The organism is Vibrio sp. SG41-7 (assembly GCF_014164465.1).
GTDB classification, from domain to species: domain Bacteria; phylum Pseudomonadota; class Gammaproteobacteria; order Enterobacterales; family Vibrionaceae; genus Vibrio; species Vibrio splendidus.
The window spans coordinates 1-40,583 of sequence record NZ_JACJFF010000045.1; the positions used below are offsets into that span (position 1 = coordinate 1).

The following is a 40,583-nucleotide window of genomic DNA, read 5'->3' on the forward strand; positions in this document are numbered from 1 at the left end:
TGTCAGTTCTGAGTGAAATCATCACGTCAGTCGTTGAGAAGAAACCGTACCCGAACGTTTTTGATCTATAAACTGCACATGCTTCTTCAGGAATGGTAAGTCAAGATACCTCGGTGAACGCTTACAAGCAAGCGCACTCAAAGCCGCAGCGATGCCACTGACAATGAGCAGCTTCGAAAAGCCGGAGATCAGCCATCAAGACACAGTGAACGACCTACTCGCTCAGGTCGAGCCGAACAACATGGTCACGACCATTGAAAATCTAACCAACTTCACCAACCGTTTTTATACTACTTCTACTGGTGTCGCTGCTTCAGATTGGCTTTTAGAGCGTTGGGAAACAGAAATTAAGGATGTGCCGTATGCGTCTGCACGCCAGATCACGCATGCCGAATACCCACAGAAATCCGTTGAAGTGACACTGCTTGGCGCTAAATATCCTGAAGAGATCGTCGTGGTTGGTGGGCACCTTGATTCGACCGTTGGATCTTGGACAAGCGAAGGCACCATCTCACCGGGAGCCGATGATGATGCGTCTGGCATTGCAACGGTAACAGAGTCGCTTCGCCTGATGATCGCCAGCGGTATTCAACCAGATAAGACCATTAAGTTCTATGGTTATGCTGCAGAAGAAGTCGGGCTGCGTGGCTCACAAGATGTCGCCAACGCTTTAAGAGATGAGCAAGCAAACGTTGTATCGGTACTGCAATTAGACATGACCAACTACAACGGTTCAGCGCACGATATCACCTTCATCACAGACTATACCGACAGTAACCTCACCGCCTACTTAAGCGAGCTGATCGACACTTACGCTAGTGAGATCAGTTACGGCTTTGATGATTGTGGTTATGCCTGTTCTGATCACGCCTCTTGGCACAATGTTGGCTACCCAGCTGCCATGCCATTCGAAAGCATGTTCAATGATTACAACCCAAGTATTCATACAGAGCACGACACGCTTGAGAACTCAGATCCAACGGCGACACACGCGACCAAGTTCGCCAAACTGGCGATTGCTTACCTTGTCGAAACCAGCCTTGATTCGCCTGTTGCAGGTCCTAAAGAGCTGCAAAATGACGTGCCTGTTGAAGGTCTTACTGCTGGATATGGTGAAGAGCAATTCTTCACATTTACGACGGAAAGTGCAGGTCAGTTAACGGTAACATTAACCGGCCCTCGAAGTGGCGATGCCGACCTTTACGTGAAACATAATGGTACCGTATCGAAAGCAAGCTACGATTGCCGTCCATACCAGAACAGCAGCAACGAGCAATGTGTATTGAACAAACCTGCGGGGGAATTCAACATCATGGTGCGCGGCTACCGTAACTTTAACGATGTCACCATCGTCGCTAACTTTGTGCCGGATTGGCTGTAACTAATCACTAGGTTTACTCGGCCAACCAATTGGCTAACCACTTAGGCAAAAAACATAACGCAGCTGACTGGCTGCGTTTTTTGTCAGTGGCAACATAGATGTAGATGTAAATGAAAATAGTTACTTCACCAAAAGCTAATTAAGCATCCCTGAATGTAAATAAGAGATTATATTTTAATTAAGTAATTTGAACCCCTTACTCCCAACACGCCTACCTTATATTCAATTCTATAAATAACCAACACGAATAATAAAGCGATCACTTAATTAGTTAATGCTTATTCTATTGCTCTCTAACCACGAGAATATAATACCCACCACCTAAGTCTCTAAACAATTTAAATATAATTACACAAACTTTCATTTAATGATTTATTTAAAGTAAGTCAACGCTATATACCTATTATAAATAAGGGTAAAACCAAGAAGCGAACTCAAGACAACAAATAAACAACCAATATAAACAACAAGTAAGACCAGCTCAATTACGAGACACCGGTCCAATTAAAATAAGCACTCCATACACCAAATAAATAGGATCTCAATGCATTTAATAAATATTGCATATATTAACTAGATGTATATTATCTATAAATAATCCAGAGTTATATGCGCATTTTATAAGTGTTATATTATTTCTATTCAGACATTTATCTGAATGATAAGAAAAATCAAAAATAATCAACACTACTTATATTGGAACAAGTTATGAGTGCTAAACTAAAAATAATGCTTTCTATTATGGGGCTAACTGTCATGTTAATCATGACGACAAGCTTTTTAAGCTGGAAGAATTTCGAAACTTCTTCGACGATAAGTTATAAGAAACAGTTGGGATATAAATCTCAACTTATCGCAGATACTATCGGACAAAAAATTAATCGCTACTTTGATATTTTGAAAGTAGTGAGCAATGAGCTGTCGTTCGATGAGCGTGGTCAGGTCGACACCTCACGAGCAATCACAACTCTCCATAGTGCCATGAGCTCAACCAAGGTTACTAACATCTACTTTTCTCTAGCGGATGGCACTTCTTACTCGTCAAAAACCAATGGCATCATCGAAAACTTTAATGCCAAAACCAAACAACGTGAATGGTTTTTGAAAGGTATGAGCGGCCAAGACAAGATCATTACTCGCCCTTATCTAGCGACAACAGGTGATCAGGTGATGTCCCTCGCCATGCCGATCTACAAACAAGGCAAAATTGTGGGTGTTGTCGCGCTTAACATCTTGGTTGAAGATCTCAGCAAGTTCACAGAACACCTCACCACGAACAACAAGATCTTTGTCACTCGTGAAGATGGTTTTATCTTAGCGGCACAAAGCTCATCCGTGGTAGGAAAAAATATCTTCAACGAAATTCCATCTTTCAAAAATCGAGATACCTCTCGTGAAGAAAGCTTTGAATATGTTTATCAAAACACTGAGTTCTTGGCATCAGCCGCTAACATCAAAGGCCTTGGTTGGAGTGTATGGGCGTGGGATAAAGAGACCAATGTTAATCAAGACTCAAAAGATAACCTCACTGAAACTCTGATCACCTCTTTGACGCTACTGCTTATTTGCGCGGGTTGCGTGTACTACGTTATTGAAGTTTTGGTTTACCGCCCACTCGGTGGAGAGCCAAGCGAAATTGAAGCGACAGTAGCTAAAGTGGCCTCTGGTGACTTTACCGCAATCAAACAACAACAGGGCAAAGCGATTGGTATCAATGCTGCAGTTAACGATATGGTCAATGAGCTGAGCACCACAATTGAGACTATCCGTAACTCATCGAACAACCTGTTTACCTTTGCCGAAGGCATAACCAACGCAGCCGACAGCGTGAATGCCAGTTCTGCCTCGCAAATGGAACAGTTAGAGCAAACTTCGACGGCAATGAACGAAATGTCGGTCGCTGTAGATGAAGTCGCACAAAACGCTCACCGAGCTTCAGAAGCGGCGATGCAAGCAGCGCAAGAAGCACAGTCTGGCAATCAAACGTTTGATACTGTAAATCACAGTATTGTGAGCCTCTCTCAAGGGATTCAAGAAGTTTCCGACGTCATCAACACCGTAGGTGAGAAAACCTCAAGTATTGGCACCGTATTGGACGTGATCAAAGACATTGCAGACCAAACCAACCTGCTTGCCCTTAACGCTGCCATTGAAGCTGCACGAGCAGGTGAGCAAGGCCGAGGTTTCGCGGTTGTTGCTGACGAGGTCCGTAACCTAGCCAACCGCACTCAACAGAGCACCAATGAGATTCAAGAGGTGATTACTTCATTGCAGCATGAAGCCAATAGCTCTATGGATATGATGCAGATGAACCGAGAAGCATCAAATGTCACCATGGAGAATGCGAAACGAGCGCAGGCTTCACTCAATGAAATCTCGAGCTCTATCACCGTCATTGAAGACATGAATACACAGATAGCCACAGCGACTGAAGAGCAAACCCTTGTCGCAGGCGAAATCAACCAGAGTATCGTTGACGTCAATGACAAAGCCCGTGAGACACACAGCTTGTCTGCATCGAACCAAGAGAAAGCGTCGGAGCTTATTGCACTGTCTGAGAAGCTCACGCAAGCAGTCAGTACCTTTAAGCTAAACCATTAATCTCAGCAAGATTCAATAACGACTGATTAGGGGAAACGGCTCCCCTAATCACAACACCATAGCTAAACCTCAAATCACCACCTGGGTGATTTGAGTAAACGATTTTTCGAAGTACCCCACACAACAACCTCTAGTTATCTCTTTTCCATCTCGGCAAGGAGAGGCTTTTTGCTTTCTAAATTAAGCATATAACTTCGCTAACAATAAGGATAAACCTATGAAGTTAAAAAGATTAGCACTCATTACTGCTATGATTTCATCAAACGTCAATGCCTTTCAGGTCTGTAACATCGGAGACGAATATAACGTCTTGGACAGCGAAAGCTTTCATCAGATCCGACAGAAAAACTATGATGCCTTCGGTGAAGGCATTACTCCTGAAAACCTGTTTCCATCATCGCCAGAGCACATAGTCGACTTAAAACCCTCTCTCTCTGAAGCCAGTGATGTTTTCCCTGAAACTGCCACCTTGCTAGAAACAGGACCCGCCTCAGCCGTTACGCTAGCACCTGAGGAAGCAGCAAGACTGATGGACACTTTGGGCCGTTCAACGACAGGGCTAGCGCAAGGTGCATTAGAAGCTCTGGGACCGATTGGCGACGCGGTAGCCGTTGGACTTTGGGCAAATGAGGTCGCAACTAGCTTCCAAGATGAATCACGTACCTCTTACGACCGATTTGCTACAGTAATGGGGCTCGTCGATTGGTTTGGCGTTTTAAAACTTCCCGCGAGGGAGATCGACCGCCAAATTTTGAGTAGTCGCTGGGATAGAACTGCAGCAGGTAACCATTACAGTTATCACGTTCATGAGGATCTCGTCACCCAGCAAGATTTAAGAGACAAAATTTATTGGGCCGAACTCGCCTCAGACCAGCAAGCAATGTGGAACGCCGTAGCACGCGGCTTTGCCACCGATCTTGCCCTCAAATACCAGCAGCATTATCAAGAAGTGGTAAAGGCTCAGACCATTATGGCGGAAGAGCTCATCACCGCGGTCGACCACGAGCTACGCAAAGCCATGTTTAGCCAACTGGCTCTCGACCATAAAGACTCTCGTCTGTTTGCATCAGATATTGCCGCTAGCTGTAACGAGGAAACTCGAGTGCTGGCAGACCTTTATCCTGAGCATGATGCTGAAGAGAGTAATTCCCTACCACCAGCATTACCTTCAAAACGCCAAGCGAACCGCGCACTGGCCAAACTTCAGCATTGTCAGCAGAATCTTCTAGATCAAGCAATTGCCAAACTGAATGAGTTACGAACAGGTCAAATTGAAGGACTTGACCAAGCTGCAGTTCAACAGCTTTATACACGCACACTTGCAGCCAAAACCCAGATCATTGAAACCGCGGACAACCATGTCAATTTGCTCAAGAGTAAGTTGCAAAAAGAGATGTTCACACAAGGTGAAATCGCCGTTGAACGACTATTCCGCTCAGGCTCTGTAGAGACCATGCATAATTTCTTCAAGGGACAAGCCGAGCGCAATGCCATTGACGAAATGACACGCAGTATTCTTGGCCGTCCTGCGACCACACAAGAAATACGCAACAAAGAGATTATTCTCCAAAGCGGCTACAGAAAGTGCGTTCGTATTGGTATTCTCGGAGGAGACCCGAATTTTCGTGGCTGTGTCGAATATGCTTGGATACCAGCGGAAACTCGCCCGTTTAATCCGTCTGAAGATACGGTTATTGCGCAAATCTACCCGCCGAATAAAGAAGCGGTGAAGCGAGTTCTTTTCGATACGTTAAGCACCTTAATTGCCGATGGCTGGAACTCAGAAGACGAGGAGCATTGGTTAGAGCAACAGATCTTGAACTTTTCTGCGCAGCAGCGCCTAAAACAACAAGCCGAATTCGATAAACAACAGGTTTATCACTGGTTACTGGACTCAAGCGCAATGCTTGAAGGTGAATGTGGTGGCGGTAGCGCATGTGCTGGGTGGAGCTTGTCTTACCTTCAAAAAGAGAGTCTTTCACGACAAGCGTCGCTGCATTACATCAACAATTGGCACGCAAACTACTCAGGCAAAGGCGCCTATGTGCACTCAAAGCGCTATCAAAAGCTTGGTAGCTTGATTACCGCTGCGCTAGAAAGCGAATGGCAAGCTAAGAGAGCTGTCGAATTTTATAGCTTCACTTACCCAGGTAGCATTGATCTCCAAAAAAATGCACCACTGATTTATTCCGCACTGAAATCATCCTCACTGGATCTTGCTCATCTGGAAGGCAACACGCTGCAACTCGCGAAAGGGATCGTAAAAACTCGTCTTGCTGAAGCGATCAGTGTCTCAGACAGCAACAGTGTTGAGTGGCTACATTCACAAGTGGGCCAATTCCAGCGCTATACGTCGATCATCCACTCTCAACATATCTCTACTGGGCACTACGCCTCTGGGGAAGGTGAAGTCACCGCTCTGTTTTCAGAGATGCTGCCTGCGCACCTGATGCGCTACCTGATTTCAGACATCATCCCTGATAGCTACGATGCCCGTATCGTGCGCTCTATTGACGCCATCTTTAACCCAACGTCTGAACTCAATCAACAGCTCGATAAATTAAGTAACACCAACGAAAACTTTACCGATAAACCGGGTCGCAGCTGCATAATTTACTACCCATACCTTAAGAGTGCACTGCTTGATGTTGCGGCTGATGATGACCTGTATTGGATTTCACCTATCTCAGAATGGTACGACGCCGTCACTCGCCAACAGCTCAATATGTTTGGGGCGTTGAAGTTTGCCGTCATCAATCAGAACAATTTCGGCATTCCATGTGATTTAAGCCCTAACAGCTACCAATACCAATAAAGGGCGGACACTATGAATACTCGTTTTTTATTACTTCTCTGTTGTCTGAGCTTGACTGCCTTCTCTCAACCGTTTGATGCGCTCAAACAGCCAAACCGTTCAGAGGAAGAGGTCACCCAGCTAGCAGAAGACTTCAACGACTGGTCAAAGGCTTCCAATGGTTGGCGCTACTCCTTCATAACTGCCAATGAAAAGGAAGCTGTGGAAGACTTTTCAATTTCCGGCTATCAGACCGCTAATGACTACCTAAGAGCAACTGACACCTCAACATGGGGCGTCGCGGGGGCGGATGCGAGGCAGTACATTCGCACGGTTAAATCGGCTCTCAACAAGCTGCCAAAATACAAAGGGACCGCCTATCGAGGGACTTGGGTAAAACTATCTCTGCTTAACAAGCTCGAAGAGGGGGACGTGTTGGTCGAGCCAGCATTTACTTCAACCTCTACTCTCCCAGAAGTCGCTAAGCGCTTTTCGGTAGTGCATCCCAACTCCCCACAAAGGCTCAAGCGAGTGCTGTTTGAAGTAAAGATCAATCAAGGGGGTCACACCATTGCAGGGCTTTCGGAATACAGCAAAGAAGCAGAGGTTCTATTTGCGCCAAATGCACACTTTCGAATCACCCAGATAGAGCGAACTTCTAACCATACCTACATCGGCGTTGAGACAGTGAAGGCGTCTGCCGTCAAAAATACTCAGAAATATAACCTCTATTCAGGCGAAGAAGTAGAAGCATCATTTTGGCACTCTCTCGTTTGCACATAAACTAAGGATCAAGCAATGAAAAAATTTATTGGAGTGCTTTGTCTCTCTTTAATGACAAGTTTTTCGGCACTAAGTGAGGAGTTTCCTGAGTTTAAAGGGCGTTCACTCTCCTATCAGGCGCAACAACAAATTGCGGATGACTTGATGGATTGGGCAACGACGCACCATGTAAAAGCAGAAAAAAAGATGGTGCCAGAAGAGTATTCCGCAATCAAAAACTATGGCCGAGTGGATCACGACGTGGTCAATGAATACATGAGGGCGGGAGAACCTGAAGGGTATTTGTCAGAAATGTTTGGTCGTACATTAAAGTCGCGAGTCTTTCATATGCGGAATGTGATGAATAAATTACCCAACTACAAGGGTACCGTTTATCGAGGTTCATCAATCAAGAACTCGCTACTGGAAAAGCTCAACATCGGTGACATTCTGCACGAGAAAGCGTTTTTATCGGCTTCGACATTACCGAGTGTTGCCAAGAACTTTTCGTCTGCTGGCGTTTACGAAGGCGCCTCTGCAGCTCAATTCAAAATTGAGTTAAAGTCAGCAGGTCGAGCGATCAATGCTTACACGTTCAAACCGGATGAAGCTGAAATACTCGCTAAGCCCAACACTTACTATCGAGTAGAAGCGCTTGAAAAAATATCGCCACACAGAAACTACATCAAGATGAGAGAGGTAAAAAGCCCTAGTCGTTATCTGAAGGCTGAACCCGATATCCATATATACGATAGCTTTAATGGTGAAGAAGTCTCCCTTAGAAATCGCAGTTCCCTCTACTGCCTGTAGCGTGATGCACCTGTCGATGGCGTAATGCACTTGTCTATAGCGTAATGCACCGTCTTCTCAGGTTATGTTCTTAACGAGCGATTAAATACAAAAAGACCATCATTATGATGGTCTTTTTTATTACTGAGATTCGCTAATCTAGCGCTATTAGCTTGCGGTTTTACGCATCACCTTGCCACAAATGTACTCACCAATCGGCATTGCCGAAGTCGCTGCTGGCGATGGTGCATTGCACACATGCAAGCTTCTTGGGCTTTCGGCAAACAGAAAATCATGAACCAAAGTGCCATCTTTGAGAACCGCTTGGGCACGAATGCCTGCTGGGTAAGGTTTGAAATCTGACACCGTAATGCTAGGGCAGTACTTATTAACCAACTTTAGATAGCCCGGCTTCCACCACGAGTTTTTAAACTCGACCAAACCGGTTTTTAGATTATTCGCAGTCACTTTCCAAAAGCCCGCAAAGCTCAGCATCTGCCAAGTGTCTTTGAAACTAAAGTTAAGCTTGCCATAACCTTCTCGCTTCCAGCCTTGAACTGCATTTGGCCCTACTGTTACGGAGCCATCAATCATGCGTGTTAAATGCACGCCCAAGAAAGGCAGTTCTGGGTCAGGGATAGGATAGATAAGATGATTCACCACTTGGTTGTGTTTAGCATCCAACTGATAATATTCACCGCGATATGGGACGATTTGGAAGTCGGTTTCAATGCCAAGCATGCTGGTCATTCTGTCGGCCATCAAACCAGAGCAAGTGATCAAGAATCGGCTGTTCAGTTGTAGAGTTTGACCATCTACTTTGCACGTTAACTGCACCTCATCTTCTTGCTCATCTGCCATAATCACCTCAGTACCAAGGCTAAGTTTGCCACCCGCTTCAACAAACTCTTGGGCCATCACTTCGGTGACTTTTTTGTAGTCGACGATACTGGTGGTTTTGACATAAATCGCGCCCAAGCCCGTAATGTTCGGCTCGGCAAGTTTCAGCTGCGCTTGATCTAAGAGGTCGACATCAATGTCGTTATCATGACAACGTTGATAGAGCTTGTTCATGCGCTCCACTTCCTGCTCATTGGTCGCGACCAACAGCTTGCCACAGTTTTCGACAGGGATATCGTGCTGACTGCAAAAGGCGATGGTGCGCTCTACGCCACGCTTACAAAAATCCGCCTTTAAACTGCCCGGAGCGTAGTAAACGCCAGCGTGAATCACACCACTGTTATGGCCCGTTTGGTGCTGCGCGAAGCCACGCTCCTTTTCGACTAAAAGGATACTTTTATCAGGGTGAGCTTGCTGTAATTGCCATGCCGTCGACACACCAACAATGCCACCACCAACGATAATATAGTCGTATGTTGAGTTCATAATATTCCTACATTCAATCCTTTTAATTATAGGGAAGACGCGACAGTGTCAGGTTCGGTTTGAGGCAAAGATTCTTGCTCATCTTCCGATTCCTTCTTCACTTGATTAGCATCGTATTGACGAGCCGTGTGAATAAAGAGACCAACGAAAAGTGCAACGCACACTAGGCGAATCACGACTGAAATATCAGGCCAAACTAATGCCACACCCAGCACGATTAACACAGCACGAGTCAGCAGATTAATTTTATTTTCTAGATAGCCTTCAATCGCAGCAACAAACGCGTAAGTACCAATAATAGCAAAACCACCCGTGACCAAAACGGAGGTCACATCCCAACTTACTAAGTTGGTGTAGGCAATCAACAATGGCACTAAGTACAAGCCTTTTGCGATCTTCCATGCCATTAAACCGGTTCTCATTGGTGGCGTTTTAGCAATGGTCGCGGCAGCAAATGCGGTTAAGCAAACTGGCGGGGTTACGTTGCTGTCTTGCGATAGCCAGAAAATGATCAAGTGTGCAGAAAGCAGTGCAAGGCTGATCGCTTCTAAGCCCAAGCTTTGCTCAAGCAGAGTTTCGACAAAATCAGCAGGGACTAACGCAATCATCTCTTTGGCGGTTTCGAGTGCCATTGGCGCATTCAGTAAATCTAATTTTTCTGGCGCCGCCAACATGAAGATAGCTTTCGCCTGTTCAGGTAACTGACCCGAAACCAACAAGTCTAGCAACTGGCTTTCAGCAATCAGTTTGTATAAGGCAGGAGCCGACAGAGTACCCAACACGATGTAAGCCGCGGTTACCGGTAAGCCCATACCCAGAATCAAAGATGCCAGTGCGATTAAGGCTATCATCACCAACAAATCACCGTTCGCCCAGCTGTTGATCATCAATGAGAAGGTGTTACCAATACCCGTCGTGCTGATCACGTTGATAACGAGGCCAATGCCCACCAACAACACCGCCGTGGTCGCCATGTTTTTCGCGCCTTGAGAAAGCGCTTCGATGATCGCCTTTGGACCCATTTTGTGATTTTTAGAGAACCATGAAGCCACGACGACAGACAGAATCGAGATACCCGCTGCGTAAGTCGGTGTGAAGCCCTTCACCAACAAAGTCACCAACACCGCTAATGGGATCAAGTTATGCCAGCCCGACAGCAAGACCTTCAATAGAGGTTCACAGCCAGAAGTGACTTTTTGCACGCCACTGCGTTTTGCTTCAATACGCACAAAAAAGGCCACCGACAAAAAGTAGATAAGCGCAGGTAAGAAGGATACTGCAATGATGTCGACATAAGGGATCTGCGTGTAAGACGCCATGATAAACGCACCTGCACCCATCACTGGTGGCATCAACTGCCCGCCCGTCGATGCGGCCGCTTCAACACCGGCCGCGAAACGCGAAGGGAAGCCGGCCTTTTGCATCAAAGGAATACTGATCACGCCCGTCGATACGGTGTTTGCTACGCTCGAACCGGACACCGAGCCCATCAAGCCTGAGCCAATTACCGCGATGAAGCCCGGGCCACCAATAACTTTGCCAGCCGCTGCGCGAGACACATCAATGATGTAATCACCGACACCCGAACGCACTAAGAATGCGCCAAATAGGATGAACATGAACACGAAGGTCCAGCTGATTCTTGAGATAGAACCGAACATCCCTTCTGATGAGTAAAAGCTTCGATAAAGCAGTGTTTCAAGGCTCAAGCCCGGGAAGTGGAAAATACCGCTGGTCCATTGTCCCCACAGCACCACATAGCTCAAACACACCAAGATAAGCACCGGAATAAACCAGCCCATGGTACGACGAATCAGCTCAATAACGATGGCGATCGCCAAAATAGAGAAGAACCAATCACTGGCGATGAACTTAACCCCTCGCTCATACAAAGCATCTTCTGCAAAGGGAATGTAGATAAGACAAGCCAAAGCCGCCAAGGCAATGCCGATATCGACCGCCAGAGCGATCTTGCTCTTTTTCAGCGAGATATGGGCGGGATACCAGAGCGCACAAATGATCGCAAAACCAGCAAAGTGGGTCGCTGAGATCCAAAGCTCTGGCAAGGTAGATAAGGTGTTAAACCAAATGTGTAATAGGGAAAGAATTACTCCCATGGTTGTTATCGCTTTGCCTACCCACGGAAAATCCGTTCGGGTCGGCAATTCAAATTTTTTCAGTTCCTGCTGCAGCGAATCGCTCATAGAAAACTCCTGCTCTCCGCAGCAAACACGAAGAGAAAATCCATAAAGTGAGGAGGTGCACGAACACATTCTTGAGCGAACGTGCACCAAGCAATTAAGTCACGAAGGGTGTCTTTGTTTAGCTAACGTAAACCGTCATTCAGCGAAAACCGTTAGTTAACGATCAACTCAGAAGGGACATCGATGCCCACTTCTTGGTAGTAACGTGCAGCGCCCGGGTGAAGTGGAACAGGCAGACCTGCAATCCCTTTCTCGAGTGCCATTGCTTTGGTTGCTTTGTGGATACCTTGTAGGAAAGGTAGGTTTTCGTAGATAGCTTTGGTCAGCTGGTACACGTCTTCTTCAGAGATGTCTTCACGAACCGCTAGGAAGTTGGGTTGAGCAATAGTGGTGATCGGCTTATCAACACCTGGGTAAGTGTTAGCAGGGATCTCGTACTTGGTCCAGATATTGTAATCACCGTTCGCTTGTTTGATTTGCGCATCAGTAAACGACAGGATTTGAATGTCTTCACCCAAGGCTGCAAACGCTTGAGTTACCGCACCAACAGGCACGCCAGCGGGCGTATTCATACCATCGATGGTGCCATTTTGTAGTGCGCTGGCACTGCCGCCGTAACCCATAAAGGCGAGTTTAAATTGTTCTGGGTTAACCGACAGGCCTTGCATGATCTGGCGTCCTGAATTCTCTGTACCTGAGTTCTTTTTACCGATAGAGAATTTTTTGCCGTTTAGATTTTCTAAATCACTCATGGTGCCCGTTTCCGTCAGATCAGAGCGCACAATAAAGTGTTCAACGTTTTGCCATAGCATAGAGACTGAACGCAGTTGTTTTTGACTGCCTGACTTCTCATATGGACCAAGCCCTTGCCACGCCCACGCGCCATACAAACCTTGCAGAATGGCAAACTGTGCTTCGTTCTCATTGAGAAGTTTCACGTTCTCGCCCGATCCTGCAGAGCTGATAGCCGCCAAAGAAAAGTGCTGCTTTGGCGCAAGCTTAACTTTACTCAATGTCGCTAGAGCAACACCTACCGGATAGTAAGTCCCACCCGTTGAGGCCGTCGCTAAAATGTAGCTGCGATCTTCTTGAGCTGAGGCGTTACTGATAAGGCCAATAGAGGCCATTGCGATTGCTAAAGTTTTAACTAGCTTGTTGTATTTCATTATTACTCTCCATGTAGAGTTATTCACGTTATATTTTTGTTAACAACAATTGCTAGATAGCAAGCACAATGCCAATTTTTAAATTACTGTTTTTATTGATATTTATTTCAAAAGCCACCTAAAGTAAGCCATTTCTTGCTTATTTGACTACGAATCAATGAGCTATTTTTTGCTTATCCCAAACCGCGAATAACATCGGTTTAAAGGTAGCCAAGTCACACTGTGTTACATTTGCGTGATCAATGTTTATAAAATGATAAATATCTGATGAGCCATTTTTTGCTCATTGATTCCAGACAACACTTCTAATCTCATCATCAATTACGAATCGACATAATCGCTTCGGTTCAACGCATAACGCACCATCTTTTGGTTTAATGTTCGACGAGGTAAATCCAAATCTTGCATAACATCATTGATGCGCCCCTGATAACGCACTAGCGCATCATGAATCACTTTCCGCTCAAAGCTCTGCACTTGAACCGCCAATGGGATGCCCGCCGTTGTGGACTCTGTGACAGAGTTGGGGCGACACGCCAAAATATCGCCAACAGTCAGGCTTTCATCCAGTGCGAAACGAATCGCGACATTACGCAGTTCACGCACATTGCCCGGCCACGCATACGACAACAAGGCATAACGATCGGCCTCACTGGCAACTCGGGTTTCACTGTTCGCTTCTTGAGTGAAGTGTTCGAAAAGGATCAAAGCATCGTCTTCTCGTTCGCTAAGGGGAGGCAGATGCAGTTGGGCAACGTTCAAACGATAGAAAAGGTCTTGGCGAAAATCGGGGTGATTCAATAGATCGCTTTTCGAGGCAGAGACCACTCGCAGATCAACATGTTGTTGCTGATTACCACCCACGCGTTCGACAACATTATCTTGCAAGGTACGCAGCACTTTGACCTGCATCGACAGTGGCATGCTCTCTATTTCATCGAGAAACACCGTGCCTTTGTCGGCAAATTCAAGCTTACCAATACGTCGCTTGGCGGCACCAGTAAACGCACCTGCTTCGTGTCCAAACAGTTCGCTTTCAAAGAGATTTTCTGGAATCGCGCCACAGTTTAGCGGTACAAACGGATGGGTTTTACGCAGGCTAAACTCATGTAAACAAGAAGCGACTAGCTCTTTACCGCAGCCGGTTTCACCATAAATGATCACATTGGTATCAATCGAGGCGACTTTTTGTATCTGCTCTCGCAATTCACACATCACTTTACTGCGACCAATCAGCACCTGTTCAATGCCTTTCAGATTATCCAGATAGTTCTGACGACTGTTTCTGTCTTGGCCACTTTGATGTTTGTCGACCGCTTCCGATACCGTTTGAGACAAACGTTCTGGGTCGAATGGCTTTTCAATGAAATCATACGCGCCTTGCTGTAATGCTTTCACCGCCATATCGACATCACCATGACCCGTGATCAAGATGACAGGCACGTCTGGCACAAGATGTTTAAAGCGCCCTAGCAGTTTAACACCATCAATATCTGGTAAACGCACATCACTAATGATGGTTTGGAAGTCACCCTGCTCTACCGCGTTTAACGCATCTTGCCCAACCTCAAATGCGGTGACATCGAAGCCCGCTAATTGTAACCACTGGCTGGTTGCTTGACGCACAATTGCATCATCTTCAATCAAAGCTATACGCTGCATAGTTTGGTTCCGCCACTTACATCAGAATAATATCGCCCACGGTATGTAAAAAATCCGCAGACGAAAAGGAGCTAGATCCCACTTTGAATAACACTCCTTTAACAGTTTTATAATGTTTGTTAGCTTCAACTTGTCTCACTCTCCATTCGCTTAAAAAGCAAACATAAAACCTTCTCAAGTCACTAGTTTTAAAAGGATTTGATCAGCAATGATGAATAACAATCGATATTGGTTATTCCTATGTGCCTGTTTATTAATTGGTTTGGTTCAGGTAACCACCAAAAGTGGCATAAGCCAATGGAAGCTCGAACAAGCCCAGCGCTATGCCGAACAGCGCTTCCTCGGATACATTGCCGAAGCCAGACGAACCCTGAAACGCTTCTATTATCTGCCCTACCTAGTAACCAATGATGAAACCAGTGTGCGTTTCATTGATGGTGAAGCCCGCCTAGAAAAACGCATTAAGAAGCAGCTGATTCAATTGGATAAAGCCGCCAACACCAAGGGCTGGTATCTGCTTTCTGGCGAAGGTAATTTATTGGTATCGAGTGTCGAAAGAAGCAAGCTGAGCAAAAAGAACGCCAACACGATTATCTCTAAGATCCACCAGCAAGGTGGTGCTATTTCGGTGGTGACAAAAAACAAAGGCGTGACACCCGATTACTTTATTGCCGCGCCCGTTTATCGAGCCTCTGATGTGGTTGGCATTGTCGCGGTGCAAATCGATTTGTCATTGTTAACCGATCAATGGTTCGCCGATGGTGAAGCGATCCTGTTCCAGAACCCTCGTGATCAGTTCTTTCTCTCCAGTGACAACAGGCTGAGTGCCGACTGGTTCAATGACACTTTCAATTCTCAGCCGACAGCGACAAAACGTGAGCTGTATGACCAAACCCATATTCGCGTGTGGCGACTGCAAGATAAAGACTACCTTATCCAATCCATCAAGTTAGATGACCTCAATTGGCGTTTAACCTACCTAACGCCATTAACCAGCCTCAACCAGACCACTAACTGGATCAGCTGGAGTGTGGCGGTTGGCTGTCTTTTCATTCTGCTATTGCTGGTTATTCTTTATCAAAGGCGTCAGAAAAAGCTCAGTAATCTGCGAATCCAAAAGCTCATCGAAGAGTCTGAGAAACGACTGTCTGGAATGATTAATAAGACGCATGTCGGGTTGGTATTGATCGATAAGCATGGCCATATCCATGATATTAACCTGATGGCGAAGAACTACTTTTGCCTTTCTGATTCGATGATCAGCAACATCAAGGCGTGGCAATTATTTGAAGCAGGTAATCCGAATTCGACCACGTTGCAGTTACTCAAAAACTTGGAACAACACCAAGAACTGGCCGAGATCACCAGCGTCGAAACCATGGCAAGGCGCAGTGATGGCAGTTACTTCCCTGTTTTGTTCTCTATTAGCTCGTTCCCTTGGCACTCAACGCCTTATTACCTGTGTACGGTGATCGACATCAGTAAGCGTAAGAAAGCAGAAATTGCGGTTCAAAACGCCAATAAGACGCTTCAACTGCGAGTAGAAGAGCGAACCCAAGATCTCAAAGACGCGCAGCAAGAACTGGTGGAATCAAGCAAACTTGCCGCATTAGGGCGTATGTCGAGTGCGATTACTCATGAGCTGAATCAACCGCTTACTGGTCTAAAAACCCTGCTTTCAAGTAATCAATTGCTGATGGAAAGAGGCGAGACCAAGATGTTGAAAGCGAACATGGACTTAGTCATGAGCCTCATCGACAGAATGGCCAACATGACCAGTCAATTGAAGTCGTTCGCCTTTAAAAGACTTGAGAAGCCCTATCCAGTTTCACTCACCGACGCACTGCAAGAAACCCTACGTATTCATCAAGCCGAACTGGAAAACGTCGATATTCGTGTGCGTGTCGCCTCTAATATTTCGATGGTGATGGGAGAAGAGGCACGACTTCGCCAAGTGCTTGGCAACCTATTGAGAAACGCTGTGGACGCTACGCAGAATCAAACACCCGCGACCATTGTTATCAGTGCTCATACCGATCAACAACGTGTGATCATCAAGGTGCAAGATAATGGCTGTGGCGTGTCAGAAAACCAACTCGAAACCATTTTCGAACCCTTCCATACCAACAAAAAGATGGGCGAAGGTTTGGGTCTCGGCTTGGCAATCACAGCAAACAACGTGCGAGATATGCAAGGTACCTTGATAGCCAAGAACAACCCAGATCAAGGCATGACATTCACGTTAACGCTACAGAATATTGATAGTGATAGTGATTGTAAGTAGCCGCTTACATAGAGTTTAGAATTCCCATCCGATTGAAAAACTAAAACAAAAAAACCGCCCACAGAAGGCGGTTTTGATTCAATTATTGGCGTGTGACTTATTCGCTAATCCGTAAACGGCTTAGTCAGCTAACTGCTTCAACAAGAGCTCTGTCGGGCGAACAATCGCAATGATCGATTCATCGTAGATTTTCGCTGAATCTGACAGTATCGCTTGGTAAGCATTCGCATCTGATGATCGAATTTTTTCACCCGCTTGCGCTTTAGCAATCAAGGTTAATGCTAAGTCTGCGACTTCCGCAGTTTTCTCTGCGACAACCACAGTCTCTACCGAAGACACATTGCCTGCGAAGACAGTTTTAGCTGCGAATGCAGCCGCTTTTGCTTGTTGATAATGCTGAGCGAGTTGCTCAAGCGCTTGTTGATTGCCTGTCGCCACTTCATTGACCAAATCTTGCATCTCATACACAGCGTAGCTTTCCACTGGCAACGCATCAACGAAGCGGTTTAGACGCTCGTATTGGCTGTATAAAGTGCCCTTAGGTTCAGTGGAGTTCCACTTTTCCCAGTTGCGCGCGTAGTACTGTGCTGGCTCGGTGTATTTAGCAAGCACGCGTAGGTCGTGGATATCTTGTCCTTTCGCAATACGTTTTAACAGCATGTCCGCATCCGCATGATGACGTAGGCCAACCGACACTTCAGACCATATATCCATCGCTTTCATACGCTTGTACATGCTGCGCTCGTCAGTCAATTCAGCATCAGACCAAAAACGCTCTGCAATCGCATAGCTGCGTGGCCATAGATAGTTTTCAACGGTGTGGCTGTCTTTATTTTCTAGCCACATAGTGATTTCGCCACCTAGGATAAGTTCTTTTTCTTTGTCGGTTAATTCTGCTGGGTAACCGCCATTCGGTTCTGGAATCACACTGCCTTCAACATCGCTGCTCGCAATCACTTCACCTGTGGTTGGCCAACGCACGTTACCGACCAATTGGTAACTACCTTCGGCAAAACCATTTGAATTCAGATTCAGGTTGAACTCGGTGTACGACATAAAGTTATCGAAGTGGCCAACAAAGGTTTTACCTGGCACATAATCAAGGATGAAGATCTCTTCGCGAGACTTGCCGTTGTAATCACTGAATGCGCGGAAAGTGCCGTCCTTAGCTTCAATGATAGTAAGTGTTCCCTTACGTGGGCCGCCTTTTGAACGTCGCTTCTCCCATTGATACGTCACGAACTTTTCGCCACTGTGCAGCTTATCGTCAACCGTGATGCCACTTGGCATTGGGTCATTGCGATAGTGGTAGCTCGTCGGCTGAGGTTGATCTAGGTAATAACCCGTAGAAAGAATACCTGGGTAGCCCTCTTTCGCCGCGCGACCAATGCTATCGTGCCCTTGCCAGCTTTGAATCACGATCGAAGTCGGCAGATCTTTATGCCAAATTTCATCCCAACCAGTCATCTTCTTACCACGCTCTTCCAGCATCTTCTCAACTTTTACATTGAGGTAAGACTGCAGACCACGCTCGCCATCGATATTGTTTTCTTCAATGAACTGTTGGTGCTTTTCACTGTTTTTCCACTGTGCATAATTCGGCTCATCGCCACCAATGTGGAAGTACTCATCAGGAAACAGCTCGGTCACTTCATCAAACACATCACCAAGCATCTCATAGACTTCTGGGTTCAGTGGATCCATGAGAGGTTCAAACACGCCCCACCCTCTTTCTTGCTCGTAGTTTTGCCCTTCACCGCCCGACATCAAACGCGGGTAAGCGTGAGCAACCGCAGAAGAGTGACCCGGAAGAGACACCTCAGGAATCACACGAATACCAAGATTACGCGCGTATTCAACTAGGTAGCGAACTTGGTCTTTGGTGTAGTAATTACCATCAGCAATCTCAGACCACAGACGCGGCCATGATTCAGTTTGAATCCGAATACCTTGGTCGTCCCAGAAGTGCCAATGGAACACGTTCATCTTCGCCGACGCCATCGCATCTAGCTGACGAATCAACACATCGAATTCAATGAAGTGACGTGACGTATCGTAAGAAACACCACGCCAGCGGAAGCGAGGCTCATCGACAATGGTTACGGCAGGAATATGGTAGCCAGTCGCTGAGGTTTCAACGAGCTGTAAAAGGGTTTCGATGCCGTGAATTGAGCCGTATGGGCTTGGAGAGCTCAGCGTGATTTGTTCACCCTGAGTGGTAATTTTGTAGGACTCCACAGAATCAATGTTTTGTACTTCAGATTTTGGCGCCGCGTCGATATCTATGATCAGGTTCGCTTCGTCTTCATTATCAACCTGCCAATTTAGAATCGGCACACCAGTTTGGCGCTCAAGGCGATCAATAAAGCGTTTCGCCGTGTACTCAACGCGATCAGAATTAAAGCCTTTGATATAAACTTTAAAATTACCATCTACTTTCACTTGGCCTGATTTTAATTCCACAGTTTGTGGGTAAGGCATTAAATTCAAGTCTGTATTTGGAGCCATTGCTAAAGCCATTGGAGAAACTACTGAACCGGATATCAATAGGGATAATATAGTTTTTTTCATTATTAGTTTTCCTATATAAATATGGTTCTGTTTTGTTTATCGGAGGCGATTCACAAAACAGAACCATCAGCCACTGCTATTGCTCGTTATCTCTGATTCGAAAGCTTGTTATCGCTAGTTCAAAAATTGTTGCAAGCTCAAAGCTTGTCGCCTGTTAAAAAACGAATGAGCGCACAAGCTTATTGCTCGTTAACAAGAGCGACCGCTTCACGAACCAATACTGCAATCTCGTCCCATTGCTCGTTCTCGATCATCTTTGGCGACACCATCCAAGTACCACCACAGCACACCACGCGATCCACTGCTAAGTAGTCATTCACGTTGTGTTTACCGATACCGCCCGTTGGCATTAAAGACACATCAACGTATGGCGCTAGCAGAGACTTCACCATGTTGATGCCACCAGACGCTTCTGCAGGAAAGAACTTCAAGAAGTTAAGACCAAGCTCTAGCGCTTGCTCAACTTGGCTTGGGTTGTTTACACCCGGAACGATTGGCATGCCGATCTCTTGGCAGCGTTTTACGGTGTTTGGGTTCAGGCCCGGAGCTACGATGAATTCGCTACCCGACTCTTTCGCAAGGTCGATCTGCGCTGGCGTTAATACTGTGCCGGCACCGATACACATTTCTGGATACGCATCGCGCATCGCACGAATCGCGTCTGCTGCCGCTTCAGTACGGAATGTGACTTCAGCAACTGGTAGGCCGTTTTCTACCAACACTTTTGCCAGTGGAATCGCGTGTTCAACCTTGTTGATTTGGATAACAGGGATAACTTTGAATTGCTTAAGTTTGTTGATCATTTCTTGAGACATAATAATTCCGCTTTTTATTTTTTAATCAGTTGGCTCATAGCGCTCACGGGGATGATTGCGCCAGAGTATTGAATAACGATGGAAGCCAGTTGGTGGCCAAGTTCGGCTGCGTCGGTGGCGCTCTCGCCAGTAAGACGCGCAGCTAAATAACCCGCAGCGAATGAATCGCCCGCAGCACAGGTGTCGACCACGTTAGAAACACGCGTCGCTGAGACATAATTCTCAATAATGTTGCCCTGTTCAACTTGAACAATCTTGCATGGCTCACAGCCACGTTTGATGACGATCTCTTGGCAACCCAAACGAAGGCAACGTTGTTGAACGCTCTCTGAGTTCCCCCAGACAAGCAGGTCGTCGTCTTCGGTAATCAGTGCGATGTCCACCAACGGCAGTAACTTGGCATACCAATGTCGAGCTTGCTCGGTGCTCCAAAGTTGCGGGCGATAGTTGTTATCAAAAATTACCTTGCCGCCTTGGTTTGAGAACACGCTAATGGCTTTGAATAGGCGCTCACGAGAGGCATCATCCAATATCGCGATACTGATACCGCTGATGTAAACCGTGTCGACTTGCTTCTCTGTCAGAGCGATTTCAAGCTTATTCAAGTCATTAGCATGGAAGTAAGATTTTACTGCCGCATCGTTGCGCCAGTAGTGAAAGTGTCGCTCGCCCGTTTCATCGGTTTCGACCATGTAGAGTCCAGGTAGCTTGTTCGCAATGCGTTCAACGAAATTGGTTTGAATACCCTCTAGCTGCCAGCTATCAATCATATTTTGAGACAGCTCATCGCTACCAAGACCCGTCACGTAATGAACAGAGAGGTTTTGATGTTGGGTTAAGCGTGAAAGGTAAAGTGCGGTATTGAGCGTGTCACCGCCGAACTTTTTGGTTAATGGAGAGCCGCTGATTTCGACCATGCACTCGCCAAAGAAAGCAATATTGAAGTTAGAAGATGCAGGCATAGCAGATCCTAAAATAGAGAGATAAGTGGGGAAGAAGGCCCTACCGAGAAGCAGAGCCTGAGCTAGCTAAACCACTCCACAACTTGTTGTACTGAATTTGTTGTACTAACTCGCTGTGGAGCGTTTTAGATTAGCTTGTTTGATTTGCAGGACGTTGAGCAGACGCGTCTTCTTCAAGCACACCTGAGTCTGATAATTCCATTTCCATCAGAGCGCGCTCGTCATCAAGAATTGCTTTCGCCATTTCTGGTGTTACTTGATTAGCCGGAGTACATAGGCTTACCAGCACACCAGCCGTTAGAGCCACTAGACAAGAAGGAATCACAGGGTTGCCCCAGAAAGCCGTGTAGTCTGCGTTTAGCATTACGACAAATGAAGCCACAGATGCACCCGCTAGCGTAGCAAGAGCACCCTGCCAGTTGTAACGTTTCCAGAATCGACCCAACATACCGCACACAAACATGCCCGACATTACGGTTGAAATCATTTTCGTGATGTAGCCAATGATGTCGTTTGACGTTAGTGCGAACAACAGTGCAAAACCAATCACCACAATCAGTGCCAAGCGAGAGTAGTTCACCATTGACTCTTTGTTTGGTACGCGGCCAGTGAACATCACGTAAACATCACGAAGTAGGATAGAAACACCTGCTATCGCATCTGAACTTGCGCTCGACATGGTTGCAGAAAGACCCGCGATAAGAACAATCATGCCAACGCCAACCGGAAGAACCGTTGCAGCAACATAAGGGAACGAGTAGTTCGCGTTATCCAATGATGGGTCAATGGCATGCGCTGCCATACCAATGATTGCAGGGATAATTGAGAAGAAAAGGTACAACACACCCGATGCAACAAATGAGCGACGAACCGTTGATACGTCTTTACCCGAGTAGATACGTTGACGGAATGAAGGCGTCGCAAGAACACCCACACCAATAACTACAGCCAGAGACACAGCAGGCAGAAGGCCCAGTTTATCGATTGCTAAAAAGCTCGAAGCAGCAGGGTCCATCGCAGCGTAAAGGTTATCCATGCCGCCACCTAGAATGTGTGCGCCCAACCAACCAATTGAAGCGACAAAGATCAGTACACCTACAACGTTTTTCACGATGCGGTTAGCGCCAACATAGTAAGCCAGCTCTTCACTCATGGTCATGAAGTTCAATTTACGAACCGGAGCAAACCAAAGTGCAAGTAATAGGATGCCTATCGCACCACCAATGCCGTACAGAGCACCTGCCCAGCCATTTGCGTAGCCGAAGCCAACCGCACCCATACTTGAACCCGTACCGACCATCGTCGCTACTGTTGTGCCAAGTACTAAGAACATAGGTAGGCCACGGCCACCTAATAAGAAATCTTCGCCAGATTTTTGATTACGCGAGACAAACCAGCCTAACCAAATTAAGAATAATACGTACACGCCGAAGCCTGTAAGAAAAAGTGTGCTGTTCATTTGACACCTCTCAGTGAAATATTGAGTTCATTCTTGAACTTTATTTATGATTCATTCATTTTATATTTCATATAATTACTTTATTGGTTTTATCTTTTTTAATTAAAGTAATTTTTATAAATGTAGGGTGAGAGTATTAAAGGATAATAACAGGGATGACTAACCCCTAATACTCTCTAAGTAGGTAATTGTGATTAGGTTATTACTATCCGCGATCGGCGCGGTAGCAAGTCACATCTACTTCAACCTTCACGTCTACAACTAAGTCGCAAACCATGCAGATTCGAGCCGGTGGGTTAGCACCGAAGAACTCTTTGAATACCTTATTAAAAGATTGGAAGTAACGAGAATCCGTTAGCACAACCTTTACGTGCATTACGTCTTCTAGGCCGTAGCCCGCTTCAGTCATGATATCGACACAGTTTTGGATCGCTAGGCGAGACTGGTCAACAATGCCACCCTCAACCACTTCACCACCTGTCATCGGTGTCTGGCCAGAAACGTATAGGAAACCACCTGCTTCAGTTGCACGTGCAAATGGTAAATGTTGTCCGCCTGTACCTGTACCGCCTTCAACACCGTAACGTTTAATAGTCATTTTTTAACTCCACTTATTTATAGATAATATTGGGTTTATAGATAGCATTGGCTTTATAGATAAAACAGTTTCTATTCCAATATATTTAAATTAATTCTCCGTTTTTATAATTACCTGAATTTAATAAATAATTAAATTCTATTTTCGGTAAATAAAAACGCCTGAACGATTATTTCTTACTTTTCCTTGCTGGTAAGTTAACTCACCATTTACAAATACACTTTCTATTCCTTGAGCAACTGAAATAGGATTTTCAAATGTTGCTGTGTCTTTAATATTCTTTGGATCAAATAAAACTAAATCGGCAAAGGCACCACAGCGAACTTCGCCTCGACCCGCTAAGTTGTAACGCTGAGCCGACATTCCGGTCATCTTGTGAATCGCTTCTGGCAACGAGAACAGTTTTTCATCTCGGCAGTAGTGGCCTAGCACTTTCGGGAAGGTGCCCCACAGTCTTGGGTGTGGATGCGGGTCATTAGGTAAACCGTCTGAACCGACCATGGTCAATTTGTATTTCAATACGCGCTTTACGTCATTCTCATCCATGCAGTGATACACCGCACCCGCTGGTTGAAGCGCTTTTGCTGCATCCATCAGGGGGAGATTCATTTCATCAGCAATCTGCTTCAGCGTTTTGCCTGCGTGTTCTGGTTTTGCTTCAGACCAAGTGATGAAGATGTCGAAATCGTCAGTCACTTGTTTCAAATCTAATGTCGAAGAGCTCGCAGAGTATGGGTAGCAGTCGCAAGACACATCTTGGTGCTCAGAAACCTTGTCCATCAAATCAAGCACTTCAACGGTTCTGCCCCAATTGCCCGCACCTGCACATTTAAGGTGAGAGATAACAACCGGCACTTTTGCGTATTGTCCTGTCTCAAACGCCTCTTCCATCGCGCTTAAGATCTCTTCAAATTCGGTACGCATATGCGTGGTATAGATGCCGCCGTGACTAGAAAGCACTTTCGCTAACTGCATCACTTCGTTGGCATTCGCTTGTTTCGCGCTGGCGTAAGCCAAACCCGAGCTCAAACCTAATGCGCCTTGCGCCATCGCCAAATCAAGGTTGGTTTGCATCGCTGCGATTTCGTCTTCGCTTGCAGTGCGCTGCAGGTCGTCCATCACTTGGTTGCGCAATGTGGTATGGCCAACTAACGCAGCGACGTTTACTGCGGGTTTAGCTTGCTCTACCGCTTGTGCATACGCGGCGAAAGTTGGGTATTTAAAATCAGCCTGCGCACCTAAAAGATTCATTGGGTCAGGTGGATCGCCAGCCAAAACGGTTGGTGATGCGCTGATGCCACAGTTGCCAACAATCACGGTTGTAACACCTTGGCTGATCTTAGGCAGGCAGTCTGGGTAACGAATTACGTTGGTATCGTCATGTGTATGTACATCGATAAATCCAGGAGCCAATGCTAAGCCTGCTCCCTCAACCAACTGGCCACAATCTTCGTGATCGATTTGACCAATTTCGGCTATTTTTCCATCTCGGATTGCTACATCGGCACAAAACGATTGTTCGCCGGTGCCATCAAACACCTCTACATTTTTAATTATCGTATCGAACAACATTTTTCACTCTCTCAATCCACTGTGTTGATGGAGCTATATTAGAAATTCAGCCGATTATTTTCAGTGACAAAACACACATAATATTTTAATTTGTGTGATAGTTTCTACCACAAAACAGATTGTGGATACATTTAAACATTAAATAACAACAACTTAAATCATGTTAGAAATCAGCAATGAAACATAACCCTGCACATAAAGATGTTATAAAGTATCAAAAAGATAGTTTTGTCTTGACTGAAAAAGGCCAAAAAGGGAGAGCAATATCACAATCTGAGAGCGGTATTTACCGACTGGTTGATGAAGATATTTCGCTCCCGGTAGCAATTATCAAACAATCCGCCTTAACCAATAACCTGAATTGGATGCAATCATTCGCCGATCACCATCAGGTTAAATTGTCGCCACATGGCAAAACCTCCATGACACCTGCTTTTTTCCGCCAACAGCTAGAAAATGGCGCTTGGGGTATTACAGTAGCAACGCCTGCACAGGCAGAAGTTGCCGCTATGGCGGGTGCAAAACGAATCATCATGGCCAACCAATTGGTGGGTAAAACCAACATGGCGATCGTTGAACAGCTGATCAGTGAGTTTGATATCGACTTTTACTGTTGTGTGGATTCTTCGGTAAACGTGCAGCAACTTAACCAATATTTCTCTAATACAAAACAGACGCTAAAGGTACTGATCGAATTTGGTGTACCGGGCGGTCGCTGTGGTTGTCGTTCACCGGAAGAAGTTCTAGAACTGGCTCAATTCATCCAAGACACACCAGCCCTTTCGCTGGCAGGTATTGAGGTGTATGAGGGTGTGATTCACGGTGACAATGCAGAACAAGACATTCGTACCTTCTTAAATCAGGCGCTCACTTCGGTCGAAAGCCTCGCATCAGATGGCCTAATTGCAGGACAACCTATCATCACTGGCGCAGGGTCTGCTTGGTATGATGTGGTGGCAGAATGCTTGGCGAACCTAACCGATTACTTGGCTATTATCCGCCCGGGCTGCTATGCCATTCACGACACAGGCATTTACCTAGACGCACAAAGCAAGGTATTGCAACGTGCGCAAGTAAACCAAGGCTACGCGTGCGAATTGGGAGGTGATTTAGAATCGGCACTTGAGGTATGGGCGTATGTAATCTCTCGTCCGGAGCCAACCAAACTAGTGGTTGGGCTAGGCAAGCGTGATGTGGCCTTTGATGCAGGTTTACCGATTGCCGAGCGCGGCTATCGCAACGGCGAAGCAATCTCAGTGAAAGGCTTAACCTCTACTGCGGTGATGGATCAACATACCTTTGTTGAAACCGATGGTTCTTCTGAGATTGAGGTGGGCGACATGATTGCTTTCTCAACCTCACATCCGTGTTTAACCTTCGACAAATGGCGCTACATTGCCATCACCGATGACGATCATCAGGTAAGACACTGGGTAGAAACCTGCTTCTAGGTCGATTTTTCAATAAGCTAGAATCAACGAAACAATAAGATATACTAACGGGGCTAAGCTTTAGCGACCAATGACTAGGTATTAGCAAATAGCCCCATCAACAAAGGATCAGGATTCTTGAGTTTAGAAGTAGATATCATTTCACAGATAACAGAGCGTTTTCCTGCTCTTCGTGATGCAGAAAAGAAAGTCGCCAAGCTGATCATGGATGACATTGATTTTGCTGCTAATGCCAGCATCACAGAGCTAGCCGAAGGTGCGCAAGTGAGTGAAGCCACCATCACACGTTTCGCTAAAGCGATCGGTTGCAGCAACGTACGTGATATGAAGATTAAGTTGGCTCAGACGCTAACCGTTGGCCAGCGCTTTATCCTCGAACCTGTTGACCAAACGGGCTATCAAGGTATCTACGAATCGATCAAGCAGAGCCTAGATATCAACCGAACTCTGTTCAAAGAGCAAGACGTTGAAACTGCAGTAAGCTGGCTACATAACGCCAGACAGATCATTGCTATCGGCATGGGTGGCGGTTCGACCATTGCTTCTCAAGAGCTGCAACATAGACTGTTTCGTTTGGGCTACCCAGTGGTGTCGTACAACGATGGCTTGATGTCACGTATGGTTGCTGCCACAGCAGATGCCAATGACGTGATGGTGATGATTTCAGCGACAGGCTTTACGCCCGTTATCACTGAAACCGCCGAATTAGCCAAGCAGTACGGACTTAAGATCATCGCGATTACCCCACAAGACACACCGCTAGCAAAAATTGCGGATATCTTGTTACCAATCAAACACATGGAAACCGATTTTATCTACAAACCATCGGCTTCTCGTTACGCAATGCTGGCACTAGTAGATGTGCTTTCGATGGGCATGGCGGTCAATCACAAGAACCGTTCGCGCGACAAGCTGCGTCGCTTGAAAGTTGCGCTCGATTCTTACCGAGGCGGTGGCGACCGACAGCCTCTCGGTGATTAACGAATCAAGGATAGAATGAGCTTAAATTCACGCGCGCGGCAGTCCTTTACCAGTTCGTATAAGCTCATTTCCAATCCTGTGATTTCGATACCAGCATCCATTAGTCGACGGATTGCCAGATCTTTGTTGAGTGCCGTTCGTGAGCTAATACAGTCACCAACTACCTGAACCTTGTACCCAAGTTCCAACAACCCCATTGTGGTTTGATAAACACAAATGTGAGCCTCAATACCACACACTAACCAAGTATCCACGTCCTTGGCTTGCAACGCCTCAACAAACTTAGGCTCGTTACACGCGTTGAACGTAAATTTTGGTATCGGCTTAGCATCGCTCAGCAGGTCATTCAGCTCGTCGACCGTAGCACCTAACTTCTCAGGATTCTGCTCCAAGCTAACAATTGGCAGACCCAAAACCTGCGCTCCTTGAGCTAACTTTCCGCAATTAGCAATCAGCGTATCGCTCTCATCAACAAGGCGTGCGAGCTTGCCTTGTACGTCCACAACCACCAAACCTGTGTTTGCTCGGTTTAACATCCAACTCTCCTTGTCATGATTAGAATCAGCGTACTGCTTTACTTTCAACAAACACCGCAACAAATACTACAATAGAATAAATACAATGTTTGTTATGTTTTATTTTTCAATTAGTTAGATAAATCCGTTCTCACTTCAACCTTAAAAAACATCGTTTTATTTAGCAAATTTAACCTTTTGTCAATATGTGAATTTTATTTATAAAGAATATAACCAACAAATATGACCTTACCTCTTGATAAATCAAGGGCTACAGATAGTCACTTTATCAATGAAAAAATAGGTTTCATTTGTGAGGGTTTTATAAATCATTCGTCAGCGATACCGTGATTTACATCACAGGATGAGTAAACAAGGTATTATCATGAAAAAATCAGTATTAGCACTCGGCTTAATCGGTTTAGTTTCACTTCCAACTTTTGCAGCAAGCACAGATGGTGGCGCGTATGTAGGTGGTGGACTTAGTGTCTATCAAGGTTCCGATACGGATGGAGCGCCAAGTCTGGATTCAGACGGCATGGGCTACAACCTATACGGCGGCTACCAATTCAACCGCATCGTAGGTGTTGAACTTGGCTACAACGACTATGCAGATTACAAGAACAGCACAGACAAGCTTTCACCAACGTCTATCTCTGTATCAGCAAATGTCGGTTACACGTTCGACAACACCATTCGCCCATTTGTACTAGCAGGTTTAAGCTCAGTCGACCTCAATGCGAATAGCGGCGCTGGCTACAATGATGATAGCGGCACCGGCTTCCACTTTGGTGTTGGTGTTGAATACACGCCGGTTGAACACCTAACACTTCGCCTGATTTCTCAAGCTGACGCAGTAAGCGTAGAAGACTCTTATCAAATTAGTGGCTCTACGATCTCAACTGACGACCACACTCTAGCGTTCAACAGTGTGAGCTTCGGTGGTTCATACGACTTCTAATATACTCCCCAAACGACTAAGTCGTAAGTAAGTAGCTCAAATTCACTTTGCTACTCTGCCCTGTGATAAGGCAGCACAGTAAAGTGAATTTTTTGTATCTATGTAACGATTCAGCTTACAAAGCCATACAGTAATGAGCAAAAGACTCAGGGATAATTGTCACAACGGTCGAGAGGCGACGAGCCAACAACTAATAAAAATCGACAGTAACCGACAATCACATTTGAAGACATGACAGAGTGAGTAACAAAGATGAACAAGATAACGAAATCAGCATTAGCACTGGGTTTAATCAGCGCAGTTTCTCTTCCAGCTTTAGCCGCAGGTACTGACGGCGGTGCTTACATTGGTGGCGGTCTTGGCATATACCAAGATTCTGATACAGACGGTCAAGGTAGCTTAGATTCAGATGGCATGGGCTACAACCTATACGGCGGCTACCAATTCAACCGTATCGTTGGTGTTGAACTTGGCTACAACGACTACGCAGACTACAAAAAAGGGACTACAAAACTGTCTCCAACATCTGTGTCTTTGTCAGCAAATCTTGGTTACACATTCGACAACACAATCCGCCCATTCGTATTGGCTGGTTTAAGCTCTGTTGACCTGAACGCAAACAAGAGCGCTGGTTACGATGATGATAGCGGTACTGGTTTCCACTTTGGTGTTGGTGTCGAATACACGCCAATCGAACACCTAACATTGCGTCTAATTTCGCAAGCAGACGCAGTGAGTGTTGAAAACTACTACATTGGAAACAACAGTTCATTGAAAACTGAAGACAAAACGCTTGCCTTCAACAGCATTAGCTTCGGTGGTTCATACAACTTCTAATGTGATTGAACCACATAGAATAAGCTGAACATACTAATTCACTTTGCTGTTCCACCTTGTCATGAAGGTCACTCAGTAAAGTGAATTTTTTGTATCTACACACCTTAGCGTCATTTCACTTTAGCCAGTTTATCGCTCAGCGCCTTCTATTTGAGCTTTATGCATTGATATTAGAGCTTTCTTGGTAGCGAGACTAAAATAAAGGGATAAGTGACACAGGAAGACAAGACCTATGAATCTACCACGCTTAAACATGTCGATAAACAAACTCCCTTTCGTTTTGGCAGTGTATTACCTGCTTGTCATTAACTTGCCTATCTCACGCGAACTGTTCAATATTCTTAGTGCCTCACAAGCCGAAAGCATTGGGTTTATCATCTCGATCCCATTTTTCTTTCTCGCCGCATTCAACTTTATCTTTCAAGTATTCAACTGGCCGATATTCGCCAAAGCTTTTTTTATCTTGTTACTACTTACTTCCTCTTTAGTCAGCTACAGCATGTTCAACTACGGCATTTTTGTAGACTATGGAATGATAGAAAACGTCTTCGAAACCAACAGCGGAGAGGCTGCTAGCTACCTAAGCAGCTATTCTATTTTATGGTTTGTTCTGATGGGAGGAGTCCCGTCACTGCTGCTTTTATTTACGGATCTTGAAAGAGAATCGTGGAAAGATTTTGCTATTTGGAAGGCGATTGGATTGCTCTCTTCGCTGATTGTCATAGCGATTATTGCTGGACTGTTTTACAAAGATTATGTGTCGATTGGTCGTAATAACTCTCATCTTAAAAAGATGATCATTCCGACTGAATACGTCGCTTCAACCGCAAAATACATCAACAATACTTACATCAAAGAACCGATTCCTTACCAAGAAATCGGCTTAGATGCGCAGCTAAAACCAGAAGCTAAACAAGCTGAAAAACCAACCTTATTGGTGTTTGTTCTTGGTGAAACGGCACGTGTATATAACTACCAATATTATGGCTATGAGAAAGAAACCAATGCTCATACCAAACCCTATAACCCGATCTTTTTCTCTGATGTTCAGTCATGCGGAACAGCCACTGCGGTTTCTGTGCCGTGTATGTTTTCTAACATGAATCGCAGCAACTACGATCGTGATAATGCCTACAACCAAGATAACGTAGTCGACATTATGAACCGCGCGGGCATTCACTCTATCTGGCGAGAGCACGATGGTGGAGACAAGGCGGTCGCACATCGAATCAAAGAGATGACTCTCGTCGCCAAAGACAGCGACCCGCTGTGTAATAACGATGTGTGCTATGACACAGCCATGCTAGAGAACTTCGAACAAGATACTCAAGATCTTAAACAAGATAGCATCATTTTCTATCATATCTCCGGATCTCACGGCCCAACTTACTTTGAGCGATACCCAGAAGATCATAAGAAGTTTGTGCCAGACTGCCCACGTTCTGATATCGAAAACTGCACCAAAGAGCAAGTAGTCAACACGTACGACAACACCATCTTGTACACGGATTTCTTTCTCTCACAGGCTATTCAAAAGCTAGAGAAGCTCACAGATAAGTACAATGTCGCGCTGATGTACATTTCCGATCACGGAGAATCATTGGGAGAAAATGGCATCTACTTACACGGCATGCCTTATTCATTGGCACCGAAAGAGCAAACCCATGTGCCTATGATCCTATGGATGTCTGATGGTTTCGCCGAGCAGAAAGGGATAAATCAGACCTGCTTAAGAAAGGCAGGCAAAGAACAGAGCTTCTCCCAAGACAACCTGTTCGACTCTTTACTCGGCCTGATGGATGTACAAACCAAAGAATACCGAGAAAACCAAGACATTTTTGCTGCGTGTCGGTAGCTTCAAAGGCCGACTCGCAAATATTCCAACCAAAGGGGCTCATTTATGAGTCCTTTTTTGTACCTTTCAAAACTGTCGTTTTTATTCAATACCGGCCTCAAGCCGTCGCCTACAATTGCTGTCATTGAAACGTGGCTCAGCTAATCAATTATCTCATCGTCAATTGACGTACCTGAGAACAAGATGACGACCACGCACTCTACCGAATCAAGACAGCAGGAATTCAAGCGATGTTAGACATCAAAAAAATCTCAACACTTAGTAACTTAAGCGAACTTAAAACGACTTACTTTGCTGAGTCAACAGCGCCACTCGATGGCATGTGGCACTTTGGCTTTGTGCCAATGTCTGACCATTTTGGTTTTTACGAAAACGGTAATCTTGTCGGTTATTGCGTATTGAATGGCGAAGGCTACTTACTTCAGTTCTACCTAGCACCAACAGCCAGCACTCATATTGAAAGCTTGTTCACCTTAATCGTAGAGAACAACAGCTCTGTGATTGGTGAGGTGAAAGGCGCATTCGTGAGTACGGCTGAGCCACAATATTTATCACTGAGTGTCGACAACACAGAGTCATTTAAAGTGAATGCGATGATGTACCGCCAAAACTATCAAGCCAGATCTGATTGTGATTCAGACCACATTGAAGAGATAGAGATGAACCTCGCGACAGAAGAACAACTGGAGCAGTTCGTTGAGTTTGCTTCATCAGCGATTGGCGCACCAAAAGAGTGGCTCACCCGTTACTACGGTAATTTGATTGCCCGTCAAGAGCTATGGGGCTACTGGGAAAGTGACGACATTCTCGCTACTGGAGAGTGCCGTAAGTTCGATGAGCATCAAACACAATTTGCCGACCTAGGTATGATTGTCGCACAAGAAGAACGCGGTAAAGGCTTTGCAACGCGTGTTCTTAACTTTCTAAAGCAGCACGCTAATAGCCAAGGGTTAGAAGCTATGTGCTCTACGGAAAGCAGCAATATTGGCGCACAAAAGGCCATCACACGCGCTGGGTTATCATCAAAGCATCGTATCTTGCAGTTTAATTTTAGCGAATTAAAGGAAACTGATTAGCCTTGATTCGGATGAACAAACATCAAGACTAAGTTCTAACAATAGATACTGATAAAAACTGTCACCTCCAACGATATCCACATATAGTTGGAGGTGCCAGTCATCTGAAATAGAAGGTCTAATGATCAATTGGTTACAGTCTCCAAAATCCCCTGTAGTTGCTCAGTTCATTGATTGCTACTGGCTGATTGAAAAGACGCCCGACGCTCAAACTCATCAATTTCCGATACTCAATCCCGATCCATCGGCACACCTGATCTTATCGCCAAGCGAGCAGGTATATCACTACACGATTGAGCAACAGGTCGATCAAGGCGTTGGCAGCCATCTGCTGTTACCACACCATAAAGCCATCGAATTGGATCACTCGAAGCCCTTTGTTCACTTGGGCATTAAATTCCATGTCGGTGCCTTGTATTCACTGGTTATCCCAGATTGCCCTCACCCTAGCTTGGACAGGGTTAGTCCAGTCAATCTCGCAGGTTTGCTAAACAAGCCAAACGCTGATGCAACGTCACTGATCAAGCTCGCTCAAACCGATGTTGAGGCCTGCTGTCAGCAGTTAGATGATTTGCTACTTCCTTGGATATCGACAGGTAAAACGGATAGGCACAGCGAACTGACACGTAAGGTGTTGGGTGTGCTTGGTTCGACACCGATTGCAGAGCTTGGCGACAAGCTGTTTTGCTCGCAAAGAACATTGGAAAGAAGCTTCAACAAGGTAACTGGGCTGACATTAAAACAGTGCCAATCGATGAACAAACTCGAAGCGATGTTGGAATACTTGTATAAGCGAAATTTGGATGACATCGACTGGATGGACGTCGCCTTTCAATTTGGATTTAGCGACCAACCGCACCTGATTCGTTACCTAAAGAAAACCATCGGTCTAACACCCAATACTTACGCTAAACAAGGCGGTTTAACTATTGATGTTTATGGTGGAGTGAGATCGGACTAACCCACCTTTTGTCCATCAAGCACTCTTTGTCTATAACGCGCATTCTTTCTATAACGAACGCTCTATCTATAACAAACGTCCTGTTTATAACGTACACCTCTGTCTTTTGTGTCCCATTAGTGGCAAGTTTTATTGAGTTTAGATTTGCGACTAAATATACTGGGGATATCATCAGACGGAGGACAAAAATGAATAATAAAAACAAACATATAGTTTTAATTCATGGTCTATATATGCCTGCGTTGATCATGCAATATCTGGATAGAAACTTCAAAAAACGCGGCTTTACTACCCACAAGTTTGCCTACAACTCGCTGCGTTTCCCTTCGGCTGCTAAACGTCTCAATCGTTTCATTAATGCCCGTTTCGATGAGTACGATGAGGTCTACTTCTTTGGTCACTCACTCGGTGGCTTGCTGATTCGCCACTACTTTAAGTTCTACCAACCCGACTTTGCAGACACCTGTATTATTACAGCAGGCACACCGCACAATGGGGCAACCATAGCCAAAACACTGTCGAATCATGGTCTTGGATTTATATTTGGTTCGAGCAAAATGATCTTAAGCGATGGCTTGGGTGACTACGATATTGATGTACCGATTGGCGTGATTACAGGCACTTACGACGCCGGAGTTGGACGTATTGTACTGGGGAAAAACCCGGGCGATGGTACGGTAACACTCGAAGACGCAAACCTGAGAGGGGCAACGGATACTTACGCTCTCAAACTCAACCACACGGCGCTTGTCTACTCCAAGGAAGTCGTGGCACTGTCGGCTCAATTCATCGAACACAGAGCTTTTAAGGACGCTTCATAGCTTTTGCGTTAGCTGTTTTCCGTTAACTTTTGTGCGCGTTAGCTCGTGTATCTAGCTCTGGTTCTCTTATTGCTGTTTTCTTACTTCTGGTAGACCGATACAAAGATAGATAAAAACAAAAATACCACTCTGCGATGAGAGTGGTATTTAAAAATTCAATGCTGGAAGTGAGTGCTTGTTATACTTTCTATGCTTGTTACAGGCGATTCACTCGCGTTGGTAAAAACACCTCACCCAACATGCATCGCACCGAACCACCACCAATGTCTTCAATCGTTTTCACGTTAAATGGCAGCAGCTTTCCGTGTGTCGAAAGCTGAGCTAATTGAGCTGGAGAAAATGCATCGTAAGCCGATTGAGACATCGCAATCACCTTATCGCCATTCACCGTCTCCAGTTGCAGAATATTGCCGCAGAATCGGTTCATCTGATCGATTGAGATTGAGATAACCTGCTTGTCTTTAGCCAATGACTTCACCACAAAGCGGCGCTCAAATTCTGGAATGACTTCATCACAGATCACGCAGAAGTTATCGCCAATCGCCATCATCACATTGGTGTGGTAAATCGGCTGACCAGACGGTAATGCCGTTTGGAACGAAACCACGCGAGAATAACCAATACGCTTCGCATAATCTTCTAATACTTCACGGTCGCAACGCTGAGAAAGCGCCGCATAGATCGTCTTATTGATGTGATCGATAACCATCACACCGGTGCTCTCTAGATAAGAACCTTGAGCAACGTACGACTCCATAGACTCACTGTGGTTAACAATGCGACCAGACGCTTCCAACACTTCAATAAGAGCAGTAGGCTTAACTTCATGCTGACGGTTTTCACAGGCCATAGGAAAAGTGAATAAACTTCCATCACTACAAGTACTGAACCAGTTGTTTGGGAACACTGCGTCAGGGGTTTCGACACCCAATTCTGGGTAATCAAACTCTACAACTTGCACACCTTCTTTACGCAACGAAGCCACCATAGCCTTAAATTCGGCCATCGTTTCTAGCTTCACCTCAGCTTCGGTCAGATTGACTCTGTGCTGAAACTCGTTATCACGTGCTGTTTCTTCGTTAAATCGAAACTCTTTTGGCGGAACCATAACAACGCAATTGGCGTTTTGAACATTAGTAATATGAAGTGATTTTTTGTGTAGGTTTAACATTTCAACCGTCCCTATCTTTTATTTACCTCAGAATTGTAAACAACTTGTTACGACAAGATTCACTGAAAATAATAATGATTTGAATATTTATCCCAAACAATCACTGCAGATCTTAGATTAATCGGTAATTTTTACTGCGAGATAACAGCACATCAGAAAGAACCAACTGTATGCATATTCGTTAAGTCGCTTTATGGATAAATATTCCGATTTCATTTTCTCGCTCACCACGAGTTTTGGTTACAATTCAATCCATTTAACGTTAGGATTATCATCGTTGCATAACCATCACTTACGTTTGAAATAAGCTTAACTTTTCCTGTCTAATTCAATCTAAAATAAGCGTCATGAAAGACACTCTTTGGATCTTTCCTTCGTCACTTAAACCAAGTAATTAACTTTAAAACTAAGCATTAACGTTAAAGCTAAGCATTTAACGTTAAAACCAAGTGATTAAAGCTAAGCGCTTAAACCAAGTACTTAGATAAGAGCTAGAACAACACCCATCGAATGACTCAATGCTTATAAGAACCCATGGGCGCTTATATAATTTCAAACTAAGACGGTAAAATTTCAAATCAAGACTATAAAAACAAAGCTGCACCAACGATGCAGTCGCTTATAGATGCACTAGTTTATAAAGGGAAATCTATGTACAAGAAATTTGAAGGCTTTACTGAAGCCTTTCCAAAGGGAGAGCCGATACAACCTCCTACTGGAATACTGGCATTCTGCCGCCATTACACTCGAGGTTTCGAAAAGCCGTTGATCTTGCTCGGGTTGATGAGCATGACCATCGCGATCATCGAAGTCGCGCTGTTCGGCTACATGGGACAACTGGTTGACTGGCTATCAACAAGCAATCCCGAAACCTTCCTTGCTGATAATAAATCAACACTGATGGGGCTCGGCGTTCTACTGTTGGTCGTGATGCCAATCTTGATCAGCGTCTACTCGCTATTGCTTCACCAAACTTTGCTGGGCAACTACCCAATGTCGATTCGTTGGTTAGCGCACCGCTACCTTTTGAAGCAAAGCTTGTCGTTCTATCAAGATGACTTTGCCGGACGTGTCGCCACCAAGGTGATGCAAACCTCGCTCGCAGTACGTGAAACCGTGACAAAAATGGTCGATGTATTCGTCTATGTGACGGTCTACTTTACGGCAATGTTATTCATACTCGCAGAATCAGATTGGCGCTTGATGGCTCCGATGCTGGTTTGGTTGTTCATTTACGTCAGCATTCAACTGCACTTCGTACCGAAACTCAAAGATGTGTCTTCTGAGCAAGCCGATGCTCGCTCGTTGATGACGGGTCGTATTGTGGATAGCTACACCAACATCGCAACGGTCAAACTATTCTCCCACAGCAAAAGAGAAACAGAATACGCCGAAGAAGGCATGGAAGGCTTCTTAGATACCGTCCATCGCCAAATGCGCTTAGTGACCGGCTTCAACATCTGCGTTGAGTTCGCTAACTACCTGTTGGTGTTCAGTATTGCCGGCATCTCTATCTACTTATGGCTAGACAACGCAATCACTGTTGGTGCAATTGCAATAGCGGTCAGCTTGGCTTTGCGTATTAACGGTATGTCGAAATGGATCATGTGGGAAATTGGTGGCTTGTTTGAAAACCTAGGCACCGTGATTGATGGCATTAAAACGCTGTCTAAGCCCATCGCTATTGAAGACAAAAAAGACGCTAAGCCTTTGGATGTGCCACAAGGTGGCATCAACTTCGATAACGTGAGCTTTAACTACGGCGAGAATAAGGGTGTGATTAACAACCTAAACCTCAACATCAAACCGGGTGAAAAAGTCGGCTTGGTTGGCCGTTCAGGTGCAGGTAAATCAACCTTAGTTAACTTGCTACTGCGTTTCCACGATGTAGAAAGCGGCCGCATCCTGATTGATGACCAAGTGATCTCAGATGTCACCCAAGACTCACTGCGCAGCAACATCGGCATGGTGACTCAAGACACCTCACTGCTTCATCGTTCAATCAAAGAGAACATCCTTTACGGTCGACCTGACGCGACAGATGAAGAAGTGTATGCCGCAACCCAACAAGCGCACGCGCACGAGTTCATTGAAACGCTCACCGACCCGTTTGGTAACATTGGTTACTATGCTCAAGTTGGTGAGAGAGGCGTTAAGCTTTCGGGTGGTCAGCGTCAACGTGTTGCTATCTCACGCGTACTTCTGAAGAATGCACCGCTGTTGGTTCTGGATGAAGCAACATCAGCACTTGATTCAGAAGTAGAAGCCGCAATTCAAGAAAGCTTAATAGAGCTTATGGAAGGCAAGACCGTGATTGCAATTGCACACCGTTTATCGACGATTGCAGCAATGGATCGCTTAATCGTACTCGACCAAGGCAATATCGTTGAAGAAGGCACTCACCAAGAGCTGATTACACAAAATGGCATCTATGCTCAATTGTGGAATCACCAGACCGGAGGCTTCATTGCCGATAATCTTGACCAAGCGTCGAGTGCTTAATTTATGTGCTACTTTAAAAGTGCGGCGTAATTCACACCAATTTGTTAATTAATGGTAAATTACACGTGGCAGAATGTTATGTCGTAATTATATAATGACATTAACACCAAAGACGCCTCGCTTGCGCGTTCTGGAATAAGGCTAGACTTCGGGGGGAGGCTAGCCTTTTTTATGCCTGTTATTCTTCGCCCCTTTCTCATCTATTTTTGTCTGCCCCATAAACTTCATCGATCCTTTTGTTTTTTTCTTGGCGTTTTTTTCTTAAAATGCGCGCAGTATTCTTTCTAGAGATCAACCATGAACAAAAGTGTCTTAACTAACGTAATCGCGTTAGCACTGCTTGCTGGCGGCTATGCGACAGCAAACCAATACTTGCTTTATGCAGGCCTATTCGCCTTTTCTGGTGCCATCACCAACTGGCTTGCGATTCACATGTTGTTCGAAAAAGTACCCGGTTTATACGGTTCTGGCGTTATTCCAGCACGCTTTGAAGAATTCAAGGCGGCCATCAAGCAATTGATGATGGAACAATTCTTTACCGAAGGTAATATCGACCGCTTCCTTAGCAGTGAGATGAGCGGTAAGTCGCTCAACCTAGAACCCGTGATTAAGAAGATCGATTTTAACCCTGCATTCGATTCGCTGGTGCATGTTATCGAGAACTCACAATTTGGTGGCATGTTAGCGATGGTTGGCGGCACTGAAGCACTACAGCCAATGAAAGCGCCATTCGTGGAGAAGATGCAAGAGTCTGTGATTGAAATAAGCAAGAGTGATTCTGTAAAAAATGCCATCAAGGATGAACTTGAATCGCCTGCAATGATGGATGAAATCAAAGAGAATATTGAAGCGATCATCGATCAGCGCTTGAATGAACTGACACCAAAGCTGGTTAAAGAGATGGTTCAAGCCATGATCAAGAAACACCTTGGTTGGCTAGTGGTTTGGGGCGGTGTGTTTGGCGGTGTGATTGGCTTAATCTCTGCGGCAATTACGCTGTAAGCGGTTTATCTGTTCTCACTCTAACTGCTCTAACTTAATCTGATTGACCTTTTCTCGGGCACTCAATAAAAAATGGAAGCTCACGAGCTTCCATTTTTTATATCTAAATAACCTTGGTAAAACGAAAGCAGGCCGCTATTTTAGGGTTGCTAATAGCTCAGGGTTCACACCAAAGCCCTTCTTATGCTCTTCAATCACCACTTCGCTGCGAGTCTGAATCACGCCCGGCAGTGTACCCAGCTTGGTTGCCATAAACGCTTGGTACGCCTTCATGTCTTTCACTCGAACCTTGATCATGGTGTCAAAATCACCCGACAGCGAATAACACTCTTCCACCTCAGGCATCATTTCAACCGCTTGGGCGAATTTATCGAAAATCGAGAAGCTGGTCTGGTCGAGACGAATATGGATAAAGACCTGGACATCGAGTCCCAGCTTTTCTGAACAGAGCTCGGCATGGTAGCCCGTTATGTAGCCTTCTTTCTCCAATCGCTTCAATCTATCAGAACAAGGGGACGTCGTTAGGTTGACCTGCTTTGCCAACTCAACAACAGGCAAACGCCCTTTCATATGCAGAATTCTTAGTATCTCTTTATCGATACGATCGAGTTGATGCTGAGACATAACATTCCTTAAACATTCTAAATTCCGCTCAGTATATTCCATACCACGAACAATCGAAGAAAACCTCGCTCACACATTTAAAAAACTAAATATGCCTTTAGCATTCACATCAAATATAAATCAATATGGAACGATAAGACCCCTTATAAATCAATCTTTGACTATTAACAAATTATTATAGAAATGACCCAGATAACAAATAAGTTGAGCCAGAAACGAAAGAAAGGATATAGGCCAAAGTGAATAATGGGATTATCAAAGAGAAAGGATAACTCTATTATGAAGACACAAGAACTCGCGTACAAACCATACGGTATTGGCTCATGGACACACGTAACGGTATCAAAAGATGTTGCTGAAGCACTCGCAAGTGAATACTCGAACTATGGATGGGAAGTGAAGATTGATGGCAACGCCATTGACACAAAACTTGCACTCAAAGCCGCATAGAAACGAAAAAAACCTCCATAAAGGAGGTTTTTTTTATCTAGGTTGGTAAGCACTTACTATAAGTTAAGCCATTCCAACTTGGGGAACTGTACTTCCTGTTTCACAACGACAATTACACGTTCGACAGAAGTGCTGAGTTTCCATATCGTAATACAGGTTTCCACTAAATAGCTTTGACGTCCATTGCATCATACGGCCAGAGGTTGTCTCGGGCTCAGATTCACAACGTTTCATTATAGACTTATGTAGTGTTGTTTTTTTACATCCTTTGCAATAGAGATCAGGCATACCTTTGTCCTATAGGTCTTTAGTGGTTACTGACAATTGACACATCATGTCGAATTTGGTTGCACTATTCACCGAGCTAATC

General features: G+C 45.2%; 29 protein-coding genes and 1 pseudogene. 17 read left to right on the forward strand and 13 right to left on the reverse strand.

All coding sequences use genetic code 11. The features are described 5' to 3' along the window. Positions 1-124 precede the first annotated feature (124 nt). The 5 genes and pseudogenes from H5300_RS13420 to H5300_RS13440 all read left to right on the forward strand — a co-directional run. Positions 125-1,381: pseudogene (locus H5300_RS13420) on the forward strand (M28 family metallopeptidase); the annotation flags it as partial. Positions 1,382-2,089: 708 nt separating this feature from the next. Further along, positions 2,090-3,982, forward strand: coding sequence for a methyl-accepting chemotaxis protein (locus H5300_RS13425; protein ID WP_182796160.1), 1,893 nt, complete (start codon positions 2,090-2,092; stop codon positions 3,980-3,982). A 217-nt stretch (positions 3,983-4,199) separates the two neighbouring features. After that, complete coding sequence (locus tag H5300_RS13430; RefSeq protein ID WP_182796161.1) at positions 4,200-6,797, forward strand: hypothetical protein; 2,598 nt, start codon at positions 4,200-4,202, stop codon at positions 6,795-6,797. 12 nt (positions 6,798-6,809) lie between these two features. Beyond that, positions 6,810-7,559 carry an ADP-ribosyltransferase gene (locus H5300_RS13435; protein ID WP_182796162.1) on the forward strand — a complete coding sequence of 250 codons (750 nt, stop codon included), beginning with the start codon at positions 6,810-6,812 and terminating at the stop codon, positions 7,557-7,559. 15 nt (positions 7,560-7,574) lie between these two features. Continuing rightward, positions 7,575-8,348, forward strand: a complete 774-nt coding sequence (locus H5300_RS13440; protein ID WP_182796163.1) for an ADP-ribosyltransferase — start codon at positions 7,575-7,577, stop codon at positions 8,346-8,348. 147 nt (positions 8,349-8,495) lie between these two features. Here H5300_RS13440 and lhgO read toward each other — a convergent pair whose 3' ends face one another. The 4 genes from lhgO to H5300_RS13460 all read right to left on the reverse strand — a co-directional run bounded on the left by lhgO (position 8,496) and on the right by H5300_RS13460 (position 14,745). Then, positions 8,496-9,713 carry an L-2-hydroxyglutarate oxidase gene (gene lhgO / locus H5300_RS13445; protein WP_061021045.1) on the reverse strand — a complete coding sequence of 406 codons (1,218 nt, stop codon included), beginning with the start codon at positions 9,711-9,713 and terminating at the stop codon, positions 8,496-8,498. Positions 9,714-9,739: 26 nt separating this feature from the next. Further along, a complete protein-coding gene (locus H5300_RS13450) occupies positions 9,740-11,917 on the reverse strand; it encodes a TRAP transporter permease (RefSeq protein ID WP_061021047.1) in 2,178 nt (725 codons plus the stop codon). 152 nt (positions 11,918-12,069) lie between these two features. Next, the gene (locus H5300_RS13455) at positions 12,070-13,083 is read right to left on the reverse strand and encodes a TAXI family TRAP transporter solute-binding subunit (RefSeq protein WP_048610053.1); all 1,014 of its coding nucleotides are present in this window, start codon (positions 13,081-13,083) and stop codon (positions 12,070-12,072) included. Between the two features lie 321 nt (positions 13,084-13,404). Further along, entirely contained in the window at positions 13,405-14,745 is a 1,341-nt protein-coding gene (locus H5300_RS13460) for a sigma-54 dependent transcriptional regulator (protein WP_182796164.1), read from the reverse strand. Positions 14,746-14,953: 208 nt separating this feature from the next. Here H5300_RS13460 and H5300_RS13465 point away from each other — a divergent pair, with 208 nt between their 5' ends. Further along, positions 14,954-17,029, forward strand: a complete 2,076-nt coding sequence (locus tag H5300_RS13465) for an ATP-binding protein (protein WP_182796165.1) — start codon at positions 14,954-14,956, stop codon at positions 17,027-17,029. A gap of 120 nt (positions 17,030-17,149) precedes the next feature. Here H5300_RS13465 and H5300_RS13470 read toward each other — a convergent pair whose 3' ends face one another. The 6 genes from H5300_RS13470 to H5300_RS13495 all read right to left on the reverse strand — a co-directional run bounded on the left by H5300_RS13470 (position 17,150) and on the right by H5300_RS13495 (position 25,006). Next, on the reverse strand, positions 17,150-19,600 hold the full coding sequence (locus H5300_RS13470) for a family 20 glycosylhydrolase (RefSeq protein ID WP_182796166.1): 2,451 nt from the start codon (positions 19,598-19,600) through the stop codon (positions 17,150-17,152). Positions 19,601-19,779: 179 nt separating this feature from the next. Beyond that, on the reverse strand, positions 19,780-20,415 hold the full coding sequence (locus H5300_RS13475; RefSeq protein WP_017084927.1) for a bifunctional 4-hydroxy-2-oxoglutarate aldolase/2-dehydro-3-deoxy-phosphogluconate aldolase: 636 nt from the start codon (positions 20,413-20,415) through the stop codon (positions 19,780-19,782). 14 nt (positions 20,416-20,429) lie between these two features. After that, positions 20,430-21,377, reverse strand: a complete 948-nt coding sequence (locus H5300_RS13480; RefSeq protein ID WP_182796167.1) for a sugar kinase — start codon at positions 21,375-21,377, stop codon at positions 20,430-20,432. A 130-nt stretch (positions 21,378-21,507) separates the two neighbouring features. Beyond that, positions 21,508-22,836, reverse strand: coding sequence for a sodium:solute symporter family protein (locus H5300_RS13485; RefSeq protein ID WP_182796168.1), 1,329 nt, complete (start codon positions 22,834-22,836; stop codon positions 21,508-21,510). A gap of 205 nt (positions 22,837-23,041) precedes the next feature. Next, positions 23,042-23,434, reverse strand: a complete 393-nt coding sequence (locus H5300_RS13490) for a RidA family protein (protein WP_065607420.1) — start codon at positions 23,432-23,434, stop codon at positions 23,042-23,044. 138 nt (positions 23,435-23,572) lie between these two features. Further along, positions 23,573-25,006 carry an amidohydrolase family protein gene (locus H5300_RS13495; protein ID WP_182796169.1) on the reverse strand — a complete coding sequence of 478 codons (1,434 nt, stop codon included), beginning with the start codon at positions 25,004-25,006 and terminating at the stop codon, positions 23,573-23,575. A gap of 176 nt (positions 25,007-25,182) precedes the next feature. Between H5300_RS13495 and H5300_RS13500 the strand changes: the two genes are divergently transcribed. Together H5300_RS13500 and H5300_RS13505 are read left to right on the forward strand one after the other, a co-directional pair. Further along, complete coding sequence (locus tag H5300_RS13500) at positions 25,183-26,457, forward strand: amino acid deaminase (protein WP_182796170.1); 1,275 nt, start codon at positions 25,183-25,185, stop codon at positions 26,455-26,457. A 117-nt stretch (positions 26,458-26,574) separates the two neighbouring features. Then, complete coding sequence (locus H5300_RS13505; RefSeq protein ID WP_012600047.1) at positions 26,575-27,438, forward strand: MurR/RpiR family transcriptional regulator; 864 nt, start codon at positions 26,575-26,577, stop codon at positions 27,436-27,438. Here H5300_RS13505 and H5300_RS13510 read toward each other — a convergent pair. After that, positions 27,435-27,974: a hydrolase gene (locus H5300_RS13510; protein ID WP_182796171.1), complete on the reverse strand. Its 540-nt coding sequence runs from the start codon at positions 27,972-27,974 to the stop codon at positions 27,435-27,437. The two genes, H5300_RS13505 and H5300_RS13510, sit on opposite strands and share 4 nt — an antisense overlap. Before the next feature lie 364 nt (positions 27,975-28,338). On the opposite strand from H5300_RS13510, the gene H5300_RS13515 reads away from it, so the two are divergent. From H5300_RS13515 to H5300_RS13540, 6 genes are all read left to right on the forward strand, one after another. Then, the gene (locus tag H5300_RS13515) at positions 28,339-28,914 is read left to right on the forward strand and encodes a porin family protein (RefSeq protein ID WP_405055138.1); all 576 of its coding nucleotides are present in this window, start codon (positions 28,339-28,341) and stop codon (positions 28,912-28,914) included. A gap of 252 nt (positions 28,915-29,166) precedes the next feature. Further along, positions 29,167-29,751 carry a porin family protein gene (locus H5300_RS13520; protein WP_182796173.1) on the forward strand — a complete coding sequence of 195 codons (585 nt, stop codon included), beginning with the start codon at positions 29,167-29,169 and terminating at the stop codon, positions 29,749-29,751. 232 nt (positions 29,752-29,983) lie between these two features. Then, a complete protein-coding gene (locus H5300_RS13525) occupies positions 29,984-31,606 on the forward strand; it encodes a phosphoethanolamine transferase (protein ID WP_182796174.1) in 1,623 nt (540 codons plus the stop codon). Between the two features lie 230 nt (positions 31,607-31,836). Then, positions 31,837-32,682 (forward strand): GNAT family N-acetyltransferase, encoded by an 846-nt coding sequence (locus H5300_RS13530; protein ID WP_182796175.1) that lies wholly within the window; start codon positions 31,837-31,839, stop codon positions 32,680-32,682. Positions 32,683-32,803: 121 nt separating this feature from the next. Next, positions 32,804-33,643, forward strand: coding sequence for an AraC family transcriptional regulator (locus H5300_RS13535; protein WP_017089362.1), 840 nt, complete (start codon positions 32,804-32,806; stop codon positions 33,641-33,643). Between the two features lie 188 nt (positions 33,644-33,831). Then, a complete protein-coding gene (locus H5300_RS13540) occupies positions 33,832-34,464 on the forward strand; it encodes a triacylglycerol lipase (protein WP_004732520.1) in 633 nt (210 codons plus the stop codon). A 196-nt stretch (positions 34,465-34,660) separates the two neighbouring features. On the opposite strand, the gene H5300_RS13545 is transcribed toward H5300_RS13540, so the two are convergent. Then, positions 34,661-35,635 (reverse strand): arginine deiminase-related protein, encoded by a 975-nt coding sequence (locus H5300_RS13545; RefSeq protein ID WP_004732521.1) that lies wholly within the window; start codon positions 35,633-35,635, stop codon positions 34,661-34,663. A 651-nt stretch (positions 35,636-36,286) separates the two neighbouring features. Between H5300_RS13545 and H5300_RS13550 the strand changes: the two genes are divergently transcribed. Then, the gene (locus H5300_RS13550) at positions 36,287-38,137 is read left to right on the forward strand and encodes an ABC transporter ATP-binding protein (RefSeq protein WP_182796176.1); all 1,851 of its coding nucleotides are present in this window, start codon (positions 36,287-36,289) and stop codon (positions 38,135-38,137) included. A 297-nt stretch (positions 38,138-38,434) separates the two neighbouring features. Further along, positions 38,435-39,139, forward strand: a complete 705-nt coding sequence (locus tag H5300_RS13555) for a hypothetical protein (RefSeq protein ID WP_017078426.1) — start codon at positions 38,435-38,437, stop codon at positions 39,137-39,139. A gap of 135 nt (positions 39,140-39,274) precedes the next feature. Here H5300_RS13555 and H5300_RS13560 read toward each other — a convergent pair whose 3' ends face one another. Further along, complete coding sequence (locus H5300_RS13560; RefSeq protein WP_004732526.1) at positions 39,275-39,763, reverse strand: Lrp/AsnC family transcriptional regulator; 489 nt, start codon at positions 39,761-39,763, stop codon at positions 39,275-39,277. 279 nt (positions 39,764-40,042) lie between these two features. Here H5300_RS13560 and H5300_RS13565 point away from each other — a divergent pair, with 279 nt between their 5' ends. Beyond that, positions 40,043-40,213 carry a hypothetical protein gene (locus H5300_RS13565; protein WP_017078425.1) on the forward strand — a complete coding sequence of 57 codons (171 nt, stop codon included), beginning with the start codon at positions 40,043-40,045 and terminating at the stop codon, positions 40,211-40,213. Positions 40,214-40,583 lie beyond the last annotated feature (370 nt).

Excerpts from the sequence above, each read along its gene's own strand:
- H5300_RS13455 (WP_048610053.1), bottom strand. The coding sequence starts at position 13,083 with ATGAAATACAACAAGCTAGTTAAAACTTTAGCAATCGCAATGGCCTCT.
- H5300_RS13460 (WP_182796164.1), bottom strand. The coding sequence starts at position 14,745 with ATGCAGCGTATAGCTTTGATTGAAGATGATGCAATTGTGCGTCAAGCA.
- H5300_RS13465 (WP_182796165.1), top strand. The coding sequence starts at position 14,954 with ATGATGAATAACAATCGATATTGGTTATTCCTATGTGCCTGTTTATTA.
- H5300_RS13425 (WP_182796160.1), top strand. The coding sequence starts at position 2,090 with ATGAGTGCTAAACTAAAAATAATGCTTTCTATTATGGGGCTAACTGTC.
- H5300_RS13560 (WP_004732526.1), bottom strand. The coding sequence starts at position 39,763 with ATGTCTCAGCATCAACTCGATCGTATCGATAAAGAGATACTAAGAATT.
- H5300_RS13565 (WP_017078425.1), top strand. The coding sequence starts at position 40,043 with ATGAAGACACAAGAACTCGCGTACAAACCATACGGTATTGGCTCATGG.
- H5300_RS13435 (WP_182796162.1), top strand. The coding sequence starts at position 6,810 with ATGAATACTCGTTTTTTATTACTTCTCTGTTGTCTGAGCTTGACTGCC.
- H5300_RS13520 (WP_182796173.1), top strand. The coding sequence starts at position 29,167 with ATGAACAAGATAACGAAATCAGCATTAGCACTGGGTTTAATCAGCGCA.
- H5300_RS13545 (WP_004732521.1), bottom strand. The coding sequence starts at position 35,635 with ATGTTAAACCTACACAAAAAATCACTTCATATTACTAATGTTCAAAAC.
- H5300_RS13550 (WP_182796176.1), top strand. The coding sequence starts at position 36,287 with ATGTACAAGAAATTTGAAGGCTTTACTGAAGCCTTTCCAAAGGGAGAG.
- H5300_RS13540 (WP_004732520.1), top strand. The coding sequence starts at position 33,832 with ATGAATAATAAAAACAAACATATAGTTTTAATTCATGGTCTATATATG.
- H5300_RS13485 (WP_182796168.1), bottom strand. The coding sequence starts at position 22,836 with ATGAACAGCACACTTTTTCTTACAGGCTTCGGCGTGTACGTATTATTC.
- H5300_RS13490 (WP_065607420.1), bottom strand. The coding sequence starts at position 23,434 with ATGACTATTAAACGTTACGGTGTTGAAGGCGGTACAGGTACAGGCGGA.
- H5300_RS13535 (WP_017089362.1), top strand. The coding sequence starts at position 32,804 with ATGATCAATTGGTTACAGTCTCCAAAATCCCCTGTAGTTGCTCAGTTC.
- H5300_RS13515 (WP_405055138.1), top strand. The coding sequence starts at position 28,339 with ATGAAAAAATCAGTATTAGCACTCGGCTTAATCGGTTTAGTTTCACTT.
- H5300_RS13530 (WP_182796175.1), top strand. The coding sequence starts at position 31,837 with ATGTTAGACATCAAAAAAATCTCAACACTTAGTAACTTAAGCGAACTT.
- H5300_RS13495 (WP_182796169.1), bottom strand. The coding sequence starts at position 25,006 with ATGTTGTTCGATACGATAATTAAAAATGTAGAGGTGTTTGATGGCACC.
- H5300_RS13500 (WP_182796170.1), top strand. The coding sequence starts at position 25,183 with ATGAAACATAACCCTGCACATAAAGATGTTATAAAGTATCAAAAAGAT.
- H5300_RS13470 (WP_182796166.1), bottom strand. The coding sequence starts at position 19,600 with ATGAAAAAAACTATATTATCCCTATTGATATCCGGTTCAGTAGTTTCT.
- H5300_RS13450 (WP_061021047.1), bottom strand. The coding sequence starts at position 11,917 with ATGAGCGATTCGCTGCAGCAGGAACTGAAAAAATTTGAATTGCCGACC.
- H5300_RS13510 (WP_182796171.1), bottom strand. The coding sequence starts at position 27,974 with ATGTTAAACCGAGCAAACACAGGTTTGGTGGTTGTGGACGTACAAGGC.
- H5300_RS13525 (WP_182796174.1), top strand. The coding sequence starts at position 29,984 with ATGAATCTACCACGCTTAAACATGTCGATAAACAAACTCCCTTTCGTT.
- H5300_RS13430 (WP_182796161.1), top strand. The coding sequence starts at position 4,200 with ATGAAGTTAAAAAGATTAGCACTCATTACTGCTATGATTTCATCAAAC.
- lhgO (WP_061021045.1), bottom strand. The coding sequence starts at position 9,713 with ATGAACTCAACATACGACTATATTATCGTTGGTGGTGGCATTGTTGGT.
- H5300_RS13440 (WP_182796163.1), top strand. The coding sequence starts at position 7,575 with ATGAAAAAATTTATTGGAGTGCTTTGTCTCTCTTTAATGACAAGTTTT.
- H5300_RS13475 (WP_017084927.1), bottom strand. The coding sequence starts at position 20,415 with ATGTCTCAAGAAATGATCAACAAACTTAAGCAATTCAAAGTTATCCCT.
- H5300_RS13480 (WP_182796167.1), bottom strand. The coding sequence starts at position 21,377 with ATGCCTGCATCTTCTAACTTCAATATTGCTTTCTTTGGCGAGTGCATG.
- H5300_RS13555 (WP_017078426.1), top strand. The coding sequence starts at position 38,435 with ATGAACAAAAGTGTCTTAACTAACGTAATCGCGTTAGCACTGCTTGCT.